The sequence below is a fragment of the Proteiniclasticum sediminis genome (assembly GCF_018128025.1).
Taxonomy (GTDB): Bacteria; Bacillota; Clostridia; order Clostridiales; family Clostridiaceae; genus Proteiniclasticum; species Proteiniclasticum sediminis.
Window position 1 is genome coordinate 234,993 of record NZ_JAGSCS010000001.1, and the last position, 57,275, is coordinate 292,267.

Here is a 57,275-nt window from a genome sequence, read left to right on the forward strand (position 1 = left end):
CCCAGATAAGCTACGCCCAGCTGTCTTGGGTCGACAGTTTTGGCCAGTTCTGCCCCGAATACACCCGCTTTGATCAGCCAGGATGCGGCGACACCGAACCAGAACAGGGCATATCCGCCAAAGGCTGTGGTTCCGAAGACGTTCTGACGCTTGGAGTCATTGATGGCTGCAAAGAGCTGTGCAAATCCTCCCAGGAAGATCGCCCAGGGAAGGACAAAGGCGACACCATCGGTAAGTCCCATTTTCTGAGAAGAAGCGACCAGTGTGACCATGGCCAGTCCGAAGAGGCCCAGGGCTGAAGGGTCTGCATTGACGATCTTGATGTTTTGAGTCGTGTTGTTGTTCATTGTCATCCTCCAAAATATAATAACCAATCAAAATTACCAGAGATCCGCCTTAAAGTCAAGAATTTCCGGTGTTTTCAAGGTTTTACCCCAAAGGAAAAGGCAGCCTGTTTATGCTGCCTAAAGCTTGTCAAAACATAAGTTTCCGTTATTCTTCCGCTTCCGTTTCTTCCATGGTCAGGAGCGGACGGCTGGGTGTGATGGTGGTCACGGCGTGCTTATACACCATCATCTGCTTTCCATCGCTGTCCAGCACGATGACGTAATTATCAAAACCCTTCACCATGCCCTTCAGCTGAAAACCATTGACCAGGTGAATGGTGACCAGTGTTTTTGATTTTCTGGCACTGTTGAGAAACACATCCTGAAAATTATTGATGACTTTATTCATGAAAATCCCCCCTATTATCTCTCGAAACCGAAATATTAAAAGCACTATTTCTATTATAGTACAATATTTCTCTTTTAACCATGGAAATCAGGGCTTTTCCAAAAAATCCAGGATTTCCGCTTCTGTCATGACATCACGGTTCAGCTCCACAATATCCTTGGCATGCCGGAACCACGTCAGCTGCCGTTTGGCATAGTTTCGGGAGAGCATTTTAATGAGATCCCGTGCCTCCTCCAGGGATAAATCCCCGTTAAGGTAGCGAAGGAGCTCCTTATAGCCGATGCCTTTCATGGAGACATAGGACTCATCCAGTCCCAGGGCTTTTAACCCCTCCACCTCCTGAAGAAGTCCCGCGTCCATCATGAGATCCACCCGGCGGTCAATGGCCTGGTAGAGGTCCTCCCGGTTGCGGTTGAGATAAACATACCGGATGCTGTACTTGGGATTCAGGTGCCCCTGGTCCTTGAAGCTGGAAAAGGGCTTCCCCGTGACCCGATGGACTTCCAGCGCACGAATCACCCGCTTTAAGTTGTTGGGATGAATCTTCTCCGCGGCTTCCGGGTCCACCTGCTGCAGGAGTTCATGGACAGCTTCCCGTCCCTTTTCTTCTGCCAGAGCTTCCATGTCTTTGCGGAAGATTTCATCGATTCCCCCTTCCGTGAAGGAATAATCCCGAATGACCGCATCGATATAGAGCCCTGTGCCCCCCACCATGATGGGCACTTTGCCCCGCCGATGAATGTCCGAAATGACCGCCTCGGCCCGCTCCTTGTACTCGGAAACGGTGAAACTCTCCAGCGGGGACAGAATATCCAGAAGATGATGGGGTACCCGGGCCTGTTCTTCCGGGGTGGCTTTGGCGGAGCCGATATCCATCCCCCGGTAAATCTGCATGGAATCGCAGGAGACAATCTCCCCGCCGATCCGTTCTGCCAGCTTCAGGGAGATTTCCGTTTTTCCCACCCCGGTGGGACCCGCAATGACAATGAGCCGGTTCATCATACAATCCTCCTGAACATTTTCTGCATGTCTTTTTCCGTGAGCTTCACCAAAGTGGGCCGTCCGTGGGGACAGGTGAAGGGCTCGGCAATATACCGCAGCTCTTCAATGAGGTGGCGCATCTCGTCCAGGGTCAGCGGCTCATAGGCCTTGATGGCGCTTTTGCAGGCCGCCGTGGCAATGCGCAGATACTTTACCTCTTCCGGCGATCCCTTGCCGAGATTCCGGATGTTGTCCAGAATCTCCAGAAAGTAACCGCTGGCCTGAACCTGTCCCAGGAACACCGGCACTTCGCGGATGGCGACGCTCCGGTCCCCAAAGTCCTCCAGATGGAACCCCGCATCCCGGAGCACCGAATGGTTCTCCTGATAGAGATGATGATCCGCCAGATCCAGATCCACGATTTCCGGGATCAGGAGGCCTTGGGAGACCACATGGCCCTGGCGGATCTCCGCCATATACTTCTCAAAGAGAATCTTTTCATGGGCAGCGTGCTGATCAAAGATGTAGAGTTCATCAAAGATTTCCGCCAGAATATAGGTGGACCGAAACTGTCCGATGATCTTCGGCTGCGGGAATTTCGCCGTTCTTTCCTGGACTGCAGGATGTTCCTCGAGAAGGGTCTCCTCCCGCTTCTCCAGGGGCTGCACAGGCCGTACTTCTCCGTAGGGTTTCCCCATCTCCCCTTGGGCCTTCACCGGCTCCAAAGAGGGCGCAGGAGGGGTCTCCCGCACCGTGTCCACGGGCAGATCGATATAGATGGGCGGCTCTTTTTCCAGGCTGGTCAGCTGCTCATAGGGGACTTCTTCCTCCACCGCCGCCTTCACGTCAAAGGTTCCCTGGAGCCCTTTCTTCAGGGCATCATGGACCGTCTGGAACACGCTCTTGAAGATATGCCCTTCATCCTCGAACTTAATCTCCGCCTTCTGGGGGTGGATATTCACATCGATGAGTTCCGGAAAAATCTCCAGATTAAGCACAAAGAAGGGAAAGCGGTTCACCGTGGCAAAGGACTTGAATGCCCGTTCCACTGCCGCCGTGATCACCTTGGACTGGATGAGTCGCTTGTTCACAAAAATCGTTTCATGACTCCGGGATCCCCGGGAGATCTCTTCTTTTCCGATGAAGCCGTGGATGCTGAAGGAGTCGTAATGTTCCTCAAAGTAGAAGGCGTTTTCCTGAACTTTCTTGCTGTAGACCTGGCGGATCACATCCGACTGCTCGCCGGTTCCGTAGGTCCGAAGCACATTTTTCCCATCCACAACCAAATCAAAGGCAATGTGGGGATGGGCCAACGTGATTTTCGCCACAATCTCGCTGATGATGCTGCCCTCCCGGGATTTGGTCTTCAGAAACTTCTTCCGGGCAGGGACGTTGTAGAAGAGATCCCGCACTTCCATGAGGGTTCCCTGATCCATGGGGGCATATTTCTCATAGCGGATCTCACCCCCCTCCACGAGAATCTCCCGTCCGTCTTCCCCTGCGGTTTTTGACCGGGTCAGGACCTTGGCCACGGAGGCGATGCTGGACAGAGCTTCCCCGCGGAACCCCATGGTTCTGATGCTGAAGAGATCATCAGCCGACCGGATTTTGCTGGTGGCATGGGGAAGAAAGGCATGCCGCAGATCTTCTTCCAGAATGCCTTCGCCATTATCCACGATTTTGATCAGGCTCTCGCCGCCATCGGCAATTTCCAGATGGATTTCCGTTGCTCCGGCATCGATGGCATTCTCCAGGAGCTCCTTGACCACGGAGGAGGGTCTTTCCACCACTTCCCCCGCGGCAATCTTGTTAAAGGTTTCTGCGGATAGCAGATTAATCTTTCCCATCAGTTCAACTCCTTCGCTTCCGCATGCAGCTGATGCAGGGTCATCATGGCTTCCATGGGGGTCATGTTCAGCACATCCAGGGTCTGGATTTTCTCCAGGAAGCTCTCTTTCTCAAAATCAAAGAGCCCCAGCTGAAGATCGCCCTTCTTGGCGGGCTTCTCCAGGACCGGTTCCGCCGTGCGGTGGTCCTTCTTTTCCAGGCGAAGGAGAATCTCCTTGGCCCGCTGGAGCAGTTCCTTCGGCAGTCCGGCGAGACGGGCCACTTCGATGCCGTAGGACTCATCGGCTCCGCCGGGAACAATTTTACGGAGGAACGCGATGCTCTTTCCCACTTCCCGCACCAGAACGGAATAATTCTTCACGCCGGGCAGCTGCCCTTCCAGGGCGGTGAGTTCATGGTAATGGGTGGCAAAAAGAGTCTTGGCTCCAGGAATTTCCTTCAGGATATACTCAATGACCGCCCAGGCAATGCTGAGTCCGTCATAGGTGCTGGTTCCCCGGCCCACCTCATCGAGAATGATGAGGGACTGCCCTGTGGCATGGAGGAGGATATCCGACACTTCGCTCATCTCCACCATGAAGGTGGATTTTCCTCCGGCCAAGTCATCCGACGCCCCGATGCGGGTGAAGATCCGATCACAGACCGAAAGCTCCGCTTTTTTCGCCGGCACGAAGGACCCGATCTGCGCCATGAGGCAGATGAGGGCCGTCTGCCGCATATAGGTGGATTTACCGGCCATATTGGGGCCCGTGATGATGAGGAAGCTCTCCCCCTTCTGGTCCATGGTGAGATCATTGGAGACAAACTCTCCTTTTTGCATCATCTTTTCCACCACCGGATGTCTTCCTTCGCGGATCCTTATACTGCCGTCCCCCGTGAACTCCGGCTTCACATAGCCCTGGTCCCGGGCAACCTTCGCCAAGGCCTGGTAACAGTCGATGTCCGCGATGATCCGCGCCGTATTTTTCAGCCGCTCCACATGGACTTCAATGGTATCGCGAATCTCGGCAAAGAGCCGATACTCCAGGTCATTGAGCTTTTCTTCCGCCCCGAGGATCTTGTCTTCCATCTCCTTGAGTTCCTGGGTGATGTAACGCTCGGCATTGGCTAAGGTCTGCTTGCGGACATAGCGGCCTTCCGGAATATTGCTGTAGTTGGACTTGGAAATTTCGATGTAGTAGCCGAAAACTTTGTTGAACCCGATCTTCAGGGACTTGATCCCTGTGAACTCCTTCTCCTTTTGCTCCAGTTCCGCGATCCAGCGTTTTCCGTTGTGGCGGATATCCCGGAGCTCATCCACCTCCCGATGATAGCCGTCCTTGATGATCTCGCCCTCCTTCATGGTCATGGGCGCATCGGTGCGGATGCTGGCGTCCAGGAGGGTATGGATATCCTCCAGCACATCCATCTTCTTATGGAGCCTAGACAGTTCGCCGTAGTTCACCAGGGCCAGGAGTTCCTTCACCGCCGGAAGCTTCGACAGGGAGTTTCGGAGGGTGATCATTTCCTTGGGATTCACGGACTTCAGCGCGATCTTCGACACGATGCGCTCGATGTCGTAAACCCCCACCAGGGCCTCCCGCAGATCCTCCAGCAGGTTCAGATTGCTGTAGATCGCATCCACAGCATCAAGCCTCCTCATGATGAGCTCGCGGTTGATGAGGGGCGCTTCCATCCATCGGCGCAGGTTTCGGGCGCCCATGGTGGTGCGGCTTTCATCCAGGACCCAAAGCAGAGTTCCCCGGCGGGTCTTGTCCACGATGTTCTCCATGAGTTCCAGATTCTTCCGCGTATTGAGATCCAGGGCCATGGCATCCTCGGTATTGTAGATCTCCAAATGGGTCAGATTGGACAGGGCTGTCTTCTGGGTTTCCTCCAGATAGGAAAGTAGAAGGCTGCAGGCCGAAGCCACCACCCCATTGTAGCCTCCGGAAAAGCTCTTGAAATAGCTTTGCACATTGCCGCTGTCCACGGCTTCTTCCACACTGCGGACATTCACCAGGACCTTCCAGCGCTGGGCCAGTTCATCACCGGTGCTGTCCTCCGACACCACGACTTCCTTCGGCATGAACTTGCTCAGCTCGTTGTCCAAGGCCGTACTGGTCAGGGGAATCACCGTTCCCTGAAACTCTCCCGTGGAGATGTCGCAGAAGGCCAGCCCATAGCGGTCTTTCCCTGCGGTGACGGCCATGATATAGTTATTGCTTCCCTTGTCCAGGAAATTGTCATCCAGGAACGTACCCGGGGTAATGATCTTGATCACGTCTCGCTTGACGATCCCCTTGGCCTCCTTGGGGTCTTCCACCTGCTCACAGATGGCCACTTTATAGCCTTTTTGAATCAGTTTTCCGATATACCCGCTGGCCGCATGGTAGGGAATCCCGCACATGGGGGCCCTCTCCTCCAGACCGCAGTCTCTGCCGGTGAGCACCAGCTCCAGTTCCTTGGAGGCTAACTCAGCATCATCAAAGAACATCTCATAAAAGTCGCCCAGGCGATAAAACAGGATACAGTCCTGGTAATTCTCTTTGATTGTAAAATACTGTTGCATCATTGGTGTCAATGCCATGCTTTCATCCTCCATAAAACTCATCTACCGTTAATTATACCAAAACCCGCGGGCTTTTTCCTGATTTCTCCACCCTCTCGGCTCCGGAAACGAAAAAGGCACCCGGCGGCTTCCGAAAGATTTCGGAAAAACCGCCGATGTGCCCTAGAAATCATGAGGATGTGGAGGGAAATCGCCGTTTCAGCTACCTTTCCCCATGGATGATCGTATAGACCAGCGCTGCCAACAGCACGGACATATGGACAAGACTGAGGATTTCCTCCGGCAAGGGCGCCAGGAGCTTGGACAGAAGAATCAGCCCAAAGAGTGAAGGTCCCATCCTCACCCAAAGCTTTCCCGCCTCCTTGTGGGCATAGTCCCAGGCTTCCTGGGAGGCCATGGACCGCGCTGTGCGGTACCCGTAAAAGCTGTTGATGTTCTTTGGCGGATGGTATAGAAAAAGGATCCCCAAACCGGTCATCACCACAGGCATGAGAAGGTCGGTGAGATAGAAAAACAGCGTCATGAGACCTCCTTGTCCATGAGCTCGCCGGTGAGGCTGAAAGTTCCCACTTTGGTGATCCTGACCCACTGAAGGGTACCGATCATCTCCGCTTCGCCTTTAAAGTTCACGGTTTTCCCCGTTCGGGTTTTTCCCTGGAGATACTCCTGGGTATTTTTGCTGAAATCCTCCACCAGCACCTCCACCACCTGGTGAAGATAGGCCTGGTTGATTTCCAGGGATTTTCGGTTCACCACGTCTACCAGTCTTTGGAACCGCTCGTGCTTCACTTCTTCCGGGACCTGTTCGGTCATCCTGTCCGCCGGAGTAAACTTGCGCCTGGAATAGATGAAGGTGTAGATGGAATCAAACCCGATCTCCTCCACCATTTCCAGCGTGCCTTTAAAGTCCTCCTCCGTCTCCCCAGGGAAGCCTACGATGAGATCCGTGGTAATGGCGACGCCTGGCACTTCTCGGCGAATCTCCTCCACGATGTTTCGGTAATGCTCCCGGTCATACTTGCGGTTCATCCGCTTCAGGACGGCATCCGAACCGCTTTGGATGGGCAGATGAACCAGCTGAGCCACCTTGGAACATTCCTTGATGGCGGCGATCAGCTCCGAGGACATATCCTTGGGATGGCTGGTGAGGAACCGGATCCGTTCCAGCCCCTCCACGGCATTGACCTGCCGAAGAAGATCTGCAAAGGAGCATTTCTCCTCCAGGGTTTTTCCATAGGCGTTGACATTCTGGCCCAGCAGGGTAACTTCCTTGTATCCGTCGGCCACCAGCTTCCGGATTTCCTGCACTATGTCTTCCGGCTTTCGGGATCGCTCCCGCCCCCGAACATGGGGAATCACGCAGTAGGTGCAGAAGTTATCACACCCGTACATGATGGTCACAAAGGCCGTGACACGGGAATCGCGCAAGATGGGAATTCCTTCCACAATCTCCGTTTCCTCTTCATAGACTTCCAGGATCTGGGTGTTTTCTGTACGGCACCGCTCCAGATACTCGGGAAACTTATGGGCATTATGGGTTCCAAAGATGAGATCCACATGACGGTTGCGCTTCAGGATCTCTTCCGGGACACCCTTTTGCTGCATCATGCAACCGCAAACCGCGATTAAAAGATCCGGATTGTTTTTCTTCAGGATCTTCAGGTTGCCCAGATTTCCATGGACTTTATTCTCGGAACTTTCTCGTACTGCGCAAGTGTTGAAGATGATGATATCTGCCTTGTCTCGAAACAGGGTTTCTTCATACCCCATGACTTTGAGCATGCCTGCGAGTTTTTCAGAGTCCTCCTCGTTCATCTGGCAGCCCCAGGTTTCGATCCGATATTTCTTGTTCAATGATCCTCCATCCTTTCTTCACCGTGGTAGACTCCGGGCCTGCCGGAGCAACATCTCTATTATAGCGAATATATGAGATTTTTAAAAGGAACCCAAGAGAAACGCGGCATTCACAATCCCCAAGAAATGTTAGTGAAAATCTGTCAAATTGAGTAAAATTGCACTGATTCTCAAGGGTTTGACAAGATTTTGACTTTATTGTCAGGGAAAATGAAAACGTTTATACTAAAGGCAGAAATGTATGGGGGTGTACAATGAAAATGGAGTTTTCAGACCGAGCACTGCGGATTAAGGCTTCCGAAATCCGAGAACTGCTGAAACTGACGGTGCAGCCGGAGATCATCTCCTTCGCCGGGGGACTTCCCGCGGCGGAGCTTTTTCCGGTGAAGCAGATCGCCGATGTCACGTGTGAGGTGATCCTGAAGGAAGGGCACTGTGCCTTGCAGTACAGCCCCACGGAGGGACTAAGCAGGCTTCGTCAGCTGATTCTGGAGCAGCGTTTGGCAAAAGTCGGAATTCACGCGAATCTGGAGGAGATCCTCATCACTTCCGGCTCGCAGCAGGCCTTGGATTTTGCCGGCAAAATGTTCATCAACGAGGGCGATCCCATCGTGGTGGAATCCCCCACGTATCTTGGGGCACTCAATGCTTTCCTCGCCTATGATCCCCGCTATGTGGAGATCCCCTTGGAAGAGGACGGCATGGATCTGGATCTCCTGGAGGAAGCCCTGAGTTCCGGCCTTCGTCCCAAATTCATCTACACCATTCCGGACTATCAGAACCCTTCCGGAAAAACCATGTCCATGGCAAAACGACGACGGCTCCTGGCTCTGGCCAATACCTACGACCTGCTCATCATGGAGGACTCGCCCTATGCAGAGCTCGCCTTTGACGGAGAGCAGCTTCAGCCGCTGAAAGCCCTGGACACGGAAGGTCGGGTCATCTATCTGGGCACCTATTCCAAAACCTTTGCTCCGGGCCTTCGCATCGGCTGGATTGTGGCTCACCCCACTTTGGTGAATAAATTCATTCAGATCAAACAGGGTGCCGATCTTCAAACCTCTTCCCTGGATCAGAAGATTGCGGCCGCCTATATGGAGACCTATGACCTCAATGAGCATATCGACCTCATCAAGAAGGTCTATGCCCAGCGGCGGGATGTGATGTTTGATGCCATGCGGAAGCATTTCCATCCGGAGATCACCTTCACCGAATCCCAAGGGGGCCTCTTCACCTGGGTGAAGGTTCGGGAGGATCTGGACACGAAAGCCATCCTCCAGGAAGCACTGAAAGAGAATGTGGCCTTTGTTCCCGGGGAATCCTTCTTCGCCGTGAACAAACATAAAAACTTCATGCGTTTGAACTACTCCTGCATGCCGGAAGAGAAAATCATCACCGGAATTGAAAGATTGGCTCAAGTGCTTAACAAGTACTACTCAGATACGCTATAATTAAATTCTGGAATAACTGAAGCGGGGTAATAGCATGAATTTATCAAATCGAGTCCAAAATATGAAATACTCTCCCATCCGAAAACTGGCGCCTTTTGCCGAAAAAGCCAAAGCCAAAGGGTTGCGGGTTTTGGGACTGAATATCGGGCAGCCGGATATCGAAACACCGGAGCTCTTCTTTGAGACCATCCGAAATTACAGCGAAAAAGTCTTAAAATATTCCGATTCCCGGGGGGAGAAAGTTCTCCTGGATTCGTTCATCCGCTATTATGCAGATCTGGGCTTTGCCTTCACCCACGATGAACTGCTGGTCACCAACGGCGGCTCAGAAGGCCTCTATTTTACCCTCTACGCCATTTGCAACGAAGGAGACGAGATCATCATCCCGGAACCCTTCTACACCAACTACTCCACCTTCGCCGATCTGGCAGGCTGTAAGGTCGTGCCTTTGACGACCTATGTGGAGGAAGGCTTCCATCTTCCGGGAAAAGAGAAAATTGAGGCCCTGATTACGGAGCGCACCCGGGCCATCATGATCACCAATCCCTCCAATCCTACGGGAACGGTGTACACGGAAGAAGAGATCCGCCGCCTTGCCGAAATCTGCAAGGAACATCACCTGTATCTCATCTCCGATGAAGTCTACCGGGAATTCATCTACGACGGGGCGGAGTTCTTTAGTCCCCTCTCCCTGCCGGAGATCGCAAACCAGGTCATCCTCATCGATTCCATCAGCAAGCGTTACAGCGCCTGCGGCGCCCGAATCGGGCTCATTGCCTCGAAAAATGTGGAGGTCGTCTCCTCCATCATGAAGATGGCCCAGGCCCGCCTCTGTGTCCCCACCCTGGAACAGGTGGCCGCAGCAGAGCTTTATCACACCCCCAGAACCTATTTTACCCGCGTCAACGAAGAATACCAAAATCGGCGGGATGTCCTCTATGAGGGCCTGAAGAGCATTGACGGGATCAAGGTTAAAAAGCCCGCCGGCGCCTTCTACCTCATTGCCGGATTCCCGGTGAAGAGTGCCGAACACTTCTGCCAGTGGATGCTGGAAAACTACAGCCTCCAGGGCGCCACCGTCATGATGGCTCCAGCGGAAGGATTCTATGGGACCCCAGGACTCGGGAAAAATGAAATCCGCTTGTCCTACTGCATCAACATCCAGGACCTGAAACTGGCGGTGGAGATTCTCCGCCATGGTCTGGAGACCTATCAACAACTGAAATTCTAGGAAATAAGCCCCTGACTTCTTCAAATGAAGTCAGGGGCTTTTGAATTACCGGTCAAGTTCGTCCTGATCATAGATCCAGGTGGAATTATTCTGTTCCTCCTGAAACCCCATGGATTCATAGAGCCGAATGGCCCGAAGATTAGTGGCATTGACCTCCAGATGAACCTCGCGGATCCCATACAGGGAAGCCTGAAAGAGGATTTCCTGGAGAAATGGCCTTGAAAGCCCTTTCCCTCGATAATCTTCCGTCAGTCCAAAATTTACAAGGAAATAGCGGCGATCGTTGCTGGTGATTTGTCCATAGCCCACATATTTCCCGTCCTTGACCAGAAAAAGACTGAGTTCGGGAATGAAGGAGCGTTTGGAAATCTCCAGAATAACATCGGCAGAGTTGATGGGAATCCGGTATTTATTGCTGAATATCTGGTTTTGAATCTCCACCCTCGCCTTCAGGTCCTCCATGCTGTAGCGCTTCACATCCACGGGCCTCAAGGGAGGAAGAATATCAGAAATATCGCTGCGCATCATGAGAATGCCTTTGCGCACCTTAAATCCCATGGCATCCAGAATCCGTTCATTTTCCGGGGTATTCCGAACCTGATACTCCATGCGCCGAATGTCCATATGCACCGGCAAAGAATCGAGATAGCGGATCATAATCTCCCGAAAAAGTGCATCCCCCGCCAGGCTGTGCAGGATGGGAAAGGGAATGATGGCCCGGATTTTCGCCGTGTAGTTGCGAACTTCGGACCAGATGAGCATTACAGGCAGATCGTCCACCCGAATGAGCCGGGTCCCGGCTTTGTACTGCATTTTATTGAACAGGGAGCTGCGCTGAAAGATCTCATAGAGATCCTCATTTTGTGCGTTGAAATCCTTATACGCCAGCAGCTCATCTCGATAAGCTTGGAGATCTTTATTGGAAATGGGTATCGATGTCACCATGTTTTACCTCTGCTGTGCTGCTCCCAATCCGGCGTGCACAGGCTGCACTTCTGTTCTTTTATTCAACGTTGATTCTACTTTAGCTTTAAGCGGCGGTTCAGGAGGGTGTAGAGGAGGATCGCTGCCGCCCCTCCCACCAGGGCTGTGATGAACTGGGGAATCCCCATGCTGATGACCAGCTTGGCTTTCACCGGTTCAGGAATGCCCAGGGAGATGAGATTAATGAGCTTCGAGGCACTGAAGTAGAGAAACGCGAACTTGAAGAGAGCGCCCAGGACAATGCCTAGAACCTCCCCGTTCTTCCAGTCCTTTAAGAGCGAGAAGAAGACAATGTAGATCAGATTTCCTGCCGCGATAAAGGGAATAAACGGGGCCATGGGTGCAGCAAGCACTCCGGATACAAACGCCAGTACGGGGGTCAGGATCCCCACCAAAAGGGCCCATTTCAGCCCGGCAAAATATGCGGTGAGAATCAGCACGGCATTGACCGTGGGCCCCACGACAAACTGGCTGATTTCCGGGATGGACTTTCCTAAAATCTGAATGATGACGGCTAGGGTCAGAAAGAGTGCGCTGAGCACGAGATTACGGGTTTCTTTGGAAACGTTCATCTTGCCACATCCTTGTCCGTTGATTGAGTCTTTGATGTCTTCATTTTAACACCAAACCCTTGGAAAATCACGAGAATCCCCCGAAATGCCCATGGCGACATAAAAAAACTGCTGCTGCCTTTTTACGGGCCAGCAGCAGTTGATGTATTTTCTTATTCGATGGCCTTCAGGCTCAGGGAAACCTTCTTGTTTTCCTCAGAGGAATCCAGAATCTTCACCTTGACGGTCTCGCCGATGGTCAGCACTTCAGAAGGAGTCTCCACTCTCTTGTGGGACAGCTGTGAAATGTGGGCAAGTCCATCTACGCCGGGCTCCAGTTCGATAAATGCACCGAAATCGGTGAATCTTACGACCTTGCCAAGAACGACACTGCCTTCAGGATACTTTTCTTCGATATGGTTCCAGGGATTCTCAGCCAGAGCCTTCATGCTCAGGGAAAGTCTCTTCTTCTCGTTGTCCAGGGCAATGACCTTGACCTTGACCTCGTCGCCGACTTTTAGCACATCGCTGGGCTTAGCCACTTTGCCATAAGAGATTTCAGATACATGGAGAAGTCCGTCTACGCCATTGACATTGACGAAAGCACCGAAATCGGTAAGTCTCTCCACACGGCCTTCCATGATCTGGCCCACAACGAAGCCTTCCCATGCGGCGGATTCCTGCGAAGCACGATCCTCCTGGAGCTTCTTTCTGCGGGAAGCCACGATTCTGGTGGTTCCTCTCTTTTCTTCAATCTCGATGACATTGACATCCAGTTCCTGATCCTTGTATACGGACAGGTCACGGACGCTGTGCAGTTCAAGATGGGATGCAGGAATGAAGACACGCTGTCCCAGATAAGATGCGACGACACCACCCTTGACGTCATCCTTAACCTTAACCTTCACGGTCTGATTGTTTTCGAATGCTGCTCTCAGATCTCTGATTGCTTCTTCTCTGTGCATTTCCACCATGGAGAGAATAAAGAAAGAGTCGTTTTCTTGTGGTCGTCTTATGACTTTTGCTTCAATCTCCTGTCCAAGCTGGAGAACTTCTGCCAAGGTTCCGTCAGAACCGGCTGAAGCTTCTTCGATGACGAGCTTTCCGTCATGGCTGGCTCCCACCAAAGCCACGATGGCTTCTTTCTCATCGAGCTGGATGATTTTCCCCTTGATGATCTGACCAATTCTCACAGGCTTCTCATAGAGATCCATAAGGTCCTGCATTGACATTTCTGTCTCGTTTGCTTCAATGTTGTTGTTATCCATCATAAGTTTTCCATTGCCTCCTTTATTATCCATTCAGGTGTGGATGCACCAGCGGTGATCCCGATTTTCACCGCATCTTTAATTTTTTCTCTGATTGCGTCAAGTTCCTTCGCATTTTCTATATGGAAGGTATTGGCGCAGTTTCTTTTGCAGATTTCATAGAGTTTTGTGGTGTTCGAGCTGGACTTCCCTCCAATGACAATCATGGCATCGACTTCCTTGGAGAGTTCCTCCGCAGACTTTTGACGGTCTTCGGTCGCTTTGCAAATGGTGTTGAAAGCAACAAACTCCTTGGCGGTCTTGGCCACATTGCCGATCAGCGTCAGCCAGTTCGACTGTTTCTCCGTGGTCTGGGAAACCACGCAGATTTTTCCCTTCAGCGGAATGTCAATGGTCCCATCCTTGGTAATATAAGCGCTGTTTTCACAGTACCCATTGATACCGACAACTTCTGGGTGGTTCAAGTCGCCCAGGATGATGATTTTGTACCCCTTGCCGTGGTACTCTTTGACTTTCTTCTGAATGTTTATAACATAAGGGCAGGTTAAGTCGATGATCTCGACACCCCTCGCCTTAAGTTCATCATAGAGGGTCATGGATATGCCATGGGTACGGATAATGACCGTATCCTCAGGATTCAGCATCGGAATGAACTCCGGTGTGATTTCCCTGATCCCCTGGTCCGTGAGCTTCCCGGTGACATCCCGGTTATGAATCAGCGGTCCCATTGTGTAGGTTTTGCCTTCCGGCCGCAGGATGGTGAATGCTTCATCCACTGCACGACCGACTCCAAAACAGAATCCTGAATTGGCGGCTCGAATTATCTCTTTCATACGTGCTCCCTGCGTGTTCGTTATTTGGTGAACACCTGAATTATAACATAAATCGGGATTCCCAAAAAACAGGTTCACAATATATTATCGTTGTTTTCAGAAAGTACAAAACTCTAAAAATTTAGACCTCTGAACACTACCTAAAATATTATACTCTATTTTACACAATTAAGCCATACATCTCATGCGTGAATTTTCATGGATTTTTCATGGACTCCGTTCTTATTCAGCGGGAGTCTCGCGAAAGATCCGGCCGCAGGATTTTTGCCTCCCGGAGATACACATGAATGGGGTTCTTTTCCTCCTGATAATGAATCATCACCCGAATGCAGCGCTGAAGGGATCCCTCCACATGCATTTCCTGGAAATGAAGAAGCGGCACATCCCCCATCCCCCGCTGGGTCCTGAGGAACTTCCCGGGATAAGCGCTTTTCACATCGGCGGTGACGCTGAAGAGAATACTGATCATCTTGTCCTTCTGGAGGGTATTGACCGCCATCAGCTGGTCCATTAACTCCAGTGTTGCTTCTTCAATGGCCTCCGGGGTGTCCACCGTCACCGTGGTGGCCCCACGAAGGGCGATCACAGGGAACCTCCCGCCAGATAACCCGTGGAAAAGGCAATCTGGAGATTAAAGCCGCCAGTGACGGCATCCACATCGATCATTTCCCCGGCAAAGGAGAGATTGTCCACCAGTTTGGATTTCATGGTGCTGGGATCAATTTCCTTGATATCCACGCCTCCCCGGGTGATAATCGCCTCATTGAGGGATTTTGCGCCGGTAATGTGGACCTCCAGGCCTTTCAGAAGCTTCACCAGTTGCTGACGTTCTCCCTTGGAAATGCTGTTGCACTTTTTATCCGGTGCGATTCCCGACAGCCGGACAATGACCGGAATCAGCTTGCTGGGCAGGAGTTCATGGAGGGAATTCTGAAAATCCTTATTCTGGAACTTCAAAAAATCCTTTTGCAGACGCAGGTCCAGTTCCTGCTCCTGGAGCCCTGGCTTCAAGTCGATGATCCCGGTGGCATTGCCCCCCTGGTAGTAGGCCGAAGCCGACAAGACCAGCGGACCGCTGACGCCAAAGTGGGTAAAGAGCATCTCTCCCACATCGGAGAACTTGGTTTTCCCCTTTTCCACCAGGGTGAACCGGATATTTTTAAGGCTCAGCCCCTGAAGCTCTTTCGGAAAGCTGTCTGTGGCCACCAAAGGGATCAAAGACGGTTTCATGTCGATGATCCGGTGTCCTGCCCGTTTAGCCAAGCGATGCAGCGTACCATCGGAACCGGTGCCGCTGTAGGAGGCTCCGCCTCCTGCAAAGATAAACCAGTCTCCGCGGATCTGCCCTTCATTGGTGACGAGTCCTTTGATCTTACGCCCTTCTAGGAGCAGATCCGTGACCAGCGTTCTATAGTGAATTTCCACATGACGCCGAAGCAGCTCTTCCTTCAGAACATCGGTGACGTCAAAGGCTTTATCGGAAGCCGGAAAAACCCGGTCTCCCCTTTCCACTTTCAGTTCCAGTCCCCGTTCCCGGAAAAAGGCCATGAGCTGCTCATTGGTAAAGCTGTACAGCGCACTGTAGAGAAACTCCCGGTTGCGGGGTATATTCTCGAAAAACTCTCCAATATCCTTGTTGTTGGTCACATTGCAGCGACCTTTGCCCGTGATGAAGAGCTTCTTTCCCAGTTTTTCATTCCGTTCCAATAGAATGACCTGATGCTCCTTGTGGGCTGCTGCCGCGATGGCAGCCATCATACCCGCTGGGCCTCCTCCGATTACGACGATCTTCAAAATTTACACTCCCTCATGCAGTCAAAAGGACTGCTCAATTTCCCTATCATCATAAAATAAAGGCTTGCACGTATGCAAGCCTTTTCGAGCGTAGCGTAGGATTTAGAAGTTCCCCTGGGCAACCATAGCCTTGGCTACCTTGTCAAATCCGGCGATATTGGCGCCTGCCACCAAGTTGTAGCCGAAGCCATAGAATTCTGCGGCATCTTTGGCATTCTTATGGATGTTGACCATGATCTGGTGAAGCTTGGTGTCCACTTCTTCGGCGGTCCAGGACAGACGCATGCTGTTCTGGGACATTTCCAGTGCAGAGACGGAAACGCCTCCGGCGTTGGCCGCCTTGGAGGGTCCGACAACCATGCCGTTACTCATCATATAGGTCACGGCTTCGTTGGTGCAAGGCATGTTGGCGCCTTCGCAGATGTACTTGATGCCGTTGGCCACGATCATTTGGGCATGCTCCAGATGGATGTCATTCTGGGTGGCGCAAGGCATGATGATGTCCACCTTTCTTCCCCAGGGTTTTTCGCCCGGGAAGAATTCCACGCCAAACTTATCGGCGTAATCCTTCACCTTGTCACGGCCGGAATTTCTCATTTCCACCATGTAGTTGATCTTTTCTGGTGTGTTGACGCCATCGGGATCATAGATATATCCATCCGGTCCGGATAAGGTGACCACTTTGGCCCCCATTTCCGTGGCTTTCTGACAAACTCCCCAGGTGACGTTGCCGAATCCGGAGGAAGCGATGGTCTTTCCGACCAGGGTATCCCCTTCATGCTTCAGCATTTCATTGGCAAAATAGACGATGCCGTAGCCCGTAGCTTCGGGACGAATGAGGGATCCGCCGTAAGGAATGCCCTTTCCGGTCAAGACGCCATTTTCATAATTCCCCTTGATTCTGCGGAACTGTCCGAACAGGTAGCCAATTTCGCGGCCGCCTACCCCGATATCTCCTGCGGGAACGTCCACATCGGCTCCGATGTGGCGATAAAGCTCCGTCATGAAGCTCTGACAGAAACGCATCACTTCACCGTCGGATTTTCCACGGGGATCAAAGTCGGATCCGCCTTTGCCGCCGCCGATGGGCAGTCCGGTGAGAGAATTTTTCAGGGTCTGCTCAAAGCCCAGGAACTTCATGATGGACAGGGTCACGGAAGGATGGAAGCGAAGTCCGCCCTTGAAAGGCCCGATGGCTCCATTGAACTGTACTCGGTATCCTCGGTTGACCTGTGTAATCCCATTGTCATCGACCCATGGAACCTTAAACATGATCTGTCTTTCCGGTTCTACAAAGCGAGCCAGGAGATTCATCCGGATGTATTCCGGATACTTGTCAAACACAGGTTTCAGTGTTGGCAGAACTTCTTCCACAGTCTGAATAAATTCAGCCTCATGTGGGTTTTTCGCTTTCACCTCAAGGATGATTTTCTCGATGTATTCCGTCGAGCTGAGCATTGTACTAACCATTTCTTTACCCCCAAAATTTATTGGTTTTCTTAAGGCAGACTTGAGTTATACCTTTATTTTACAATGATTTGCTGGGCTTTTCACTAGATGAGGCAACTTTGACAACTTCTTATAAAAACCTTTACATCGTTAAAGAAGGAATGAACAATGCAGAATTTAGTTGAGAAAATCATGCAGATTCGGCCGAAAACTTCACGAAATGCATGAAATTAAGGTGAACACTTTAGTTGAAGATATCGTGTTTCGCCCAAATTTCCTCAAGAATACCAAAGACTTCTCCCACCTGTTCCTTTTTCTTCATCCCCACGGAGACAATGACGGCGTTAATGACGCTCAGGGGCGCCACGAGGGAGTCTACAAAGGAAGCCATATTGCTTTGGGCAATGAGGCTGTAGTCCGCCCGGGCGGCCAAGGGGGAAAGAAGGCTATCGGTGATGGCACAGACTTTGGCTTTTCGTTCCTTGGCAAAGTCCAGCGCTTCAATGGTTTTTTGGGAATAGCGCGGGAATCCGATGGCGATGACCAAGTCCTTCTCATTCAGCTTGATCATCTGTTCAAAAATATCGCTGTATCCCTGATGGACGGAACGGACATTCTCCAAAAAGAGATTCAGGTAAAATGCCAGAAAATCTGCCAGGGTGTTGGAGCTTCGAAGTCCAATGATGTAGATGTTCCGCGCTTCAAAAATCGCATTGATCATCTCATCGAAAGTCTTCTCGTTGATCTTCTCTAAAGTGGAGCGGATATTCTCCATGTCCGCTTTGAGCACTCCCTTTAGGGCATTCTCCGTATCCACCAGATTATGGGTCAGTTCCAGTCGCTGCACGGTGGTCAGCTTCACCTTCACCAGATCCTGCAGGGATTTCTGCAGTTCCGGATACCCCTCATACCCCAGCTCGATGGCGAATCGTACCACCGTGGATTCACTGACCCCCACGCTGCTGCCCAGTTTCGCCGCAGTTAAAAATGCGGCTTTGTCATAATGCTTGAGAATAAATTCTGCAATGAGTTTCTGCCCTTTGCTCAGTTTAGGATATCTGCTTTGGATGATTCGCATGAGATCATCGCGATTGCCTTCCATCGTCCATTTCCTCCATCTTCGCTTCGATTTACGCTTTCTTCTTTATTACTATAGGGTTATTTTTTTCATACATCTATATTATAATATAAGAACTGAATTTTGGCAGAGAAGTTTACAATAAGTTCTTCTCCATAATAAATATTATGTTAACTGTTTGTTGTTTAATCGTTTGTTTATCCGATAAATGAGGAGTTTATCGGACAATGAGGTGAAAAAATGCAGAAATTACGCTTTGGAATCTCCGGAATCCCCCATGGAGATCGCAAAATGACTTACCCCGAGGGGATCGAATATCTCCGGAGTTACGGACTGGATGCCATGGAGCTCCCCTTTGTCCGAAGTGTCAACGTCACGGACAAGAACCGCCCCGGAATCCTCGCCATGAAAGAAAAACACGAGATCTATCTTTCGGCCCATGGGTCCTATTTTATTAATCTCAATGCCGAGGATGCGGAAAAACGCGAAGCGAGTAAAGAAAGAATTCTCAAAGGCGCCGCCGCCCTGGCTTCTGTAGGGGGGCGTTCCCTGGTCTTCCATGCGGGTTATTACCTTCAGGATACCCGGGAGATCACGCTGCAGAATATTCTTCGCGAACTGGAGACCCTCCCGGATCTCGGCGTGACCTACCGTTTGGAAACCACAGGAAAAGAAACCCAGTTTGGCAATCTCGAGGAACTCATCGCCATCAGCCAAACCATCCCCACTTGCGGAATCTGTGTGGACTTTTCCCATATCCATGCCCGCTATAACGGGATCTTGAAGACCTACGAAGACTTCGCCCGGATTTTGGAACAGATTGGCGAAGGCCTGGGTCAGTCAGCCTTGGAGGACCTCCATCTTCATTTGTCCGGAATCCACTATGGTCCCAAGGGCGAGAAAAACCATCTTCCCTTTGAAGAAAGTGATTTTCAGTATAAAGCCTGTCTCCAGGCCCTGAAGGCTTTCCACGCCGGAGGCGTGGTGATCTGCGAAAGCCCCATCCTGGAGAAGGACGGCCTGCTGCTGAAGGAATACTGGGAAACCTTATAGCCTTGTCGAGAAAACTCAGCGAAATTCAACCAAATTTTAATCGGTTCTTTATCTTCTTCTGCTATCGTTAGACTATCGTGAAATGCAACGTTAGTTCAGCGGAAAAATGCTGGAAAGGAATGCCCATGAACCAGACTCAAGATCTCCTGCTCGTTGGACAGCTTCAGGCCTCAGCCATGGAGGATTTTTCGGCCTGCTGCGAAAATCCTTTCCAGGGGCTGAAGAAAGTCTCGCGCATCGAAAAACTTTATCTTGAGCGGGAAATCCGTAAGCTCATGGAGCGATGCTTCAAGAAACTGGAGCCCTGGAAGGATAAGGATCCCCAGGAACTCTCCGTGGAGGAACAAGCCCAGGTGGAGTTCATTTTCCGGGAAATCCTTCTGGAACTGGATCGGAAGAAGCTTTTCTTTGACCGTCCCTTCCTCACCCTCTTTCTGGAAAAAGGGTATCTGGACACTACCAAAGGATTCTTCCGGGCCGCCCGGGCCCATGATCCGCAGTTCCAGTTCATGGACCTCTTCCAGGCCATGCGCAATGTCTGGATCATGAACTCTCTACAGCTCCTCTTTGATCTTCCCGTGCAGCTGACGCCTTCGGTATTTTCCTACAGCATGCTCTATCCCTATACGGATAATTATCTGGATGACCCCACCATTTCCAGTGCGGCGAAGCGTCGCTTCAACCAGCGGCTGGAGCAGGTTCTCCAGGGGAATCCCGTGGAGGAGGTCACCCCGGAAGAAGACAAAATCTTCCAGATGGTCCGTAATATCGAAGAGGAGTTTTCCCGGATTCGCTTTCCGGAGGTCTATGACAGCCTGCTCCTCATCCAGGATGCCCAAAGCGCCAGCATGGCCCAGGATAGCCAGTCCAAGCTCTCCCCCCAGCTCTCCCTGCCCATCAGTTTCTATAAAGGCGGAAGCTCCGTCCTGGCGGATGCTTTCCTGGTGAAAGGCGAGCTGACGGAAACGGAAATGGATTTCACCTTCGGATACGGCTGTTTCCTCCAGCTCCTGGATGATCTGCAGGATGTGGAAAGCGACCGCAAGGACGGCCACTGGACTCTCTTTAGCCATAAGAACGAAGAGGCTATTTTTGACCAGGAAGTGCTGAAGCTCCTCTGCTTCATCCAAAAAGTCATGACGAAACACCATTTGGGGTACGCCGAGGAAGCGCTGATGAAAGACGTCATTGCCCAGTGCACCCGGATGATGGTCATGGAAGTCATTGGCCGAAACCCCCAGCTGGTCTCGGAAAATCTATATGATCACCTGGAGTCTTACTCCAAGGTTCGGCTCTCCTTCTACAAGGAGTTCCGAGAAAAGGCGGAAAGCTATTTCCAGCCCTCCGGGCTTCTGAAGCCCGTGGCGGAGCCTCAGCTCATCCTCTAGCCCACATCTTCAGCGAAAATGCCCCGGATCCTTCGATGGATCCGGGGCATTTCAACATCCTGCGCGTTTATAGGGCGGGCTTAATTTTCATCTTCCTCGAAGAGTTCCAGGGACTCCTGTTCCATTTCCTTCTTCCTCAGGTCCATCTCCACCAGCTTCTCCGGCAGAGGATTCTCCTTGCGCATTTCCTTCAGCGAGCTGAAGCCAAACTGAATGAGGAACTCATCGGTGGTCCCGTAGAGTTTCGGCCGTCCTGGTGCGTCCTTACGGCCCACGCCCTTGATGAGGCCCTTCTCCTGGAGCTTGGTCAGCACATAGTCGCTGTTCACTCCGCGGATTTCATCGATCTCCACCCGGGTCACGGGCTGTTTGAAGGCGATGATGGCCAAACACTCCAGGGCTCCTTTGGAAAGACTTTGACGCTCATTGACCCCCAAAAGCTCCTTGAGATACACTGTGTTTCTTTCCTTGGTGCCCAGCTGCAGCCGGTTTTCCAGCTCCAGGAGGCGAATCCCCCGCTTTGTGGCTTCCAGATCCTGCCGGTATAGGGTGAGGATCTCCTCCATGGCGCCTTCGCTGATTCCGAGGATGCGCATGCAGTCACTGCGTTTCACGGGCTCTCCCGCTGCAAAGAGAAGGCTTTCCAGGGCGCTCATGAGCCCCTCCTTATCCATGGGATCCGGTGTGCCCGTGGCGGTAAATAAGTTATCTTCCATCGTTTTCCCCCTTTTCGATGATGATCTCCGAGAATACATCCTCTTGGGAGATCCGAATCCGCCGATTGCGGGTCAGCTCCAGCACCGCCAGAAACATGACGATGGCCTCGGCTTTGGAACGGCTCTTCTGGAGCAGCGCGTTGAAATTCACCGAACTGTTCGCATAGAGAAACCGCTCCAGCTCCTCCATCTTGTCCTCGATCTTGAACTCTTCCCGTTCCAGTTTCCTGGGCCTGCTGAAGCTCCGATTGAGTTTTTCCTTCTGGCGATTCATGAGACTGGTATAGGTGAGGTAGAGATTCTCCATGGTGACCCCCCGAAGGAGCTCGGAAAGAGGCACTTCCTCCTGGGGGATCGTCTCCGCCCGCTTGGTGAGGATCACCTGATCCAAACGGAACCGTTCCTCGAAGGTTTCGGCCATCTCCTTGAAGACCTCGTACTCCTCAATGCGGAGCACCAGTTTTTCTTTCAGTTCCTCCTCATCCACCGCTTCCTTGTACTTGGGAAGCATCTCCCGGGACTTGATCTCCAGGAGCGTCGCCGCCATGACAAGGAAGTCCGAAGCCACATCCATATCCAGCTCCTGCATGCTGTGAAGATACGTCAGATACTGGCTGGTGATCTCGGAGATCTGGATCTCCTGGATCTTCATTTTATTCACCTTTAACAGGTGCAGAAGAAGGTCAAAGGGCCCTTCAAAATTCGTGATGTTGATCGTTAAGCTCTCCATGCCTTCCCTCCTTCATTTCATTCCTTTCCCATTATAGCGAATTTTCCCGAACAAGGAAACAGGACCCTCCCGAGAGTTTCCTCCTTGGGGTGTCCTGTTTCTCCCTTGCTATTCGCCAATGACATCCAGAATGAACGGAATGGGCTTAGCCACATCCGCAGAAATCACATAGGCTTCCAGCGCCTTTTGGTACGCTTCCTCATAGTTCTCCCGGTTGGTGAGGAGCCTGCAGAGGACTTCCCCTTCCTTCACCGGATCCCCGGCTTTCTTTTCCAGGCTGATGCCCGCGGCGTAATCAATGACATCCTCCTTGGTTTCCCGACCGGCGCCCAGCAGCATGGCCGCGGTGCCGATTTCCTCGGCTTTGATCTCATGGACATAACCAAAGGATGTGGCCCGCACAGGAATGGATCGCTTCGCCTGGGGCAAACGCTCCGGATGACGGATGGTTTCCGGATCTCCGCCCTGAATCTTGGCCAGGAGCACGAAGGTCTCCAGGGCTGTCCCATCGGCAATCTTCGTGATAATCGCTTCTTTGGCCTCTTCCAAAGTGGAGAAGGCTTCACCCAGCACCGCCATTTGGGCTGCGATGCTCACGGCCACCTGAAGCAGGTCTTTGCTGCCTTTGCCCTTCAGGGCTTCGATGGCTTCTCTTACTTCATTGGCATTGCCCACTTCATGGCCCAGGGGCTCGTTCATGTTGGTGAGCACAGCCACGGTCTTTCGGCCCAATCCGTTGCCGATGGCCACCATGGCCTTCGCCAGCTTACGGGCATCCTCCAGGGTCTTCATGAAGGCGCCGTTGCCCACTTTGACATCCAGTACGATGGCATCGGAGCCGGAGGCGATCTTCTTGCTCATGATGGAGCTGGCGATGAGGGGGATGCTGTCCACGGTGGCGGTCACATCCCGAAGGGCATAGAGCTTCTTGTCCGCGGGTGTCAGATCCCCCGTCTGCCCCACGATGGCCATTTTGTAGCGGTTCACATTCTCCATGAACTGGGCCATGGAAAGCTCGATGTTAAAGCCGGGAATGCTCTCCAGCTTGTCGATGGTGCCCCCCGTATGCCCTAATCCTCTTCCGCTCATCTTCGCCACGGGAACGCCCAGGGACGCGACTAAGGGGATGACGATGAGGCTGACCTTATCGCCCACCCCGCCGGTGGAATGCTTGTCCACCTTGATGCCTTCGATGGACGACAGATCGATCTGATCCCCCGACTCCACCATGGCCATGGTCAGCGCATTGGTTTCCGCTGGGGTCATGCCTTTAAAATAGATGGCCATGAGCAGTGCGGAGATCTGGTAGTCCGGAATGCGGCCCTTAGTATAGCCTTCGATGACAAACCCGATTTCCGCCGGGGTGAGTTCCACCCCCTTCTTCTTTTTCTCGATAATCTCCAAAATATGCATGTCTACATCTCCTTGATGACGTTCGAAATGAGCGTGATGAACCGTCCGCGGACACGGGCGGAGACTTCAATGACTTCCTGATGGTTCAGGGGCTGATCCAGGATTCCCGCTGCCATGTTGGTGATGCAGCTGACGCCCAGCACCCGCATGCCCGACCAGTTGGCCACAATGGCCTCTGGTACGGTGGACATGCCGATGGCGTCGGCGCCCAGGGTGCGATAGGCCTTGATTTCCGCCGGAGTTTCATAGCTGGGACCCGTATACATGGCATAGACGCCCTTCTTCAGCGGAACTCCCTCCTCCTGGCCGATCTTCTGTGCCAGGGCCTGAAGCCCGCGGTCATAGACCCTGGACATGTCCGCAAACCGGGGACCCAGCTGGCTGATATTTTTGCCCATGAGGGGATTGTTTCCGGTGAAGTTCAGGTGATCGGTGATGAGCATGAGATCCCCGGGCGTAAAGCTCAGGTTCACGCCGCCGCAGGCATTGGTGACGATGAGGTTCTTGACGCCCATCCGACGCATGACCATGACCGGAAGAGTCACTTCCTTCATGGTGTAGCCTTCATAGTAGTGGAAACGGCCCTGCATCATGACGACCTTCTTGCCCTGGTAGGTGCCGAAGACAAACTGTCCTGCATGGCCTTCCACGGTGGAGACGAGAAAATCCTCGATCTCCCCATAGGGAATGACGATGGGCTCCTCCACCTGTTCAGCCATGTCGCCCAGGCCGGAGCCCAGGATCACCAGGACCTCCGGTATAAAGGGAACTTTAGCCTTCAGCTGCTCGATAATATGATCAATTCGTGCGATATTAAATTCCATGGTTGTCTCCTTTATTTCTGAATTTCATGAAGGAAGCTTTCCCCATACAAGGTATTCTCCACCCCGAGATACTCCAGCACCGTCTTGCCGATATCGGAGAAGGTCCTGCGGATGCCCAGGGTCGCTCCCGGACGCACAGACTGGCCGTAGACCAGGATCGGAATATACTCCCGGGAATGGTCCGTGGAGGCGGTGGTGGGATCGCAGCCGTGATCTGCGGTGATGATGAGGAGATCCTCCTCCCCCATCTTCTCCAGAAGACGCGGCAGTTCCCGATCGAACTCCCGGATGGAGGCATAGTAGCCTTCATAGTCGTTGCGGTGACCAAACTTCATGTCGAAATCCACCAGATTGGACCAGATGAGCCCTGGCAGGTTGGCGTCCAGATAGTTCAGGGTCTCTTCGACACCTTCCAGATTGTTCTTCGTGTGGATGGCATGGGTGACGCCGATCTTGTTGAACACGTCCTCGATCTTTCCTACGCACATGACGTTCTGACCTGCTTCCTTCACATACTCCAGAATGGTCTTGTTGAAGGGATCCAGGGCATAGTCCTTGCGGTTTGCCGTCCGCTGGAAGTTACCCGGTTCGCCCACAAAGGGTCGGGCGATGACGCGGCCCACCTGCCAATCCCCCACGAGCATTTCCCGGGCGATTTCGCAGTAGCGGTACAGTTCTTCCAGGGGGATGATCTCCTCATGGGCGGCAATCTGGAACACGGAGTCTGCCGAGGTGTAGATGATGGGGTAACCGGTGCGCATGTGCTCCTCGCCCAGCTCCACGATAATTTCTGTACCGGAGGCCACCACATTGCCCAGGGTTTTGCGTCCGATCTTCGCTTCAAAGGCATCCATGATTTCTTTGGAGAAGCCTTCGGGATAGGTGTTCAGGGGCTTTTCCAGGATAACGCCGGCCATTTCCCAGTGCCCAGTGACGGTATCCTTGCCCACGGAGAGCTCCGCAGCTTTTCCATAGGCTCCCTGGGGGGGATCCTGGGGCTTTACGCCCTCCAAGGGGGCGATATTGCCCAGACCCAGGGCCTCCAGGTGGGGAACTTCCATGCCGCCCACAGCCTTGGCGATGTTGCCCAGGGTGTTGGACCCCACATCGCCATAAAGATGAGCATCGGGCATTTCGCCGATCCCCACAGAATCCAGTACAATCAGTATTGCTCTTTTCATCATTCATTACCTCCTACGCCCGTGGATGGGCTTCATCGTAGACTTCCTTCAGTTTTCGGTTTTTCACCAGTTTCAGATAGACCGCCGTGGCCTTGATGTCGTTATGGCCCAAAAGGGTAGATAACGTGGTGAGATCGGCGCCTCCGGCCAGAAGATGCACCGCATAGGAATGGCGCAGAGAATTGAGATTAATTTTGCCATCGAGGCCGGAGCTCTGGGCATAGTCTTTAAAAATCTTCCAAAGTCCCTGCCGCGTCATTTTCTCCCCCCGCTGGGAGGGAAAGAGCACGGAAGAGCCCAGGACCAGATCTTTGCGGGACTCCAGGTACTCCCGGAGGCTGGCGACGGCAAAGGACCCGATGGGGATGAGCCGCTCCTTGTTCTTTTTCCCCCGGATGGACACATAGCCCCGGGAAAGATCCACGTCCCGCACCGTCAGATCCAAGAGCTCCGACGCCTTGAGCCCGGCGCCGTACAAAAGCTCCAGAATGGCTTTGTCTCGTTTTCCCTTCAGCTGCGAAAGATCCGGAGCCTGGAGCAGGCGTTCCACTTCCTCCACCGAGAGGGCTTCCGGAAGATTCCGCTTGATTTCCGGCAGTTCGAAAAAGAGGATCGGGGCTTCCACGATGCGGTTCTTTTTCCGCAGATACTTGTAGAAATTTCGGACGGAAACCAGATGCCGGGAAATGGTGGAACGGGACATCTCCTGATCCAGAAGGTAGCTGATGAAGTTGGAGACTTCCACTTCATTGAACTCCTCCAGCTCCAGGGCTTCCTCCTCCAGATAGGCCAAGAGGCGGACCAGATCTCTACGGTAGGCGTCCAGCGTATTCTCTGACTTTCCTTCCCGCTTCAGTTCCTCCAGATAGGCTTGGAGCAAATCCTCTCTCATAGCAGCTTACTCAGCGTATAGGCCGCCACGGTTTTCAGATCCTTGATGACGCCTAGGCGCAGTCCTTTCACAAACTCCTCATCGGAGAGTCGGATGAGATCGATGAATTCGTCCTCATCGCCGCCCTTGACCCCTGGGGTGAGGTCTTGGGCATGATAGAGATGGATCATTTCGTCACTGTAGCCCGGAGACGAGGCATAGGCGCCCAGGTACACCAGGGAGCCGCAGCGGTAGCCGGTTTCCTCCTCCAGCTCCTTTTTGGCATTCTCTTCGGGCGTCAGGTGCGTTTCCAGCTTTCCCGCAGGAAGCTCCAGATAGGCTTCCTCCATGGGCTTTCGAAACTGCCGGACCAGAAGGATCCGGTCCTTCTCGTCCCGGGCGAGAATGCAGACGCCGCCGGGGTGACGGACGATTTCCCGGAAGGCCTGTTTGCCGTCGGCAAGAAGCACCTCCTGGGTTTCCAGGGTAATAATTTTCCCTTGGTACAGTTTATTTTTCGTCAGGGTATCTTCCATGAATTCCATAATCGTCCTCCTTCGCAGGATATGGAGATACAAAAAGACCCATGGAGTTATCCGGGGTCTCGAAACGGTTGAGGGTATTCCATTCATCTCTATTTTACACGATAACGGCGCAGTTGATAAGACTGCGCCGGGAAGAGCGGTTCTTTATCGGGCAAAGTTCAAATATTGTTCATGAACCTACGGGGTGTCCCGCGGATTTAGACGCTGATCCCCAGACGGAACTTGTCGCTGATGAGGGCGATGAACTCCGAGTTGGTGGGTTTTCCCTTGTCAAAATTCACGTTGAATCCCGGGAGATTGTTGATGTTTTGCAGCTGTCCCCGGTTCCAGGCCACTTCAATGGAATGACGGATGGCCCGCTCCACCCGGGACGAGGTGGTGTTGAACTTCACCGCAATGTTGGGGTAGAGTTCCTTCGTCACCGCCGAGAGTAGCTCCACATCCTCAATGACCTCCAGGATGGCTTCCCGCAGGTACTGATAGCCCTTGATATGGGGAAGAATTCCCGATTCCTGCAAAATGTTGGAGAGCTCCGTGGCTAAGTCCGGCTTTTTTCCGCCTTCGGCACTGCCGGATACGGGATGATCTTCTTTGGTCTCCTCATCGCGGTGGTCCGCCGCATCCTGGCCAAAGTAGCTCTTGATGCGCTTCTTCAGGAGCTTCATGTCGATGTCCTTCACCATGTAGTAGTCGGCGCCGAGGGTGATGGCGGTATTGGTGACCTTATCATGGGAGATGGCGGAATAGACAATGATGATGGGCTTGTCCGGCATATTCTTCAGGGCTTCCAGCACCCCGAGGCCGTCCAGCTGCGGCATGATGATGTCCAGCAGCAGCACATCGGGTTTCTTTTCCTTCACCACGTTCAGGGTTTCCAGACCATTTCTCACCACACCGGTGATCTCGATGTCCGGATCACTGCCCAGATATTCCCGGAGTAAGTTGCTGATATCCTCATTGTCATCGGCAATGACTACTTTGATTTGTCTGTTCATGTTACACCTGCCTGCTCTTTAATCCTCAAATCTGAGTCCTGGGGAGATAATACTTGAATTATACGCTATTTTCCACGGTTTTTAAACCCTGTATTTCTTTTTGATATCTTGTGTCTTTTCGATGATATCACGAGCATTTTGCCGTGTGGGTTCGGAAATGGCCCGGCCGCCGATCATCTTGGCCAGCTCTTCCACCTTGCCCTCCAGGTCCACGGAAACCACCCGGGTGAAGGTGCGTTTCTTGTCCTCTTCCTTGGCCACCACCAGGTGGTGGTCGGAAAAGGCCGCGATCTGGGGGAGATGGGTGACGCAGAAAACCTGGAAGGCGCCGGAGAGGGCATACATCTTCTCCCCCACGGCCTCGGCGATGCGCCCGCTGATGCCGGTATCGATTTCATCGAAGATCACCGAAGGGGTCTTATCCTTGTCGATGAAGGCCACCTTCATGGACAGCATGATGCGGGAGAGCTCACCGCCGGAGACGATCTTTTCGAGAGCCTTGCGGGGTTCGCCTGTATTGGTGGAGATGAGAAAGGCCACGTCGTCGATGCCTGTGGCATGGAGAGTCTCCGTAGCCGTCACGGCCACGTCAAACTCCGCTTTCTCCAGGCCCACAAACTTCAGTTCCCGGTTGATCTTCTGGCTGAGAGCCTTCGCTCCCGCCACCCGAAGCTCGTGGAGCGCTTTGCCCAAAACGAAGAGCTTCCGCCTGGACTCCGCCATGGCTTTCTCGGTGGCCTGGATCAGCTCCTCGGCGTTGACGAGATCTTCGTACTGCTTTCGGATCTTCTCCCCATAGGCCAGGACATCCGTGACCTCGGGGCCGTACTTCTTCTTCATGGTGCTGTAGGTGTAGAGGCGCTCATTGACCTCATTGAGCTCATCCTGGTCATAGTAGACGTTCTCCATGGCGCCGCCCAGCTCCCGGGAGGTTTCCTCCAGGGCAAAGTAGGCGCCTTCCAGGTTCTCCAGGGAAGGCTTCACCTGGGGATAGACTTTTTCGATGCCTTTCAGGCCATGGAGGGCCGCCGCCAGGGATTCCAGAATCCCGGATTCTTGTGCCAGGAGTTCATGGGCGCTGGAAAGGCCCAGTGAGATTTTTTCGGCATGGCTCAGCATGGAGACTCGGGCGAGAAGCTCCGCCTCCTCCTCCACCTTGAGCTTGGCTTTATCCAGGTCTTCCAGCTGGAAGCGCAGATAATCCAGAAGCTTTTCCCGGTCCTTGCTCCCCTGGAGCTCCTGGAGTCTTTCCCTCAGGGCCCGAAGATGGTCATACTCCCGGGTATAAGCGATGGCCTCCGGGGACTGGAAAAGGTCGGCGAAGCTGTCCAGATACTCCATGTGCTTGGTATTGTCCAGGAGGTTCTGGTTATTGTGCTGGCCGTGGATGTCCAGAAGCTCTTTGCCCACTTCCTTCAGCACGCTGACCAGTACGGTTTTGCCGTTGATCCGGGCGCTGTTTCGGCCATTGACGAAGCTTTCCCGGGAAAAGATGATGACCTCCTCCACGGGAATCCCCAGCTTTTCCAGAATCCTTTCCGCGGCAGGGTCCGTGGTGAACACGGCCTCCACAGAGGTGCTTTCTGCTCCGGTGCGGATGAACTCCTTGTTGAACTTTTCTCCCAGGACAAAGTTGATGGAGTCGATGAGAATGGACTTTCCTGCTCCCGTTTCCCCGGTGAGAATGGTGAAGCCCGCTTCAAAGTTCAGGTCTAAAGCATCGATGAGGGCGAAATTTTTGACGTTCAGCTGAAGCAACATGCTACTTCCCCACCATCTCGGAAATCTTTCGAACGATCTGCACCGCCATCTCTTCGGAGCGTACCATCATAAAAATGGTGTTGTCTCCGGCGATGGTCCCCGCGATTTCCGCCAGATCCAGCTGATCGATGGCTTCTGCCGCTGTGGACGCCGCCGCCGTGATGGTGCGTACCACCACCATCTTGTCGATGTTCTCCACGGACAGGATGGTGTGGGAAAGCAGGGTCACCAGCTTTCCGATGGTGTCCTTGTTCTCTTCCTTGTTGGCCACATACTTGTACCGGCCACTGGAACTTAAGACTTTGATGAGCTGCAGATTCTTGATGTCCCGGGAAACCGTGGCCTGGGTGACGTTGAACCCTTCTGCACGCAGTTCTTGAGCCAGTTCCTCCTGGGTTTCAATGTCTTTACGGGCGATGATTTCCAGCATTTTGCTTCGTCGGTCGATTTTCAACTTATTCCCCCCTTTGAATATTCATAGCTTTATTAATCATTTTTTTGCGCAGGACGTCATAATAGTCGTAATCGTCCAGACGCAGGATTTTGCAGGACATGGGTGCTTTCCGGATGGCGATGGTGGTATCTTCCGTGATCTTCAGATTCTCCTGGCCATCCACGGAAAGGAAGTAGTTTTCATTGCTTTTGCCGATCTTGATCCGGATCTCCTGGCTGCTGCTGACGATGAGATTCCGGATGCCGAAGGTGTGGGGCGAGATGGCGGTGATGCCCATGGCCTCCACCGTGGGCGACATGATGGAGCCTCCGGCGGAGAGATTGTACGCCGTGGATCCCGTGGGTGTGGTGATGATGATGCCGTCCCCCCGGTAACTGTTGGCAAAATCCTTGTCCACATAGAGCTCGAAATAGATGATGTTGCCCAAGGCACCTTTATGGACCACCACGTCGTTCAGCGCCGTGTAAACCTTGGGGTCTTCTTCGCATTCCACCCGGGCTTCCAGCATCATCCGGTCCTCGATGACGAAATGACCGGCCTCCACCTTTGTCAAGGCCTCTTTCAGGCCCTCCAGATCTGTCCCCGTGAGGAACCCCAGATAGCCGATGTTGATCCCTAAAAGGGGCACCTGGCAGCCATAGGAGAGACGCGCCGCTGAAAGGAGCGTGCCGTCCCCGCCGAGAACCAGGAGGAGATCCAGACCTTCTACGTCCTCTTTCCGGGAAACTTGAGAAACGGCAGCGTCCGGCAGAGCCTCCCGAAGGCGGCTCAGGGTTTCTTCCCGGTATTCCCCCGTGGGGTCCTTTTTTTCATTGCTGTAAATGCCAATCCGATTCATGGTTCCCCCTCCTTGCTGCTTACAGGGCATGGGCTTCATCCAGCACGTCCTGGATGCGTTGGCTGAGGTTCAAAGGCATATCCTTCGGCTGCTTTCCGAAGTAGACGAGAAACTCCACGTTCCCCTCAGGCCCCTTGATGGGGGAAAAGTCCAGCCCATAGATGACGAGCCCGCTCTTCGTCAGAAAGTCCGTGATGGTGAGGAGCACCTCTTCATGGGTGGACCGTTTCTTCACGACGCCTTTCTTCTCCACCTTCTCCCGTCCCGCTTCAAACTGCGGCTTGATGAGGGCCACCATCTCCCCGTCTTCCCCCATGAGGTTCATGGCGGGGGGGATGATCTTCATGATGGAGATAAAGGAGACATCCGTGGCGGCAAAATCGATGACGTCGGGGATGTCTTCCCGGGTGGCGTAGCGGAAGTTCATCCGCTCCAGACAGACCACCCGAGGATCCGTCCGAAGCTTCCAGGCAAACTGCCCGTAGCCCACATCCACAGCAAAGACTTTTGCTGCACCGCTCTGGAGCATTACATCGGTGAACCCTCCTGTGGAGGCGCCGATGTCGAGACAGGTTTTCCCCTTCAAATTGATGGCAAAGGCCTTCACGGCCTTGTCCAGCTTATACCCGCCCCGGGAAACAAAGGGCATTTTTTCGCCCCGGTCCGTGATGTCGGCGCTGCGAAGATACTTGGTTCCGGGCTTGTCGGCCTTCTGGCCGTCCACATAAATTTTCCCCGCCATGATCTGCGTCCGGGCTTTTTCCCGGGATTCATAGAATCCCTGTTCCACCAGGAGCACATCCAGCCGTTCCTTGTCACTCATTCTTTTCACCTGCAAATTTCCGGATCCGGGCGGTGATGGTCTCCAGCCCCAGCCCGTATTTCTCGTAAAGTTTTTCCACACTGCCCTGGACCACAAAGGTGTCCCTAAAGCCCAAGGGCAGGATGCGTCCGGCTTTTTTGTGCCCGGCGGCCGCTTCCAGCACCATGCTGCCAAAGCCCCCATGGAGAAGATTGTCCTCCAGGGTCACGATGCATTTTCCCGCCTCCAGATGCTGAAGAATCAGCGCCTCGTCCACGGGTTTGATGAAGCAGCCATTGACCAGACCAAAGCTCAGCCCTTCTGCCTGGAGCCGCTGGATGATTTTTAGTCCCTTCTGAACCATTTTTCCTGTGGCGTAGAGATAGCCGTCTTTTCCTTCGGCCAGCACCTCAAACTTCCCCGGGGTGAAGGTCTTCAGCGGGGGCAGATCAAAATCCTCCGGATCCCCGCCCCGGGGATAGCGGATGGCCAAGGGTCCCGGAAAGGTTTCGGAGTAGTAGAGCATGTATTTCAGCTCATCCAGACTTTTCGGCGCCATGACCGTGAGATTCGGGATGGGGGTCAGGAAGGAGAGGTCGAGGATGCCCTGGTGGGTTTCCCCGTCATCGCCCACCAGCCCCGCCCGGTCGATGCACAGCGTCACGGGGAGCTTCTGGATGCAGAGGTCATGGACCACCTGGTCGAAGGCCCGCTGCAGGAAGGTGGAATAAAGGGCCACATAGGGCTTCATTCCGCCCACGGCGAGACCTGCCGCCAGGGTCACCGCATGCTGCTCGGCAATGCCCACGTCAAAGAGACGCTTGGGGTAGAGCTCCTTGAAGCCCGTGAGCCCCGTGCCGTCCGGCATGGCGGCCACCACGGCCACAATGTCCCGGTTGTTTTTCGCCATCTCCATGAGGGTGGTGCCGAAAACCTTGGAGTAGGTGGTTTTTCCCTGGGCTTTGGCTTTGCCGTTATCCGTGTTGAAGGGCGGCACCCCGTGGAACATCTCCGGATGCTGCTCGCTGCGGACATAGCCCTTCCCTTTTTTCGTGATGACATGGACGAGCTTGGGCCCCTTCATATCCCGGGCCACCTTCAGCACCTTGGACATCTCCTTGATGTTGTGGCCGTCCACGGGACCCAGATAGGTGAGCCCCATGTTTTCGAAGAGCATGCCGGGCAGGAGCATGGACTTGATGCCGTCCTTGACCTTGTCCACGGATTTGTTGATGCTTTTCCCGAGGGGCATGCGGTCCAGGAGCTCCTGGACTTCCTTCTTGGCCCGCTCATAGCCGGGATCCCCCCGGAACTGGCTAAGATAGGTGCTGATGCCGCCCACATTCCGGGAGATGCTCATCTGGTTGTCGTTGAGGACGATGATGAGGTCGGTCTTTTTGTCCCCCACATCGTTTAAGGCCTCCATGGCCATGCCCCCGGTGAGGGCGCCGTCCCCGATGACGGCGATGACCTGGAAATCCTCTTCCTTCAAATCCCGGGCCCGGGCAATGCCTAAGGCCGCGCTGATGGACGTGGAGGAATGGCCCGTGTCAAAAATGTCATAGCGGCTTTCCTCCCGCTTGGGGAATCCGCTGAGCCCTTCAAACTGGCGCAGGGTGCCAAAGGCATCCTTGCGTCCCGTGAGGATTTTATGGACATAGGACTGGTGTCCCACATCGTAGATGATCTTGTCTTTTTCCAGATCGAACACGTTAAAAAGACTCACCGTGAGTTCCACCACGCCCAGATTGGGCGCCAGATGGCCGCCGGTCTTCGACACGGACTCCACGAGGAAGCTCCGGATCTCCTCCGACAGCATATACAGCTCCTCCAGGGACAAAGCTTTAATGTCCTCTGGGGCCTTGAACCCATCCTTCAGTATTCCCACTTCTTTCCCTCCTAATAACTTCTCTCCATGAGGGTTTTGGCAAGGTCGGCAAGGATCTGGGTATCCCGGGGAATCCCCGCCAGAATGTCTAAGCATTCCAGGGTGGCCTCCCGGGCCATTTCCTTGCTCTTCTCGATTCCAAAAAGCTCCACGTAGGTGGTTTTTCCGGATTTTTCATCCTTCCCGATGCTCTTGCCCAGGACTTCCGCCGTGGCGGTCTTGTCCAGGATGTCATCCTGAATCTGGAACGCCAGTCCCAGTTTCAGCCCAAAGGCCTGAAATTTCGCGGTTTCCTCCGGGTCAGCCCCGAAATAGATCGCCGGCGCCGTAATGGCCGCCGCAATGAGTTTTCCGGTCTTTTCCCGGTGGCAGGCCATGAGTTCCTCATAGCTTGCCCGGCGGGTCTCATGCTCCAGATCCATGACCTGGCCCAGGATCATCCCCTCCCGGCCGGCGGAGCGGCTGATGTGTAGGGCAGCTGCGGCGCCCCGGGGGCCCTTCGCTGCATAGGTTTCCAAAAGGACATTCATGGCTTCGTTGAGGAGGGCGTCCCCGGCAAGGATCGCCAGAGCCTCCCCGAAGACTTTGTGACTGGTGGGTTTACCCCGGCGCAGATCATCATTATCCATGGCCGGCAGATCGTCATGGATGAGGGAGTAGGTATGGATCATCTCCAGGGCCAGGGCCATGGGGAGGATCTCTTCAGGGTCCTCATCATAGATCTTCGCCATGACCAGGGCCAGCGCCGGACGCAGGCGCTTTCCGCCCAGGTTCATGCTGTAGGCCATGGCCTCATGGATTCTATTGTCCGGCAAATTCTGAAAGTAATTCAGAATAGCACCATCGATGATGGTTTTCATTTCTTTCAGCATCTAAAACTCCACTTCTTTCTCATCGTCCATGATTTTTACTTTTTCTTCCGCCTTCGCCAGAATCGCCTGCAGTTCCTTGGTCAGGGCAACCCCTTCCTCATACTTGAGCATGGCGTCCTCCAGGGAGATGTCCCCGGTTTCCAGGGCGGCGAGGATCTCTTCCAGTTTATTCATCAGTTCCTGATATCCGGTTTTCTTTTTCATCGGTTCTTCGCACCTCCACAGTTCGTTGACCATCGCGCAATCGGATGGTGAGGATCTTGGCCTGGTCCAGCTGGGTTACGCTTCGGAGAAGCTCCCCGCTTTCCCCGTACACCAGGGCGTAGCCCTTATCGAGAATCTTCAGGGGACTGTGGGCCTGGAGAAGATTCCATGCCCCTAAAAGCTCCGACCGGCTCTTCTCGATCCGGCGCTGAAGGATCTGATCCAGCTTTTCCCTGCTTTCCTCCACTTGGCGGAAACTTTGGGCCAGCATCATTTTAGGACTGTTTTTCGCCAACAGCTCCGCTCTGCCCTGGAGCTGAGCCTGGAGCACACGGATCTTTCCGGTGTAGAGCCCCTGCAGATGCTGGGTTCGGGCACGGAGGGCCCGCTGCATTTCCTCCAGGGCGGGGATTGCCACCTCCGCAGCCTGGGAAGGGGTGGCCAGCCGGCGATCGGCGACGAAATCGGCGATGGTGAAGTCCACTTCATGGCCGATGCCCGTGATCACCGGCACCGGGCTTTTCCGGATGGCATAGGCCAGATCCAGATCATTGAAGGCCGCCAAGTCTTCCATGGCTCCGCCGCCCCGGGCGAGAATGACAAGATCGATGTCCTTCCGGCTCCGAAGGCGTTCCAGGGCGTTTACCAGGCTCTTCCGGGCCTCTTCCCCCTGGACCAGGGTGGGATAGATGACGAGGGATACTCCGGGATTGCGCCGAGAGGCCACGTTCATGATATCCCGAATGGCTGCCCCCGTGGGGGACGTGACCACGGCAATCTTTTCCGGATAGGGCGGAAGGGGCCGCTTGATGTCTTCGTCAAACAGCCCTTCCTTCATCAGTCTTGCCTTGTTCCGCTCAAATTCCTGATAGATTTCCCCTAGGCCCACTTCCTCCATGGACTGGGCATAGAGCTGATAGCTGCCTTCTTTGGCATATACACTGACCCGGCCGCGGACCACGACTTTCATCCCGTCCTTGGGTACCATTTTCAGGCGTTCGGCATCGCTGCGGAACATGACGGCGTTGATCTTCGCATTCTCATCCTTCAGGGAAAAATAGAGGTGGCCGGAGCTGTGAGCTTTGAAGTTCGACAGCTCCCCCAGCACCGTGAGGTTATTGAGAATGAAGTCATTGTCGAGGCTTCGCTTAATATAGGCATTGAGGTCGGTGACACTCATGGTTTTCAGTTTCATGGTCTAGCTCCTATCTGCGGGGGACGGCTGGGGTACTCGCCTCAAAGAGATCCGTCAGCGTACGCATGAGGATCGTGGTGGTGAGGGTTCCCACCCCTCCCGGGACCTTGGTGGCCCAAGAGGTCACCGGGAGCACCGAGGTAAGATCACAGTCACCGGTGATCTGGCCCTCCAGTTCCGAGGTTCCCACATCGATGACCACGGCGCCTGGACCCACATATTCTTTGGTGATCATGAGGGGGCGTCCCATGGCGGAGATGAGAATTTCGCCGGTTCTTGCCACAGCGGGAAGATCCGCTGTACGGGAGTGGCACACGGTCACCGTGGCCTGTTCCCGGAGAAGCAGCTGAATGAGGGGTTTTCCCACGATGTTGCTTCTTCCGATGATCACCGCATGGCGGCCTTTCAGGTCGCCCAGCACCGCTTTAAGGATCTCCACCACGCTCATGGGCGTGCAGGGGGCGATGCCTTCTTTGGGCGTCGAGGCCAGCAGCCCGATGTTCAGGGGATGGATGCCGTCGATGTCCTTCTTCGGGTCAATGGCTTCCGCAATGCGCTGGGCATCCATGGTTTTGGGCAAAGGAAAGAGGACCATGATGCCATGGACCTTATCATCGTCATTGAGGGCCTGGAGGGTTTCGAGGAGCTCCTCCTCGCTGGCGTCACCGCCTAAGGTTATCTTCAGCATGGTACCGCCCAGGGCTTCCAGGGTTCGTTTCTGCATGTCGAGATAGTAGACTGAGCCAGGATCCTCACCCACCAGCACCGTAGCCAGGGTGGGGGTTCCTTTTCCGGCAATGCGTGCGCTTTCAATGCGCTGTCGGAGCTTTTCCTTCTCCGCTTTGGCGATGGCCGCCACATTGATGATTTCTCCCATAACTCCTCCTTCTCCCGACACCGTCGGTGAGCCTTATTCGCTGAGGGTGTCTGAAACGGATGAGGACTCGTCCTCTTGAGGGGCAGGTTCCTCATTGTGCTTGCTGATCTTGTCCAGTACCCCGTTGATGAAGGGGGCTGCGGACTCCTCTGAATACTTTTTCCCCAGATCCACCGCTTCGGTGATGGACACCTTGGGGGGAATATCCTCCATGTGGAGGAGTTCATAGGTGGCAAGGCGAAGGATACTGAGGTTAATTCGGGACAGACGCTGGATCTTCCAGCCCACCAGGTACTTCTCAATGAGGGCATCCAGTTCCTCTTTCTTCTCCTCGACGCCGGCCAGAACGGTTTCCAGGTACACCAGGTCCACCTGGTCCATGGTGGTTTCCTCGCTGGTCTCAAAGTAGTCGGCGATGGTTTCCTTCACGTCGCGTTCGTTCATCGTATTTTGGTATAAGAGCTCCATGGCGATTTCTCGCGTTCGTTTTCTTGTATTCATAAGGGCAAAGCCCCTCCTTGCTCGGTTATTTGGTTCACTGCAAAAAACCCTCTGTCGGTCAGAGGGTTCCCGTTTACTTATCCTTTGTCTCTTTTTCCTTGTCCTTCACATGGACATTGCTGACCATGACGTTGACGGCGGAAACTTTCAGTCCGGTGATGGTCTCCACGGTTTCCTTGACATTCTTTTGAGCCTGGCTGACCACTTCCGGGATTTTATAGCCATACTCCACGCTGACCACCATGTCGATGATCGCATCATTTTCGCCTACGGTGACCTTGACGCCCTTGGTCACATTTCGTTTTCCCGTGACCACCTGGGTGATCCCTCCGGTCAGGGTCGGATGGAGTCCCTGGATCCCCTGGACCTCGCTGGCCGCAATGCCGGCGATGACGCCCACCACGTCCTCGGAGATTTTTACCACTCCGTATCCCTGGGATTTCTTCATATTCTCGCTCATTTCTTGTCCTCCTCGATCCTCAAGGTCTTATTTGGAATTATTATACCAAATTGACCCTTTTTAAGCAATGAAATGGGGAGATTTCCCGCTCCCCTCAAGGGCTGAAACCTTGTGGCCGAAGCCGTAATCGCTCCCTGGATAAAAAAAGGCCCGGAATTCTCCAGGCCTGGTTTGCAGAAATTATACTCTTTCCATGTACTCGCCGGTACGGGTGTCCACACGGATGGCATCGCCTTCGTTGATGAAGAAGGGAACCATAACCTGAGCCCCAGTTTCCACGATGGCAGGCTTCAGGGCGTTGGTCGCCGTGTTCCCCTTCACCCCGGGTTCGGTCTGGGTGATGGTGAGCTCTACGAAGTTCGGAGCTTCCACGGAGAAGGCTTCTCCCTTGTAGAACTTGATGACGGCGAAGTTGTTTTCCTTCAGGAACTTGATGGCTTCTTCCACTTTTTCATAGTTCAGGGGAATCTGCTCGAAGGTCTCCTGATCCATGAAGTAGTAGAGCTCTCCGTCGTTGTACAGGTACTGCATCTCCTTGCGCTCGATGACCGCTTCCAGGAGCTTGGTGGTGGGATTGAATGTGGTTTCTGTGGTTCCGCCGGAGATGACGTTACGAAGCTTGGTTCGAACGAAAGCCGCGCCCTTGCCGGGTTTGACGTGCAGGAACTCCAGGACGACAAAAACGTTGCCGTCGTGTTCGAATGTGACACCTTTTCTCAATTCACTTGCTGAAATCATTTCTCTACCTCCAAAATTTACCCCCATACGTCGAGATGGAAGACAGTTTCTGTCTTCCCTCCAAAAACACAAAAGGATGGTTTCCTTCCCAAGGGGGGATTCCTTCTGCGTCAATCTATGTCGTAATTTACCAAGGATATTTTATCAGATCAACGGCTGTTTGGCAATAAATTTTCACTGAGGGCAAAAATCGTGGAAAAACCGGGAAAAGCCCAACTGCAGGCTCTTCTTCGAATGAATAAAGATCACCGGAGTCTTTACACGCTAAAAATACAAGACCAGAGAACTCTCCCCATCCCCTTTCAGACCTTTCGGGACAGGCTCCTTGTCAAAACTCCTCCGGACAATACTGTTTCAGAAGCTGAAGAATCCCCTTCAGATTCTCCTGGAAATCCTCCCCTCCGTCATAGATCAGCCTGGCCGTTTCGTAAATGGACTTCCGACGGCCATAGAGGGCTTCTGTTTTCTCCCAGGTATCGGACAGGGGCCGGTGCCGGTCTTCTTTCAGCCTCTCCCATAGCGTTTGGGGAGAAAACCGAAGATACAGGACCAGGGCCTCTTCATTCATCCTGGCCATATGGTCATTGAACAGCGGGAATCCTCCGCCCGTGGAAACCACCAGGGAAGACTGTACCTGGAGCTCCTGAAAAAGAGCGTGCTCAAGACGGCGAAAAGCTTCTTCGCCGTCTTGAGCAATAATTTCTTCTGCAGTGCGGCCGGTTCTCCGGGCAATTTCCCCATCCGTATCGAGAAAGGGGCGACCTAAGGACTCTGCCAGGGCTTCGCCCAGGGCGCTCTTTCCGCTGCCGGGCATACCGATGAGATACAGGGTTTTCATGCTTCATACTCCTCTGGCCACAAGGAGGAACACGCCACCCAGGTGGAGAACCTCCACTCTTCGGGCATAGCGGGACACATTGTCCACCACCTTGAGCATATTGACTTCAAGTCCATTATAATCCGGATCCAGGGAAATCGTGAAGTTTTTATAGGGAAAGCTTCTCCCGGCTCGAAAAAAGACCATGGCTTCCTCCAAAGTAGCAAAGCGCAGATCCAGCTCCTCCTCCACCCCACTCAGAATCCCCGAAAATTCCATGACTCGCCGGTCCAGGGAATATACCCCTCTTTCCAGGTAGCGGTGGCTGTCAAAGAGCCGGAAATTTCGAAGAGCCATACTGGAGCACAAGATCAGGATCATCATGGTGTACATTACGCTACCTCCTTTGCGGTTCAATCCAAAACCCCCTTTCATAGGCCGTCTTTGAAAACTGGAGCCGGATGAAGACCACCGATCCCACCTGCCGCATGGTGACACTCTTCACGCCATAGGAGAGGTACTGATAGGTCGTGCCCTGGAAGCCGGTTTTCCCAAAGGCATAGCGGAGCCTTCCCCCACTCTCCTCCAGCCGAATATAGGGAGCGTTGACATAGTCCTCCTTCCGGATATAGAGGACATTCCCCAGAAGCGCCACGGACCGGGTGTCCGTGTACAGATCCTTCTTGATCACCTCAAAGGCATGGTAGGCGTAATCCGTCTCCAGAAGAAAATCCAGATTCTCCTGAAACTGCAGGGCTTGGGCCAGATAGAGCCGAGAGGCCAGGAGAAAGAGAAGAAAGCTGGTCACCAGCCCCACCAAAACCTCCAGCAGCATTCCCCCAGGCTTAGGGGATCGGAATGGCATAGGTTGTCCTGAGCTTCCCCTGGAAATACCCCTCAAGAATGATCTCCTCCTCTCCTGTCGTCACCTGGACATAGTCCCCCGGCGGGGGGAAAGCTTCCAGCCCTTCTCCCGGAACTCGGCCATAGGCCGTATCGCCTGAAAACTCCAGGGCCCCGGAGGCCAGGAGCAAAAAGTAACCTTCCACCCCATAGTCAAAGCGAAGCATGGCCTCCCTTTCCGCCCGCATTTTCTTCCCGCGGAACCCTTCCGCGGACAGCGTCAGCAGGAGGCTTAGAACCAGGAGGGTGTAAAGAACCAGGGCCAGACTCATCTGCCCAGAAAGTTTTTTTCTTCGTACCATTCCTATCCTCCTTCAGGGCCCCCGGACATCCAGGGTCTGGGTCCCCAGATGGATCATCATCGTGGCCTCCAGGCGGCCATCCCGGTAAAAATAGAGGAGCCCGCTGCGGTTGCTCACGCCATTGATCAGAAAGCTGTAATCAGTGCTGGCGGTAAATGTGGGGTGATAGGCGGAGCCGTAGTAGATCCTCATCCCCGGATCCAGCACGGTTCGCCCTTCGAGAACGCCTTTTCGATCCTGGCGCAGAAGAAGATGCTCATAGACTCGCACGGTCTTCAGGCTCCGCCCTTCGCTCACTTCCCGCATTTCGGAAAGAAGCGTACCATAAAGGATCACCGGCGCCTCCCGGGGATTTTGCGAAATCGCCTTAGGTTTTCCGCCACCGCCCAGGCCAACGAGCACCCCCAGGAGAAAAAGCGCCAGGATCGTCTCCAGGAGAAGCCCCCCTCTATAGGCCTTCATAAGCTTCCAGCATGGGGAGAAGAAGAAGCGCCGACAGCGCCGTGATGAGGATCCCCAGAAGGAGAATGGCTCCCGGCTCCACGAGAGCGCTCCGTTTGCGGATTCTCTCCTGAAACCGGAACTTCTGGAGTAGAAGATACGTGGACAAGGCTTCCGGAAGATTCCCCGTCTCCTCCCCCAGGAATAGGCAGGCCAGCAGGGTTTCCGATGCTCCTTCCGCCCGATAAGCCTCCCGAAGCCCCACCCCATTTCGGATGGACGTCACCACTCCCTTCACGGGAAATCCCTCCTTTCCAAGAACTTCAAAGGCGCTGAGGATGTCCACCCCGGCACGGAGGAGCTCATGGAGGCCCTCCATCTGCTGGGCTTCCAAATACAGTCCCCATTGACTCCCCAGAAGCCGCCGAAGGAGCCGTTCGGGAGAAGCCAGCCTTCGTCCCCCAGCCCCCAGAATGACCGCCAGCAGCGGGAGAAGAACCCCTGGGGGAACCTGCCTAGAAAACCCGTGGAGCTGCTGCAGCAGCGGATACTCCACCCCCATGCTGAGAAGCAGCTCATTCATCAGGGGAAGAAAGAGATAGAGACTGGCCAGGAGAAACCCCAGCGCCGCCGCCACCAGAAGGGCGGGATAGGTGAGCACCGAAAAGATTTTTGATGCCATTTCCCGCTCCTCCTTCAGCCGATCATGGATGAGGAGAAAGGTATGGGCCAGATTTCCCGTTTCCTCCGCAAGGCGAACCATGGTGATCTCCCGTGGAAGAAAGTCCGGGAGTCGGCTTAACCCCTGGGACAGGGTTTCCCCCTGAAGGATGGCCCTGTAGAGCTCCCGATCCCAGGGATCCGGGGACAGGACCAGGAGCTCCGTCAGGGGAATCCCGTTATTCAGCATCGTCCCCTTCTCATAGAAGAACTGTTCTTTCCAATGTTTCTTCCGTGCTTTCCCCGGATACAGTCTCCGGGGGATATTCCAGCTCAGCTTCAAGATGCTTTCCTCCTTCGGTGGAAATCAGTTTTTGCCCGATGACCAGGGTCAGGGCTTCCCGGGCCAGCACCGGACTTACCCCCAAATCCTCCAGGCGGCGCAGGGCCCCCGGAAGCCCCTGGGCATGAAGGGTGGAGATGAACCGATGCCCGGTGAGGGATGCCCGGATCAGCGCCTTGGCCGTGACGGGATTTCGGATTTCCCCGATGGCAATGACATCGGGATCCTGCCGCAGGGCCGCAAAAATCGCTTCGTCATACCCAAACCCCACCGCCTCCAGAATGGGACTTTGAATGATCCCCGGAATCTCCTGCTCCACGGGATCCTCCACGGAAATGACCTTCAGGCCTGCATCCCGGAGCATCATGAGGAGAGCATACAGCGTGGTGCTCTTCCCCATGCCGGTCTCTCCGCAGATGAGGGTCACCCCGCCGGAATCGCGAAGATGGCGGCGAATGCGAGCCAGATCCTCGGGACGAAAGCCCAGCTCCTCGGCGGCAAGAAGATTCCTTTGAAAAAGGCGCAGAACCAAAGACTCCCCCTGGAGACAGCGAATGGTGCTGACCCGAAGGGGCAGCGCCCCCACTTTCAGCATGCCGTCCTGGGGAAGACGCCGTTCGGAGATATTCAGCTGGGCCAAGGCCTTCACCTGCTGAAGGAGAACCTGATAGGCCCCGGGGGCCAGTCTTCCCTGGGGCTGCAGTTTCGACCCGAGGCGAAAATATACCGGCACCTCCCCTTCCTGGGGAACGAAATGGATATCTGAGGCCCCTCGCCTTCGCCCCTCCAAAACCAGCTCCTCCAGATCCATTCTTTTCCCTCCTTTTCGTCGTTGATCTCATTATCCGGCAGGGGGGTTTTTTCATTCATCATTTGGAGCCATCCCGCAAATACGCTATAATGAGCATGAAACATACAGCCCCAGCCCATGAACACAAGGAGGAAACGCAGGGAATCCTGCGCGAGATCGCCATGGCATTAGATGGTATTTTTTTCAGCAGCATCGTCCAGGAACTGCAAGAGACAGTTCTGGGCGCAAAAATCAATAAGGTGACCCAACCGGAGTCCGACATGATCATCCTCCATCTGCGGGGACAGCAGGGCAACCAGAAGGTTCTCCTCACGGCCAACAGCACCTACGCTCGGATCCACCTGACGGAGCAGCCCCGGGAAAATCCCCTGCAGGCTCCCCTCTTCCTCATGGTGCTTCGAAAGCATCTGGTGGGCTCCCGCATCCTGGGCATTCAGCAGATCCAGGGAGACCGTCTGGTGAATCTGCACCTTCTGGGGGTGGATGACTTCGGCGAAGACCAGCCCTTCGTCCTCTCCGTGGAGATGATGGGCAAGCACTCCAACATCATCCTCTACCGGGAAACCGAAGGCACCATCGTGGACTGCATCAAGCATGTCTCGTCCCTTCGCAACACCTATCGAACCCTGCTTCCCGGAAAGGAATATATTGCGCCCCCGGCCAGCGGAAAGCTCAATCCCTTAACCTACAGCGATGAGGAGCTTCTGGAGCGCACCGACGTTTCCGATTGGGATCCGGACTTCTTTGCCCGGCATTTCACCGGCATTTCCAAAAAGACAGCCCATGCCCTCTATGAGGGCCACCCCGCGAAGCCTTCTCTCTCCCTCATCCGGAAAAGCCTCCAGGAACTCACCACGAGCACAGCCTTCTACATCACCAAAAAGGACGGGGAGTATCTGGATGTGTCGGCCCTGCCGCCCACGGAAGACCACGAAGTCTATACCTCTCCCTCCCTGGCGCTGGAAACCTATGTACGGGAGAAGGACCTGCGGGACCGGATCCGGGCAAAAACTTCGGATCTGCAGAAAATCCTTCAGAACAATCTCCAGCGGGTACGAAAAAAGATTGAACTCCTGGACAAGTCCATCGTGGACAGCCAGGACAAGGACGAGTACCGAATTCTTGGCGAGATTCTCTCGGCCAATGTCTACGCCCTGACTCCCGGACAGGAGAAAGCGGAACTTCTCAACTACTACACGGGGGAAATGGTCACCCTCTCCCTGGATAAATCCAAGAGCATCAGCCAGAATATCGACAGCTACTATAACCGCTACAACAAGAAAAAGCGGGCGGAGATCATGGCCCGAGGCCAAAAGATCCTGGCCCAGGAGGAGGAGGACTATCTGGTTTCCATTCTCCTGTCCCTGGACAATCTGGAAAATGAGACAGAGATTCAGGACATCCGGCAGGAACTCATGGTGGCCGGTTATCTTCGGTTCAAGAAAACCGCTTCCAAAAAGGAGAAGGTGTCCAAGCCACTCCACTTCAAGTCTTCGGAGGGTATCGATATCTACGTGGGAAAAAACAACACCCAGAACGATTATCTCACCACAAAGTTCGCCCACCGCACCGATACCTGGCTCCACACGAAAAACATCCCCGGCTCCCATGTCATCATCCGGGGAGAAAAGTTCGGCGAGGATACCCTGCTGGAAGCCGCAAATCTGGCCGCTTATTACAGCAAGGCCTCCGCTTCCACGAAGGTACCCGTGGACTACACCACGGTGAAAAACGTAAAGAAACCCTCCGGGGCCAAACCCGGCATGGTCATCTACTCCACCAACAAAACCCTCTATGTGGACCCGGCCCCTTCAAGGCTGGAGCGTCAAGAGTAAAGGAGAATCAGGAATGGACAAGCCTCAGGTTCCGATCCGCAAACGGATCACGGATTATTCGATCAAGGTCCTCAATGGAATGGCACAAGGTCTTTTTGCTTCCCTGCTCATCGGCCTCATCATAAAACAGATCGGAACGCTCCTGGGGCTGCCCCTCCTGGTGACCTTCGGCACCATGGCCCAGTCTCTCATGGGTCCCGCCATCGGCGCCGCCGTGGCCTACAGCGTGGGCGCACCTCCTTTGGGCATCTTCGCCTCCACAGTCACCGGAGCCATCGGCGCCGGCACCTTTACCCTGAACGGCGCCATTGTGGCTGCCAAAATCGGGGAACCCGTGGGTGCCCTCATTGCTGGTCTGGTGGGTGCTGAGCTGACCAAGTTTCTCAAGGGGAAGACCAAGGTGGAAATCGTTCTGCTTCCCTTGGCGGCCATTGTGGCCGGAGGTCTGGTGGGAAACTACATCGCCCCCGTCATCGCGTCCTTCATGACCCTATTGGGTTCTCTGATCAACCGGGCCACGGAGCTGCAGCCCATTCCCATGGGGATCATCGTCTCCACAGTCATGGGGATGGTGCTGACCCTCCCCATCAGTTCCGCCGCCCTCTCCGTCTCCTTAGGCCTCTCCGGCATTGCCGCCGGGGCCAGCACGGTGGGCTGTGCCACCCAGATGGTGGGCTTCGCCGTGGCTTCCTTCCGGGAAAACGGCATCGGCGGGCTCATTTCCCAAGGCCTGGGCACCTCCATGCTCCAGATCCCCAACATCATCAAGAATCCCCGAATCTGGATCCCGCCCACCCTGGCTTCCGCAATTCTTGGCCCCATGGCCAGCTTTGTCTTCAAGATGGAAGGATCAAAGCTGGGCGCCGGAATGGGCACCAGCGGCCTCGTGGGTCAGTTTGATGCGGTGAGTGTCATGGGGGCAGAGCCCCGAACCTATTTCCTCATTGCCCTCATGCACTTTATTCTCCCGGCGATTCTCACCCTCCTCATCTCGGAAATCATGCGGAAGATGGGGAAAATCAAACCCGGAGACATGAAGCTTCTCTAACAGCATAAAAGAACACGAAAGCGCCAGGAACTCCCTAAAAGGAATCCTGGCGCTCTTTTTAATGATGTGAAATAGGTTTCCGAATGATTCACCAAGAGTTTTGCCTGAAGGTTCCGCACTGGAATGCTAACCCATAACCTCTTCATGGACCTGGATCCGTTTCTTCATAGATGCAGGGATATCCTCCAGATACTTGGAGAAGGTCTCCACATATCTGGTCCCAAACTTTACACTGGTTATCTCCTCAAAAGAGATTCGATATGGCTGATCCAACCAGTTTCCCATAGCATCGAAATGGAGTAACTCCACATGGTTTTTTCCCATTTTCAGGATACGGCCGATGTAAAACTCCGTTTCCCTTTTCTTTAAACTTTCCTTCTCCACGATGATGTTCCGGTTCATCTTCTCCAACGACCGGAAAACCTCTCTCCATGAGGAAAGATCCACCGATGGAACTTGCAGGCTTTCAATAATTCCCTCTTGCTCGAGGATCTTGATGCAAAGGTCATCCTTCAGCTCCACTTTTTCCACATCCTGAAACCGAAGGATGGAAAAACCATTCAGGATGAAATCATCCTCTTCAGCCCCAAGGAATAGCTTTTCTCCAACAAGAACCGGAAAATAATACTGGTAGTATACGTTATACCCGAGATAAACCCGGCAGAGACTCCGCTCTTCCACCGCTTTCTGAAGGATATTCCTGATCTTTTCCTGTTTCATGGTACACCTCGTTTTCCTCATGATTTTGAATCATGGATCCGTCTCTTCCGGGTAACCGGGATCGGTGAAGTTTTATGCTGATCCCATTATGGTTCGCTGTTCTTTAAGGCTTCCTCCAGGGACTCATAGAAAGCGGTGGTGGTCTTCGCGTCCATCAGATTGAAAATCACCGTGGTATTTCCCCGGGTGAACTGGATGAAAGGCGGCAGCTTCGTATCCACAAAGAGTTTGATTTTTCCCAGTTCCCGGGTATTGAAGTAGCCCCGAAGATGGGAATCCACGGCCGAACCGTTGGTGCGCATGGTGATGGTGGGAAGGGTATCCAGAAGCTTAACCTCTGTAATGTCCTGATAGGCGTAGCTTCCGCCGTACATCCCGCGGATCGTCAGCTGATCGCTTTCCATGACCGCCGTCACCGGCTGCATGCTCGAATAGAGCATCCCTCCGACAAAAAGCACCACCAGGCTGATTCCCCCAAGAACCAGCGCCATCTGAATCTTGCTGGACTTCTTCCAGCGGCCATCCTCCTCGTAGAGATTCCCGTCATACTTCTGAGCCCGGATCAGCATGAGGATCAAGGTGATCACCAGAAAACCCATGGCGGGGAGCATGCTCACCTCCACCTGGCGCCAGGAAAGGAAGGCCATGAAAAGAAAGACGCCGCCGTTGACATAGGACCAGATGCCCATGAGCCGGGCGATCTTTTCGATGTCCACCCGGGCCTTTTTTTCAGGACTCATGGTGTTATACCCGGAAATCAGAAAATGCCATTTCAGGCCATGGACCATTCCGCCGATGGCCAGCAGTGAAACTGCCATGATGATGTAGAAAAGCATGAAACCACTCCTTACGATTCAGTCGATTCATTCATTATGCCTGGCGATATTCCACAAACTGGATGGGGTAGCCATTGGGGTCTTCCACAAAGGCAAAGCGCATCCGGGGATTTGGGGAATCCGGAGGTCCTAAAAGGGCATAGCCCCGCTCCTCCGCATCCTTCAGCGTCCGCTCCAGATTTTCCGTGACAAAGCCCAGGGAAATTCCTTTCCCCGAAACAGACTCTTCCCCCGATGCGATGAGTTCCACCTGGGTTTCCCCTCCGCCCAGAAAACAGATCTCCAGCAGCGGCTGGGGCTGAAAACGGCTCCTCACCTCAAGTCCCACAAAGTCCTGGTAAAAGCCTAATGATTCCTCCATGCTGCGCACATGTAGGGTGGTCCAGCAGTATTTCATGTTCTTCCTCCTAATAAATATCAATTGATTCACTTTTCCCCGATCCCCTGACCCTTCAAGGTCTCCAGGGCCCGCAGGGTGATCCACCGGGAAGGTTTTCCTTTTTGCTCCACGGGCATTAACGTCTTGCCGTTCATGGTGCTCTCTAGCTTCCACCGGCCCTCCTGCGCTTTCCCCTGAAGGATGGCTAAAGCCTCGTCCATGCGCGGATCCTTGATCCCTAGCCCCGTGAGGAGATGAAGAATCTCCAGAAGATCCGTCTGGTACATGAGGGGAAAGCCCAGCTTCAGCCAGCCGGGCCTGCTCACCTCATCAAGATCATGACTTTTCTTGTGGATATGGTGCTTCAGAAAGTACTCCGCCATTTCCTCCAGCTTGGCCCGAACCTCCGGACTTCGCTGATCCTCCGGGATTTCCGCCAGACCCTTCAGGGATTTGGCCACCCCCATGTGGCAGCTGTGCTTTCCATAGCAGGGCTCCCGCCATTCAAACAAGGCACCTTGAGGCGCAGGACCATCTCCATCGTCTGTGCGGGTATAGCGCAGGAGCCAGGCGATGGCCTCCTGCACCCGAGGATCCTTCCCGTATCCCAGTCGAAAAAGGGTAAACACCATGTTCCCCGTGAGGCATGGGACGACCACACCGGGAAGGCCCGTGCCAAGGCCCGCCTGGGCTTTGGCCGAAAATCCCCCCTCCAGAGGTTCCCGGGCATGGGCCAAAAGAAACTCGCAGCCTAACCGCACCCGGGGATCCTCCGGGGGCGCTCCATGCTCCGCCAAAATCATCATGGTCCATACGGTTCCCCCATATTTATCCAGATAGAACCGCTCCGGTTCGCCGAAACTCCCATCCGGATTCTGCAGCTCCAGCACCTGGGGAACGAGACCTTTTATCGCGATGAGGTCCCTGGCCTCCCGGACCTGGGGATCCTCCTCCCCTTTCTCCAGCAGGCTTTTTCGCGCAAAATACGTCACAGAAGGGTTCTCTCCATCCATAAGCCAATCCAAAACCTTGGTCATGGCCGTCGCCTCCTTTGTTCTGGCTCCATTATACGCAAAAAAGGGCATCGTTTACAGCCGGCGCTGAAAAAAATGCCGGGAGTCCTCCCCCGGCATTTCTTCGCTAAACCTTTTGACTATTTCATCAGAGCTTTCCGTCCTGAGGTGACAATGACGCTTCCCTTCCCCGGCACAGTTTTCACTTCGATCTTGCCGGGAATCCGGTCCTTGAGCTCCGTCACATGGGAGATGATCCCCACAATGCGTCCCGAAAGATTGAGCTCCAGGAGACACTCCATGGCATTGTCCAGGGAGTCCTGATCCAAAGAGCCAAAGCCCTCATCGATGAAGATGGTCTCCAGATTCACGCTGGCTTTATGGCTTTCAATAAAGTCCGAAAGTCCCAGGGCCAGGGCCAGCGAGGCCTTGAAGCTCTCTCCGCCGGACAGGGACTGTACATCCCGCTCCCGGCCGGTATACTCATCAAAGACATTGATCCCCAGGCCGATCTTTTCCCGGCGGCTCTCCGTCTCATTGCGGCGCCTCAGCTGGAAGCGGCCCTCGGTCATCCGGTGCATCCGTTCATTGGCCCGAAGGAGAATTCCCTCGAAGTAGTAAGACTGGACGAAGGTCTCGAAGCCCATGCCCACGATGGCCGTGTCATGGAGGTCCTGTACCATGAGGAGCATTTTTTTATTCGTTCGATAGTGTTCATGGATCTTTGTGAGCTTCTCATGGGCCTTTTGGAGATTATGGTAGAGAATCGTCTTTTCCCGGATTTCCGCCTGCTTTTCCCGGAGTTCCTGCTGCAAGGCTTTGAGCTGTTCCTGCAGCGGTTCCACCTCCCGGTGGATCAGCTGCTCTCCCCGTTCCTGGAGGAGTTCAAAGGCGCCCTTGGCTCCATTGTAGCTTTGGTAATAACGGGTAACTTCCTCTTCCAGCTCGCCCATGCGCTGAACATTGCCCTTCTCCAGCTCATAGGTTTCCCGGCTAACTTCCGCCTTGTCCAGATCCTCGTAGAACTGGTCCTTCATGGACTTGGCCTGGTCAAGAGCCCCCACCAGGGTGCTGTGGAGGGCGGTTTCCCGCCCGCTGAGCTCCTTCTCCTTTTGGAGGATCTCCTCATGGGCCTGCCTGGCCTCCTCGTGGCGCTGGGTGATGTCCTTGATGGTTCGATCCAGCTCCCGGATCTTCAGCCCCAGGGCCTGGGTTTCCACAGGCACCCCTTCGCTTTGGAGGCTTTTCAGCTCCCCGCGCAGTTCGCCCAGGATCGCCTTATTTTCATCGGCTTCCTTGAGGACGTCATCCAGATGCTCCAGCTCCCGGTCAAGATCGGTGATTTTTTCCTGGAGCCCGGCCTTTTGGGTGGTGAGCCGGTTCAGGGCATTCTTATTTTCCAGGGTTTGGTTTTCGATTCGGCGATAGACCGCTTTTTCCTCCACCCCCAGAATGCGGATGTCATCCAGCCGGTGACCCTGGATACCCTGTTCATCGGTGAGGAGAAGAATCTCCTCCAGGAGCTCGGCGGTGTTCTTTTCCGTGTTTTGCCGCAGGGCATTTTTTTCCAGGAGATCGCGCTCCAGCTTTTTGCAGTTCTCCTCCAGGCGGTTTAAAGCTTCCTCATCAAAATCCTGGGCTTCCCGGGATACCCCTGGGTGCTCCAGGGAGCCGCAGACGGGACAAGGCCGCTCCTCTTCCAGTTCTGCCCGGAGAATCGCCGCATAGTTGGCACTGCGTTTTTTCAGCTCCGATGTCCAGGCATTCTGGCCCACCAGAAGATTTCGCTGAAGGTTGTCTTCTTCTTTTTTTAATTGCATAATGGCCGCTTCGCTGTTTTCCCATTTCTGGCACTTCTCATAGAGGCCCTTGAGCATTTTCAGGCGGCCATGGGACTCCTGAAGGCTGAGTTTCAGCTCCATTTCCCGGATCTTTTCCTGAGACAAGCTTTCCGAGACCGAACGCTCCTCCAGGGATAACTCCCGCCGCTGCTCTTCCTTCTTTTTCAGATACTCCAGCTTCCGCTGATTCTCCTGTCCCCGTTTTTCTTCGGCCTCCAGCTTCTTCATTACGTCATGGAGCCGTAGGGATTTCTCATAGAGGGATGTCCAGCGGTTCTTCTCTTCTTTTAACTGATCCAGCCCCTGGAACTCCAGGTTGAGAAGATCCAAAGCCTTGCCGCTCTTTTCCCGATGCTGCGAGAGCTTGCGCTGCCCTTCCGCCAGCTCCGTCAGTTCTGCCTTATACTTCTTGATCTCGCCTTCTTTTCCCAGGAGCTGTTTCTCCAGATGGGTGATGGCCTCGATCTTTTTCAGAAGCCGAAGTTCCTTTTCCCGAACCTTAATGGCATTCTGCCGTCCCTGGATTTTCAGAAACTCCTCCCGCACCCGCTGGAACTCCCGATAATCCTGGTTATCCTTTTCCCTTTGCCGAATGGCCTGCTCCAGGGATTTTTCCTGAAGCGTCAGGGCCTCTCCGGCGTTGACGAGGGTTTGAAGGTTTTCTTCTTCGGTCTTGAGACTCTCTTCCAGGGCATCGGGACCCATCTCGATGTCTTTCCCCTCGATGGCGTACTCCTTTAGGGTTTCCTGGAACCGGGTGACGAGATTTCGGTCCAGGTTCCGGGCTTCATCGAACTTTGCCTTGATGAGCCACTGGATTTTTTCATACTGCTCCGTGGAGAAAAGCTTCTTCAGGATCTCCGACTTGTCTTTTGTGCCGGCGGTGAGAAACTCCCGGAACTCTCCCTGGGGGATCATGACGATTTTTTTGAACTGATCCAGGCTGAGGCCAATGAGGGTTTCCACCTCCTGATTCACTTCCCGGATTTTCGTCAGCAGCTTCTCCGGATCGGCATCGCTGTAGAAAAACGCCTTATTGAGGCCCTTGGCAGTTTCTACCCGGCGGATATGGTAGCCCTCTCCCCGGACTTCAAAATCCAGGGACACCTCCATATCCTCCTGGTCCGTGGCCAGCTGGCTGCGGTAGCATTTGGCCTTGTTTCGTTCTTCTCCGCTGCCTTCCCCATAGAGGGCGTAGCAGATGGCATCAAAAATGGAGGTTTTGCCGGCCCCCGTGGGACCGGTGACCAGAAACAGCTTGTCCTCGTAGAGGGGCCGAAAATCCACCTGGGTTTCCTCATGGAACCCCAGGAAGCATTTGATGGATAAGTTCATGGGTTTCATGGCGCTTCGCCTCCTTCCAGTTCCCGGACAAACTCCTTTAAGAGCGCCAGATGCTCCTCGGGGATTTCCCGGTCATTCTTCAGCTGATAGAAGTCCGTGAAGAGCTTGGCCATGTCGCTGGACTGAAGGATACTGAAATCGGAATAGTTATTGAGAATCTCTTCCCGATCCCGTTCCCGGCTCAGCTCCAGGATATTGGGAAACTTTGTGCGAAGCCGCATCATGGGTTCGAGAATCTCTTCCTTGTCCTTCAGCACCACCCGGATGTAGTCCTCGGGATTTCCCGGATACTCCAGATTCATCAGCTCGTTGAAGGTGCCTTCCAGGGTCACCACGTCTTTCTTGGGGACCAGGGGAATTTCCGTCAGGGACACTTGCCCGGCTTCATTGAGGTCAATGACGCTGATGCTCTTCTTGTGCTTCTCTTCGGAGAAAGAATACTTCATGGGGCTCCCGGCATAGCGGATTTTTCCGGGCTGCACCCACTGGGGACTGTGCAGATGGCCCAGGGCCACATAGTGGAAGGGCGCAAACACATCCCGGGGAATAAAATCATGGCCGCCCACGGACAGGATCCTCTCCGAGGTGCTCTCCACCATCTCCTCCCGGGAGGAGCCGGCAACAAATCCGTGATAAACGAGGACTTTGCGGTGGCTGTTTTTCTTGACGCTTTCCGTAAAGATCCGGGCATAGACCTTGCTGTCTTCCCGGAAGGTCTCCAGCTCATAGATGGTCTTGAGATTGGCCGTATCCCGATAAGGAAAGAGATAGAATTCCACGGGACCAAACTCATCCTTTAAGGTGATGCAGCGTAAGGGGCGCTGTACATTCCCCTCCACCAGAAGGCCCTTGTCCTCCAGAAGGGTGTTTAAAAAGCCCACCCGCTCATGGGAGTCATGATTTCCGGTGATGAGGAGCGTCTTCAGCTCCAGCCGGGACAGCTCCGTGAGAAACCGGTCATAGACCTTTACGGCGTCTTCCCGGGGAATGGAGCGGTCATAAATATCCCCGGCGATGATGACCACCTGGGGCTTTTCCTGCCGGATCACCTGCAGGAGGGTGCTGAGCATCTCCTTCTGGTCTTCCAGGAGGGAGATCCCGTTAAAATACTTGCCGATGTGCAGATCGGCCAAATGGATGATTTTCATCTGCGGTCTTCTCCTTGATCAATCATTGATCGGACTCTTTTTCTTTGGGGAAAAAGGAATCCCATTCGAAAGCTCCTGGGGAGCTTTCTTTTTTTCGACACTAGTACAAGTTTAGCCCAAATATTTTCAGAATTCAATGTCAACGGCGGGGAAATCGATTAGAATGAAAGAAGGAGGTGGTGAACATGCCCCAGCGAATCCGCATGAGTTTGCGGCTGAAACCCGAAGTTCGAAACTTCACCGTGCCCCTGGTGCCTGCCACGGAAGAGGTACTTCTCCCCATGGCGGAAGCTTTGCTGGATGCCTACGCCGGCACCGTGGACGATGAGCATGAAACCCTGGAGGAAGCCCTGGAAGAGCTTCGACGGGTCTTTCGCGGGTTCTATGGCACATTCCTGCCCCAGGCCTCCCATCTGATCCTGGAGGACAACCGGGTGCTTTCCGGGGTCCTCACCTGCCTCTATCGGAGCGAACCCACCATTACCAACACCTTCACCCGGAAATCCGCCCAGCGGCTGGGCTACGCCACCCATCTGGTCATGAAGGCCGCCGATGTTCTGGCCCAGGAAGGGTTCCACTCCCTGTATCTTTTCGTCTCCGTGGAAAACCGCCAGGCCATCGCCCTCTATGAGTCCCTGGGCTTTGAAAAAGTGCCCCTCACCACCGTCACGGAGATCCATGTGGATTAACCCCCATAGCAAGAAGGAAACCCCTTGAGGCCGGACGCCTGTCCGTCTTCAAGGGGTTCTTATTCGCCAATACTGGAAAACCCCGCCTGATCCAGGAGCGGAACAGCGCCTTCCCGAATATGCAGGGACAACCGGTGCAGAGCCCGGGTCATGGCGACATAGAGAAGTTTGGCATCCAGCTCGCTGAGGCCAAACGTATCGTCATCGGCAGCCACCAGTACGGCGTCAAACTCCAGCCCCTTGGCCAGATGCGCCGGGAGGATGACAATCTTTTCCTGGAAATGGCTTGTCTGATCCGAAAGGAGTGCCACGGGCAGCCTGCATTCTTTAAGGAGCAGCCCATGGAGCCGCTGGGCTTCTTCCACGGACTTGGTGATCACCGCCTGGGTAGTATAGCCTTCTTCGGCAAACGCCTCGATGCTCTTCGCCAGACCCAATACCAGGGCTTTGGTCTCCCCATAACTTAAGAGTTGAGGCGCTTCCCCATGACGAACCACCGGGGTGGCCAGGGTGAGCTCTTTCATGGGGGACTGGCGCAGGACTTCGTTGGCCAGATTCATGATTTCGATGGTGGTGCGGTAGCTCTGCTCTAAAGTAAGCAGGGTCGCTTCCTCCTGAAAGACCCCCGTGAGGAGCTCTTCCCAGGATTTTACCGCTCGGTACATGTGGATGCCCTGGGACAGATCTCCTAAAATGGTGAACCGCTCCGTGTGAAGGACCTCCCGGAGAACCCAGATCTGAAAGGTACTGAAATCCTGGGCCTCATCGATGACCACATTTTTCACCTTCACGGCCTCGGGGAGGCCTTCCAGTTTTTCCTTGAGGTAAACCAAGGGCGCCAGATCCTCCAGTTCCACTTGTTTGGCTTTGGCAAGGGCCATGGTATTTAGGATGACCTCCTGGGCCAAGGTCTCGTCCATGATCCGGGTCAGCCAGGATTCGTCTTCCATGAGTCTTCGGTAGAGGGTCAAAGGCTCTTCCCGGGGAATCATCGCCAGGTAGCGGTTCACGGCATTTTTTCCCTCTGCCTGGATTTCCTTCAGCCGCTGGTCCCGCTCCGCCATGAGTGCCAATAGTTTCTGCCGACGCTCTTCGCCGGGGGCTTCCAGAATGCGCAGGGAAGCCATTTTGCTCTCATAGCTGAGGTTCACCCGGCTTTCCATCTTCTTCACTTCTTCCCGGGTGAACTTCTGCAGATACTTCTTCATGCTGTCCAGCCGGCGATAAAGAGGCAGATAGCCATAGCTCTCATGAAAGAGGGAAAACAGATACTCCTTCTTGAAGAGGACCTTCCCCGCCACGGTGTAATCTTCGTCGGGGATCATTCCCTGGGCTTTCTCCTCCAGGTAGACATCCAGGAGGCTTCGCATGTCCATGGAGTTTTTTAGGGCAGAAACCTGAACCAGCGTCTCTTTTTCCTCGACACTCAGGCTTCCTTTGCCCCTTCGCACCAGCTTCGCCAGTTTGTCCTGATGGGGTGCAATCTTCAGACGCTTTCCGAGAAAGCCCAGCATCAGATCCCCATAGGTGGTTTGCTTCACCTGATCAGCGCCCAGTTCGGGAAGAACCCCCGAAATGTAGTCCAGAAAAAGGCTATTCGGCGCAATGATCATAAAATCCTCCGGCCGGAAGGATGCGGCGTAGGTATAGATCAGATAGGCAATCCGGTGCAGGGCGATGGTGGTCTTTCCGCTGCCGGCCACCCCCTGGACGATGAGGGGGCGATGGATGGGCGCTCGGATAATGTCGTTCTGCTCCGCCTGGATGGTGGAGACAATATCCTTCAGCTTCTCGCTGGCATGATTTTCCAGGGAAGCCTGGAGGAACGTATCGGACATGGACACATCCACATCCATGTAGCTTTTGAGCTCGCCCTCCAGAATCGTGTATTGCCGCTTCAGGAAAAGCTCGATGGCATACTCTTTTCCATGGGCTTTGTAGGAAGCTTTCCCCAGGCGGCCGTCATAGTAGACGCTGGCGATGGGGGCGCGCCAGTCCACCACCATGGGGGTTTCCATGGAGTCATCAAAGAGGGAGATTTTCCCCAGATACAGTTTCTCCCGGCGATCCTTATCCTCCTGCCGAAGGTCGATGCGGGCAAAGTACGGCGCTTTTCGCGCATTTTTCAGGAAGGTGAAATTTGCTTCCAGATCATCCAGAAGCTTGGCATTAAGAAGGATGCTGGCATAGCTCAAGCTGCTGTCCATGTCGTCCAGTTCCTTATAGGCGTCCTTCATGTCGCTTTTAAACTTCAGGCGTTTATCCACCACCAGGGCGATGGTGGCATCCAGATAGGACCGGGTTTGTGCCAGGCGTTCTGTTTCTTCCTGGAAATCCGGCAAAATATTCTGCTCCATTTCGTTCCTCCTTCCCGCTTTTTCTGTATAAAACCGGAACTCAGTATACCATAAGTCCCCGGGTGAAGAAAACTCCGGAAAAGAATGTAAAGGATTGCAAAACTTGCACTTCTTTCCGGTTTTCAGACAACTTTTTGTCCAGTATCCCAAGTAGGCCAAATTTCTGGTATAATGAACCCACAAGGTTACAATTTCATAGGACAAAGCGATATAGGTTGCCATGACAGCATCATGGCACGAAGAGGGAAACAGGAAAAGCCTGTGCGGTCCCGCCGCCGTAAGACTCTTAAGGATTCATTGCTCCACTGGACCTGTTCTGGGAAGGAGAATCCTTTTACATAGTCAAGCCGGAAGACCTGCCTATATCCGATGGAAATTCCTCACGGGTCATGAGGTGTCATTTTGATGTTTTCGGAAAATAAGCCGGAAATGTCTTAACGCACCGCAAGGTGCATTTTTTATTCTCCTTGTACACCTTACATTTCGACACTTTGTCCGGTGAAATTGAAGCCAAATATTTGTACGCTGTACAACAAGGAGGAAAAACATGAACAAAAAAATCGTCTCGGTCCTGATTGCGGTGGTGCTGCTCCTGGGTGGTCTCTTCGCATACAATTCGCTATCTCCCAAGGGCAAGGAGGGGGCCAAGGAAGTCACCATCAACATCATCGTGGAAAGCAAAGGCATCAACTATAGTGAGAAGTTCAACACCGATGAGCTCTACCTGGAAGGACTGCTCAACGCGGAAAAAGACGAACTGAAACTGGTTACCCAGGATACCCAGTACGGTCCCATGGTCATAGGGATGATGGACTATGAGACAGATATCAACAAGGAATTCTTCAGCATCTCCATCAACGGCGTGGACGCCATG

Annotated in this window: 55 protein-coding genes, 1 pseudogene and 1 riboswitch (2 of these 57 cut by a window edge); of the genes and pseudogenes, 8 read left to right on the forward strand and 48 right to left on the reverse strand. The window is 53.9% G+C overall.

Annotated elements, in window-relative coordinates; genetic code table 11:
* The 7 genes from KCG48_RS01075 to miaB form a co-directional block, all read right to left on the reverse strand.
* Window positions 1-347: the 5' portion of an acetate uptake transporter gene (locus tag KCG48_RS01075; RefSeq protein ID WP_211799436.1), read on the reverse strand. Its footprint begins 271 nt before the window's first position; the window shows 347 of its 618 coding nt (coding positions 1-347); it begins with the start codon at window positions 345-347; its stop codon lies beyond the left edge, outside the window.
* 145 nt (window positions 348-492) lie between these two features.
* Complete coding sequence (gene hfq, locus KCG48_RS01080) at window positions 493-735, reverse strand: RNA chaperone Hfq (protein ID WP_211799437.1); 243 nt, start codon at window positions 733-735, stop codon at window positions 493-495.
* An 87-nt stretch (window positions 736-822) separates the two neighbouring features.
* Complete coding sequence (gene miaA / locus KCG48_RS01085) at window positions 823-1,734, reverse strand: tRNA (adenosine(37)-N6)-dimethylallyltransferase MiaA (RefSeq protein WP_211799548.1); 912 nt, start codon at window positions 1,732-1,734, stop codon at window positions 823-825.
* Window positions 1,734-3,563, reverse strand: a complete 1,830-nt coding sequence (gene mutL, locus KCG48_RS01090; protein ID WP_211799438.1) for a DNA mismatch repair endonuclease MutL — start codon at window positions 3,561-3,563, stop codon at window positions 1,734-1,736. The genes miaA and mutL overlap by 1 nt, the downstream gene beginning before the upstream one ends.
* Window positions 3,563-6,133, reverse strand: coding sequence for a DNA mismatch repair protein MutS (gene mutS, locus KCG48_RS01095; RefSeq protein ID WP_211799439.1), 2,571 nt, complete (start codon window positions 6,131-6,133; stop codon window positions 3,563-3,565). The genes mutL and mutS overlap by 1 nt, the downstream gene beginning before the upstream one ends.
* Window positions 6,134-6,317: 184 nt before the next feature.
* Entirely contained in the window at window positions 6,318-6,638 is a 321-nt protein-coding gene (locus KCG48_RS01100) for an SdpI family protein (protein ID WP_211799440.1), read from the reverse strand.
* Window positions 6,635-7,969, reverse strand: coding sequence for a tRNA (N6-isopentenyl adenosine(37)-C2)-methylthiotransferase MiaB (gene miaB / locus KCG48_RS01105; RefSeq protein ID WP_269142384.1), 1,335 nt, complete (start codon window positions 7,967-7,969; stop codon window positions 6,635-6,637). The genes KCG48_RS01100 and miaB overlap by 4 nt, the downstream gene beginning before the upstream one ends.
* A gap of 254 nt (window positions 7,970-8,223) precedes the next feature.
* On the opposite strand from miaB, the gene KCG48_RS01110 reads away from it, so the two are divergent.
* Both KCG48_RS01110 and KCG48_RS01115 read left to right on the forward strand, forming a co-directional pair.
* Entirely contained in the window at window positions 8,224-9,420 is a 1,197-nt protein-coding gene (locus KCG48_RS01110) for an aminotransferase-like domain-containing protein (protein ID WP_211799441.1), read from the forward strand.
* A gap of 34 nt (window positions 9,421-9,454) precedes the next feature.
* The gene (locus KCG48_RS01115) at window positions 9,455-10,651 is read left to right on the forward strand and encodes a pyridoxal phosphate-dependent aminotransferase (RefSeq protein ID WP_211799442.1); all 1,197 of its coding nucleotides are present in this window, start codon (window positions 9,455-9,457) and stop codon (window positions 10,649-10,651) included.
* Window positions 10,652-10,696: 45 nt separating this feature from the next.
* On the opposite strand, the gene KCG48_RS01120 is transcribed toward KCG48_RS01115, so the two are convergent.
* The 7 genes and pseudogenes from KCG48_RS01120 to KCG48_RS01150 form a co-directional block, all read right to left on the reverse strand.
* Window positions 10,697-11,596 carry a GNAT family N-acetyltransferase gene (locus tag KCG48_RS01120; RefSeq protein ID WP_211799443.1) on the reverse strand — a complete coding sequence of 300 codons (900 nt, stop codon included), beginning with the start codon at window positions 11,594-11,596 and terminating at the stop codon, window positions 10,697-10,699.
* Window positions 11,597-11,670: 74 nt separating this feature from the next.
* Window positions 11,671-12,207 carry an ECF transporter S component gene (locus KCG48_RS01125; protein ID WP_211799444.1) on the reverse strand — a complete coding sequence of 179 codons (537 nt, stop codon included), beginning with the start codon at window positions 12,205-12,207 and terminating at the stop codon, window positions 11,671-11,673.
* A 152-nt stretch (window positions 12,208-12,359) separates the two neighbouring features.
* Window positions 12,360-14,287, reverse strand: a pseudogene (locus KCG48_RS01130) (bifunctional 4-hydroxy-3-methylbut-2-enyl diphosphate reductase/30S ribosomal protein S1).
* Window positions 14,288-14,513: 226 nt separating this feature from the next.
* Window positions 14,514-14,873 carry a chorismate mutase gene (aroH, locus tag KCG48_RS01135; protein WP_211799445.1) on the reverse strand — a complete coding sequence of 120 codons (360 nt, stop codon included), beginning with the start codon at window positions 14,871-14,873 and terminating at the stop codon, window positions 14,514-14,516.
* On the reverse strand, window positions 14,870-16,084 hold the full coding sequence (locus KCG48_RS01140) for a BaiN/RdsA family NAD(P)/FAD-dependent oxidoreductase (RefSeq protein ID WP_211799550.1): 1,215 nt from the start codon (window positions 16,082-16,084) through the stop codon (window positions 14,870-14,872). Before KCG48_RS01140 ends, aroH begins: the two co-directional genes overlap by 4 nt.
* 99 nt (window positions 16,085-16,183) lie before the next feature.
* A complete protein-coding gene (gdhA, locus tag KCG48_RS01145) occupies window positions 16,184-17,539 on the reverse strand; it encodes an NADP-specific glutamate dehydrogenase (protein WP_211799551.1) in 1,356 nt (451 codons plus the stop codon).
* Window positions 17,540-17,774: 235 nt separating this feature from the next.
* Window positions 17,775-18,632, reverse strand: a complete 858-nt coding sequence (locus tag KCG48_RS01150) for a MurR/RpiR family transcriptional regulator (protein ID WP_211799446.1) — start codon at window positions 18,630-18,632, stop codon at window positions 17,775-17,777.
* Between the two features lie 216 nt (window positions 18,633-18,848).
* Here KCG48_RS01150 and KCG48_RS01155 point away from each other — a divergent pair, with 216 nt between their 5' ends.
* Window positions 18,849-19,661: a TIM barrel protein gene (locus KCG48_RS01155; RefSeq protein ID WP_211799447.1), complete on the forward strand. Its 813-nt coding sequence runs from the start codon at window positions 18,849-18,851 to the stop codon at window positions 19,659-19,661.
* Between the two features lie 125 nt (window positions 19,662-19,786).
* The gene (locus tag KCG48_RS01160) at window positions 19,787-21,049 is read left to right on the forward strand and encodes a hypothetical protein (protein ID WP_211799448.1); all 1,263 of its coding nucleotides are present in this window, start codon (window positions 19,787-19,789) and stop codon (window positions 21,047-21,049) included.
* An 80-nt stretch (window positions 21,050-21,129) separates the two neighbouring features.
* Here the strand turns inward: KCG48_RS01160 and scpB are convergent, their stop codons facing one another.
* The 27 genes from scpB to KCG48_RS01295 form a co-directional block, all read right to left on the reverse strand.
* Entirely contained in the window at window positions 21,130-21,765 is a 636-nt protein-coding gene (scpB, locus tag KCG48_RS01165; protein WP_211799449.1) for an SMC-Scp complex subunit ScpB, read from the reverse strand.
* Complete coding sequence (locus KCG48_RS01170; RefSeq protein WP_211799450.1) at window positions 21,755-22,495, reverse strand: segregation and condensation protein A; 741 nt, start codon at window positions 22,493-22,495, stop codon at window positions 21,755-21,757. The genes scpB and KCG48_RS01170 overlap by 11 nt, the downstream gene beginning before the upstream one ends.
* 108 nt (window positions 22,496-22,603) lie before the next feature.
* Entirely contained in the window at window positions 22,604-23,908 is a 1,305-nt protein-coding gene (locus KCG48_RS01175; protein ID WP_211799451.1) for a pyrimidine-nucleoside phosphorylase, read from the reverse strand.
* Between the two features lie 2 nt (window positions 23,909-23,910).
* A complete protein-coding gene (locus tag KCG48_RS01180; protein ID WP_211799452.1) occupies window positions 23,911-24,732 on the reverse strand; it encodes a purine-nucleoside phosphorylase in 822 nt (273 codons plus the stop codon).
* Window positions 24,733-24,743: 11 nt separating this feature from the next.
* On the reverse strand, window positions 24,744-25,916 hold the full coding sequence (locus tag KCG48_RS01185) for a phosphopentomutase (protein WP_211799453.1): 1,173 nt from the start codon (window positions 25,914-25,916) through the stop codon (window positions 24,744-24,746).
* Window positions 25,917-25,926: 10 nt separating this feature from the next.
* On the reverse strand, window positions 25,927-26,805 hold the full coding sequence (locus KCG48_RS01190; RefSeq protein ID WP_211799454.1) for a tyrosine recombinase: 879 nt from the start codon (window positions 26,803-26,805) through the stop codon (window positions 25,927-25,929).
* Window positions 26,802-27,329 (reverse strand): NUDIX hydrolase, encoded by a 528-nt coding sequence (locus KCG48_RS01195; protein ID WP_211799455.1) that lies wholly within the window; start codon window positions 27,327-27,329, stop codon window positions 26,802-26,804. The genes KCG48_RS01190 and KCG48_RS01195 overlap by 4 nt, the downstream gene beginning before the upstream one ends.
* A 197-nt stretch (window positions 27,330-27,526) precedes the next feature.
* Window positions 27,527-28,324 carry a sporulation transcription factor Spo0A gene (gene spo0A, locus KCG48_RS01200; RefSeq protein ID WP_211799456.1) on the reverse strand — a complete coding sequence of 266 codons (798 nt, stop codon included), beginning with the start codon at window positions 28,322-28,324 and terminating at the stop codon, window positions 27,527-27,529.
* Between the two features lie 81 nt (window positions 28,325-28,405).
* Window positions 28,406-30,085, reverse strand: a complete 1,680-nt coding sequence (gene recN, locus KCG48_RS01205) for a DNA repair protein RecN (protein WP_211799457.1) — start codon at window positions 30,083-30,085, stop codon at window positions 28,406-28,408.
* A 1-nt stretch (window position 30,086) separates the two neighbouring features.
* Window positions 30,087-30,539 (reverse strand): arginine repressor, encoded by a 453-nt coding sequence (locus KCG48_RS01210; RefSeq protein ID WP_211799458.1) that lies wholly within the window; start codon window positions 30,537-30,539, stop codon window positions 30,087-30,089.
* A gap of 1 nt (window position 30,540) precedes the next feature.
* The gene (locus KCG48_RS01215) at window positions 30,541-31,377 is read right to left on the reverse strand and encodes an NAD(+)/NADH kinase (RefSeq protein WP_211799459.1); all 837 of its coding nucleotides are present in this window, start codon (window positions 31,375-31,377) and stop codon (window positions 30,541-30,543) included.
* A 19-nt stretch (window positions 31,378-31,396) separates the two neighbouring features.
* Window positions 31,397-32,200: a TlyA family RNA methyltransferase gene (locus KCG48_RS01220; protein ID WP_211799460.1), complete on the reverse strand. Its 804-nt coding sequence runs from the start codon at window positions 32,198-32,200 to the stop codon at window positions 31,397-31,399.
* Complete coding sequence (dxs, locus tag KCG48_RS01225; protein WP_211799461.1) at window positions 32,193-34,067, reverse strand: 1-deoxy-D-xylulose-5-phosphate synthase; 1,875 nt, start codon at window positions 34,065-34,067, stop codon at window positions 32,193-32,195. Before dxs ends, KCG48_RS01220 begins: the two co-directional genes overlap by 8 nt.
* Before the next feature lie 11 nt (window positions 34,068-34,078).
* Entirely contained in the window at window positions 34,079-34,939 is an 861-nt protein-coding gene (locus KCG48_RS01230) for a polyprenyl synthetase family protein (protein WP_211799462.1), read from the reverse strand.
* Entirely contained in the window at window positions 34,940-35,143 is a 204-nt protein-coding gene (gene xseB / locus KCG48_RS01235; protein WP_211799463.1) for an exodeoxyribonuclease VII small subunit, read from the reverse strand. It abuts the gene before it with no gap.
* A complete protein-coding gene (xseA, locus tag KCG48_RS01240; protein WP_211799464.1) occupies window positions 35,106-36,338 on the reverse strand; it encodes an exodeoxyribonuclease VII large subunit in 1,233 nt (410 codons plus the stop codon). The genes xseB and xseA overlap by 38 nt, the downstream gene beginning before the upstream one ends.
* Window positions 36,339-36,348: 10 nt before the next feature.
* The gene (locus KCG48_RS01245; protein ID WP_211799465.1) at window positions 36,349-37,215 is read right to left on the reverse strand and encodes a bifunctional 5,10-methylenetetrahydrofolate dehydrogenase/5,10-methenyltetrahydrofolate cyclohydrolase; all 867 of its coding nucleotides are present in this window, start codon (window positions 37,213-37,215) and stop codon (window positions 36,349-36,351) included.
* Window positions 37,216-37,248: 33 nt separating this feature from the next.
* Complete coding sequence (gene nusB / locus KCG48_RS01250) at window positions 37,249-37,716, reverse strand: transcription antitermination factor NusB (protein WP_211799466.1); 468 nt, start codon at window positions 37,714-37,716, stop codon at window positions 37,249-37,251.
* Window positions 37,717-37,789: 73 nt separating this feature from the next.
* Window positions 37,790-38,176 (reverse strand): Asp23/Gls24 family envelope stress response protein, encoded by a 387-nt coding sequence (locus tag KCG48_RS01255; protein ID WP_211799467.1) that lies wholly within the window; start codon window positions 38,174-38,176, stop codon window positions 37,790-37,792.
* 180 nt (window positions 38,177-38,356) lie between these two features.
* The gene (gene efp, locus KCG48_RS01260) at window positions 38,357-38,914 is read right to left on the reverse strand and encodes an elongation factor P (RefSeq protein ID WP_211799468.1); all 558 of its coding nucleotides are present in this window, start codon (window positions 38,912-38,914) and stop codon (window positions 38,357-38,359) included.
* A 328-nt stretch (window positions 38,915-39,242) separates the two neighbouring features.
* Window positions 39,243-39,752, reverse strand: a complete 510-nt coding sequence (locus KCG48_RS01265) for a shikimate kinase (RefSeq protein WP_211799469.1) — start codon at window positions 39,750-39,752, stop codon at window positions 39,243-39,245.
* Between the two features lie 3 nt (window positions 39,753-39,755).
* Window positions 39,756-40,124 (reverse strand): hypothetical protein, encoded by a 369-nt coding sequence (locus KCG48_RS01270; RefSeq protein WP_211799470.1) that lies wholly within the window; start codon window positions 40,122-40,124, stop codon window positions 39,756-39,758.
* 4 nt (window positions 40,125-40,128) lie between these two features.
* Window positions 40,129-40,566 carry a hypothetical protein gene (locus KCG48_RS01275; protein WP_211799471.1) on the reverse strand — a complete coding sequence of 146 codons (438 nt, stop codon included), beginning with the start codon at window positions 40,564-40,566 and terminating at the stop codon, window positions 40,129-40,131.
* 10 nt (window positions 40,567-40,576) lie between these two features.
* Window positions 40,577-40,936: a hypothetical protein gene (locus tag KCG48_RS01280; RefSeq protein WP_211799472.1), complete on the reverse strand. Its 360-nt coding sequence runs from the start codon at window positions 40,934-40,936 to the stop codon at window positions 40,577-40,579.
* Between the two features lie 12 nt (window positions 40,937-40,948).
* Window positions 40,949-41,398, reverse strand: a complete 450-nt coding sequence (locus KCG48_RS01285) for a hypothetical protein (RefSeq protein WP_211799473.1) — start codon at window positions 41,396-41,398, stop codon at window positions 40,949-40,951.
* A complete protein-coding gene (locus KCG48_RS01290; protein WP_211799474.1) occupies window positions 41,385-42,380 on the reverse strand; it encodes a type II secretion system F family protein in 996 nt (331 codons plus the stop codon). The genes KCG48_RS01285 and KCG48_RS01290 overlap by 14 nt, the downstream gene beginning before the upstream one ends.
* Window positions 42,298-43,191, reverse strand: a complete 894-nt coding sequence (locus tag KCG48_RS01295; RefSeq protein WP_211799475.1) for a GspE/PulE family protein — start codon at window positions 43,189-43,191, stop codon at window positions 42,298-42,300. Before KCG48_RS01295 ends, KCG48_RS01290 begins: the two co-directional genes overlap by 83 nt.
* Before the next feature lie 89 nt (window positions 43,192-43,280).
* On the opposite strand from KCG48_RS01295, the gene KCG48_RS01300 reads away from it, so the two are divergent.
* Window positions 43,281-45,026, forward strand: a complete 1,746-nt coding sequence (locus KCG48_RS01300) for an Rqc2 family fibronectin-binding protein (RefSeq protein WP_211799476.1) — start codon at window positions 43,281-43,283, stop codon at window positions 45,024-45,026.
* A 13-nt stretch (window positions 45,027-45,039) separates the two neighbouring features.
* Window positions 45,040-46,074: a PTS transporter subunit IIC gene (locus tag KCG48_RS01305; RefSeq protein ID WP_211799477.1), complete on the forward strand. Its 1,035-nt coding sequence runs from the start codon at window positions 45,040-45,042 to the stop codon at window positions 46,072-46,074.
* Between the two features lie 126 nt (window positions 46,075-46,200).
* Here the strand turns inward: KCG48_RS01305 and KCG48_RS01310 are convergent, their stop codons facing one another.
* The 6 genes from KCG48_RS01310 to KCG48_RS01335 form a co-directional block, all read right to left on the reverse strand.
* Window positions 46,201-46,794, reverse strand: coding sequence for a hypothetical protein (locus KCG48_RS01310; protein WP_211799478.1), 594 nt, complete (start codon window positions 46,792-46,794; stop codon window positions 46,201-46,203).
* A gap of 86 nt (window positions 46,795-46,880) precedes the next feature.
* Window positions 46,881-47,612, reverse strand: a complete 732-nt coding sequence (locus KCG48_RS01315; protein ID WP_211799479.1) for a DUF3784 domain-containing protein — start codon at window positions 47,610-47,612, stop codon at window positions 46,881-46,883.
* Between the two features lie 52 nt (window positions 47,613-47,664).
* Entirely contained in the window at window positions 47,665-48,027 is a 363-nt protein-coding gene (locus KCG48_RS01320) for a VOC family protein (protein ID WP_211799480.1), read from the reverse strand.
* 29 nt (window positions 48,028-48,056) lie between these two features.
* Complete coding sequence (locus KCG48_RS01325; protein WP_211799481.1) at window positions 48,057-49,046, reverse strand: terpene cyclase/mutase family protein; 990 nt, start codon at window positions 49,044-49,046, stop codon at window positions 48,057-48,059.
* 116 nt (window positions 49,047-49,162) lie between these two features.
* Entirely contained in the window at window positions 49,163-52,207 is a 3,045-nt protein-coding gene (locus tag KCG48_RS01330; RefSeq protein WP_211799482.1) for an AAA family ATPase, read from the reverse strand.
* Entirely contained in the window at window positions 52,204-53,355 is a 1,152-nt protein-coding gene (locus KCG48_RS01335; protein ID WP_211799483.1) for an exonuclease SbcCD subunit D, read from the reverse strand. The genes KCG48_RS01330 and KCG48_RS01335 overlap by 4 nt, the downstream gene beginning before the upstream one ends.
* A 185-nt stretch (window positions 53,356-53,540) precedes the next feature.
* Between KCG48_RS01335 and KCG48_RS01340 the strand changes: the two genes are divergently transcribed.
* Entirely contained in the window at window positions 53,541-54,044 is a 504-nt protein-coding gene (locus tag KCG48_RS01340) for a GNAT family N-acetyltransferase (RefSeq protein WP_211799484.1), read from the forward strand.
* Between the two features lie 59 nt (window positions 54,045-54,103).
* Here KCG48_RS01340 and helD read toward each other — a convergent pair whose 3' ends face one another.
* On the reverse strand, window positions 54,104-56,401 hold the full coding sequence (gene helD, locus KCG48_RS01345; protein WP_211799485.1) for an RNA polymerase recycling motor HelD: 2,298 nt from the start codon (window positions 56,399-56,401) through the stop codon (window positions 54,104-54,106).
* Between the two features lie 195 nt (window positions 56,402-56,596).
* Window positions 56,597-56,779: riboswitch (cobalamin riboswitch) on the forward strand.
* A 169-nt stretch (window positions 56,780-56,948) separates the two neighbouring features.
* Here helD and KCG48_RS01350 point away from each other — a divergent pair.
* A protein-coding gene (locus KCG48_RS01350; protein ID WP_211799486.1) for a hypothetical protein crosses the window boundary here: on the forward strand, window positions 56,949-57,275 show its 5' portion. Its footprint extends 66 nt past the window's final position; 327 of the gene's 393 nt are visible here — the first part of the coding sequence; the start codon lies at window positions 56,949-56,951; the stop codon falls past the right edge of the window.

Excerpts from the sequence above, each read along its gene's own strand:
- hfq (WP_211799437.1), bottom strand. The coding sequence starts at position 735 with ATGAATAAAGTCATCAATAATTTTCAGGATGTGTTTCTCAACAGTGCC.
- miaA (WP_211799548.1), bottom strand. The coding sequence starts at position 1,734 with ATGAACCGGCTCATTGTCATTGCGGGTCCCACCGGGGTGGGAAAAACG.
- mutL (WP_211799438.1), bottom strand. The coding sequence starts at position 3,563 with ATGGGAAAGATTAATCTGCTATCCGCAGAAACCTTTAACAAGATTGCC.
- mutS (WP_211799439.1), bottom strand. The coding sequence starts at position 6,133 with ATGGCATTGACACCAATGATGCAACAGTATTTTACAATCAAAGAGAAT.
- KCG48_RS01100 (WP_211799440.1), bottom strand. The coding sequence starts at position 6,638 with ATGACGCTGTTTTTCTATCTCACCGACCTTCTCATGCCTGTGGTGATG.
- KCG48_RS01110 (WP_211799441.1), top strand. The coding sequence starts at position 8,224 with ATGAAAATGGAGTTTTCAGACCGAGCACTGCGGATTAAGGCTTCCGAA.
- KCG48_RS01115 (WP_211799442.1), top strand. The coding sequence starts at position 9,455 with ATGAATTTATCAAATCGAGTCCAAAATATGAAATACTCTCCCATCCGA.
- KCG48_RS01120 (WP_211799443.1), bottom strand. The coding sequence starts at position 11,596 with ATGGTGACATCGATACCCATTTCCAATAAAGATCTCCAAGCTTATCGA.
- KCG48_RS01125 (WP_211799444.1), bottom strand. The coding sequence starts at position 12,207 with ATGAACGTTTCCAAAGAAACCCGTAATCTCGTGCTCAGCGCACTCTTT.
- gdhA (WP_211799551.1), bottom strand. The coding sequence starts at position 17,539 with ATGCTCAGCTCGACGGAATACATCGAGAAAATCATCCTTGAGGTGAAA.
- KCG48_RS01150 (WP_211799446.1), bottom strand. The coding sequence starts at position 18,632 with ATGGAAGGCAATCGCGATGATCTCATGCGAATCATCCAAAGCAGATAT.
- KCG48_RS01155 (WP_211799447.1), top strand. The coding sequence starts at position 18,849 with ATGCAGAAATTACGCTTTGGAATCTCCGGAATCCCCCATGGAGATCGC.
- KCG48_RS01160 (WP_211799448.1), top strand. The coding sequence starts at position 19,787 with ATGAACCAGACTCAAGATCTCCTGCTCGTTGGACAGCTTCAGGCCTCA.
- scpB (WP_211799449.1), bottom strand. The coding sequence starts at position 21,765 with ATGGAAGATAACTTATTTACCGCCACGGGCACACCGGATCCCATGGAT.
- KCG48_RS01170 (WP_211799450.1), bottom strand. The coding sequence starts at position 22,495 with ATGGAGAGCTTAACGATCAACATCACGAATTTTGAAGGGCCCTTTGAC.
- KCG48_RS01175 (WP_211799451.1), bottom strand. The coding sequence starts at position 23,908 with ATGCATATTTTGGAGATTATCGAGAAAAAGAAGAAGGGGGTGGAACTC.
- KCG48_RS01180 (WP_211799452.1), bottom strand. The coding sequence starts at position 24,732 with ATGGAATTTAATATCGCACGAATTGATCATATTATCGAGCAGCTGAAG.
- KCG48_RS01185 (WP_211799453.1), bottom strand. The coding sequence starts at position 25,916 with ATGATGAAAAGAGCAATACTGATTGTACTGGATTCTGTGGGGATCGGC.
- KCG48_RS01190 (WP_211799454.1), bottom strand. The coding sequence starts at position 26,805 with ATGAGAGAGGATTTGCTCCAAGCCTATCTGGAGGAACTGAAGCGGGAA.
- KCG48_RS01195 (WP_211799455.1), bottom strand. The coding sequence starts at position 27,329 with ATGGAATTCATGGAAGATACCCTGACGAAAAATAAACTGTACCAAGGG.
- spo0A (WP_211799456.1), bottom strand. The coding sequence starts at position 28,324 with ATGAACAGACAAATCAAAGTAGTCATTGCCGATGACAATGAGGATATC.
- recN (WP_211799457.1), bottom strand. The coding sequence starts at position 30,085 with ATGTTGCTTCAGCTGAACGTCAAAAATTTCGCCCTCATCGATGCTTTA.
- KCG48_RS01215 (WP_211799459.1), bottom strand. The coding sequence starts at position 31,377 with ATGAATCGGATTGGCATTTACAGCAATGAAAAAAAGGACCCCACGGGG.
- KCG48_RS01220 (WP_211799460.1), bottom strand. The coding sequence starts at position 32,200 with ATGAGTGACAAGGAACGGCTGGATGTGCTCCTGGTGGAACAGGGATTC.
- KCG48_RS01230 (WP_211799462.1), bottom strand. The coding sequence starts at position 34,939 with ATGCTGAAAGAAATGAAAACCATCATCGATGGTGCTATTCTGAATTAC.
- xseB (WP_211799463.1), bottom strand. The coding sequence starts at position 35,143 with ATGAAAAAGAAAACCGGATATCAGGAACTGATGAATAAACTGGAAGAG.
- xseA (WP_211799464.1), bottom strand. The coding sequence starts at position 36,338 with ATGAAACTGAAAACCATGAGTGTCACCGACCTCAATGCCTATATTAAG.
- KCG48_RS01245 (WP_211799465.1), bottom strand. The coding sequence starts at position 37,215 with ATGGGAGAAATCATCAATGTGGCGGCCATCGCCAAAGCGGAGAAGGAA.
- nusB (WP_211799466.1), bottom strand. The coding sequence starts at position 37,716 with ATGAATACAAGAAAACGAACGCGAGAAATCGCCATGGAGCTCTTATAC.
- KCG48_RS01255 (WP_211799467.1), bottom strand. The coding sequence starts at position 38,176 with ATGAGCGAGAATATGAAGAAATCCCAGGGATACGGAGTGGTAAAAATC.
- efp (WP_211799468.1), bottom strand. The coding sequence starts at position 38,914 with ATGATTTCAGCAAGTGAATTGAGAAAAGGTGTCACATTCGAACACGAC.
- KCG48_RS01265 (WP_211799469.1), bottom strand. The coding sequence starts at position 39,752 with ATGAAAACCCTGTATCTCATCGGTATGCCCGGCAGCGGAAAGAGCGCC.
- KCG48_RS01270 (WP_211799470.1), bottom strand. The coding sequence starts at position 40,124 with ATGTACACCATGATGATCCTGATCTTGTGCTCCAGTATGGCTCTTCGA.
- KCG48_RS01275 (WP_211799471.1), bottom strand. The coding sequence starts at position 40,566 with ATGCTGCTGGAGGTTTTGGTGGGGCTGGTGACCAGCTTTCTTCTCTTT.
- KCG48_RS01280 (WP_211799472.1), bottom strand. The coding sequence starts at position 40,936 with ATGGTACGAAGAAAAAAACTTTCTGGGCAGATGAGTCTGGCCCTGGTT.
- KCG48_RS01285 (WP_211799473.1), bottom strand. The coding sequence starts at position 41,398 with ATGAAGGCCTATAGAGGGGGGCTTCTCCTGGAGACGATCCTGGCGCTT.
- KCG48_RS01295 (WP_211799475.1), bottom strand. The coding sequence starts at position 43,191 with ATGGATCTGGAGGAGCTGGTTTTGGAGGGGCGAAGGCGAGGGGCCTCA.
- KCG48_RS01300 (WP_211799476.1), top strand. The coding sequence starts at position 43,281 with ATGAGCATGAAACATACAGCCCCAGCCCATGAACACAAGGAGGAAACG.
- KCG48_RS01305 (WP_211799477.1), top strand. The coding sequence starts at position 45,040 with ATGGACAAGCCTCAGGTTCCGATCCGCAAACGGATCACGGATTATTCG.
- KCG48_RS01310 (WP_211799478.1), bottom strand. The coding sequence starts at position 46,794 with ATGAAACAGGAAAAGATCAGGAATATCCTTCAGAAAGCGGTGGAAGAG.
- KCG48_RS01315 (WP_211799479.1), bottom strand. The coding sequence starts at position 47,612 with ATGGCAGTTTCACTGCTGGCCATCGGCGGAATGGTCCATGGCCTGAAA.
- KCG48_RS01320 (WP_211799480.1), bottom strand. The coding sequence starts at position 48,027 with ATGAAATACTGCTGGACCACCCTACATGTGCGCAGCATGGAGGAATCA.
- KCG48_RS01325 (WP_211799481.1), bottom strand. The coding sequence starts at position 49,046 with ATGACCAAGGTTTTGGATTGGCTTATGGATGGAGAGAACCCTTCTGTG.
- KCG48_RS01330 (WP_211799482.1), bottom strand. The coding sequence starts at position 52,207 with ATGAAACCCATGAACTTATCCATCAAATGCTTCCTGGGGTTCCATGAG.
- KCG48_RS01335 (WP_211799483.1), bottom strand. The coding sequence starts at position 53,355 with ATGAAAATCATCCATTTGGCCGATCTGCACATCGGCAAGTATTTTAAC.
- KCG48_RS01340 (WP_211799484.1), top strand. The coding sequence starts at position 53,541 with ATGCCCCAGCGAATCCGCATGAGTTTGCGGCTGAAACCCGAAGTTCGA.
- helD (WP_211799485.1), bottom strand. The coding sequence starts at position 56,401 with ATGGAGCAGAATATTTTGCCGGATTTCCAGGAAGAAACAGAACGCCTG.